The organism is Vogesella oryzagri, assembly GCF_040148885.1.
GTDB lineage: Bacteria > Pseudomonadota > Gammaproteobacteria > Burkholderiales > Chromobacteriaceae > Vogesella > Vogesella oryzagri.
Window position 1 is genome coordinate 113,741 of the sequence record NZ_JBEFLD010000010.1, and the last position, 40,913, is coordinate 154,653.

43 protein-coding genes (1 of these 43 cut by a window edge) are annotated in these 40,913 nt (G+C 62.3%); 18 read left to right on the forward strand and 25 right to left on the reverse strand.

All coding sequences use genetic code 11. From position 1 onward, the window contains the following. From rfbA to rfbB, 3 genes are all read right to left on the reverse strand, one after another. Positions 1-717 carry the 5' portion of a glucose-1-phosphate thymidylyltransferase RfbA gene (gene rfbA / locus ABNW52_RS17415; RefSeq protein WP_349590598.1) on the reverse strand. It extends 153 nt beyond the left edge of the window, so only the first 717 of its 870 coding nucleotides appear in the window; it begins with the start codon at positions 715-717; its stop codon lies off the left edge, out of view. Positions 718-732: 15 nt separating this feature from the next. Next, on the reverse strand, positions 733-1,200 hold the full coding sequence (locus tag ABNW52_RS18585; RefSeq protein WP_386108426.1) for a sugar nucleotide-binding protein: 468 nt from the start codon (positions 1,198-1,200) through the stop codon (positions 733-735). 422 nt (positions 1,201-1,622) lie between these two features. Next, on the reverse strand, positions 1,623-2,681 hold the full coding sequence (gene rfbB / locus ABNW52_RS17420) for a dTDP-glucose 4,6-dehydratase (protein WP_349590600.1): 1,059 nt from the start codon (positions 2,679-2,681) through the stop codon (positions 1,623-1,625). A gap of 182 nt (positions 2,682-2,863) precedes the next feature. Here rfbB and ABNW52_RS17425 point away from each other — a divergent pair, with 182 nt between their 5' ends. The 9 genes from ABNW52_RS17425 to ABNW52_RS17465 all read left to right on the forward strand — a co-directional run bounded on the left by ABNW52_RS17425 (position 2,864) and on the right by ABNW52_RS17465 (position 11,004). Then, positions 2,864-3,958 (forward strand): MraY family glycosyltransferase, encoded by a 1,095-nt coding sequence (locus ABNW52_RS17425; protein ID WP_349590602.1) that lies wholly within the window; start codon positions 2,864-2,866, stop codon positions 3,956-3,958. A gap of 167 nt (positions 3,959-4,125) precedes the next feature. Then, the gene (gene groES / locus ABNW52_RS17430; protein WP_174873374.1) at positions 4,126-4,413 is read left to right on the forward strand and encodes a co-chaperone GroES; all 288 of its coding nucleotides are present in this window, start codon (positions 4,126-4,128) and stop codon (positions 4,411-4,413) included. Between the two features lie 48 nt (positions 4,414-4,461). Further along, on the forward strand, positions 4,462-6,102 hold the full coding sequence (gene groL / locus ABNW52_RS17435) for a chaperonin GroEL (RefSeq protein WP_349590604.1): 1,641 nt from the start codon (positions 4,462-4,464) through the stop codon (positions 6,100-6,102). 137 nt (positions 6,103-6,239) lie between these two features. Then, positions 6,240-6,986, forward strand: a complete 747-nt coding sequence (locus tag ABNW52_RS17440) for a Nif3-like dinuclear metal center hexameric protein (RefSeq protein ID WP_349590606.1) — start codon at positions 6,240-6,242, stop codon at positions 6,984-6,986. A 124-nt stretch (positions 6,987-7,110) separates the two neighbouring features. Then, positions 7,111-7,695, forward strand: coding sequence for a ubiquinol-cytochrome c reductase iron-sulfur subunit (petA, locus tag ABNW52_RS17445; RefSeq protein WP_349590608.1), 585 nt, complete (start codon positions 7,111-7,113; stop codon positions 7,693-7,695). Positions 7,696-7,709: 14 nt separating this feature from the next. Then, positions 7,710-9,047: a cytochrome b gene (locus tag ABNW52_RS17450; RefSeq protein ID WP_349590610.1), complete on the forward strand. Its 1,338-nt coding sequence runs from the start codon at positions 7,710-7,712 to the stop codon at positions 9,045-9,047. 13 nt (positions 9,048-9,060) lie between these two features. Continuing rightward, positions 9,061-9,822 carry a cytochrome c1 gene (locus tag ABNW52_RS17455; protein WP_349590612.1) on the forward strand — a complete coding sequence of 254 codons (762 nt, stop codon included), beginning with the start codon at positions 9,061-9,063 and terminating at the stop codon, positions 9,820-9,822. Positions 9,823-9,978: 156 nt separating this feature from the next. Next, the gene (locus ABNW52_RS17460) at positions 9,979-10,581 is read left to right on the forward strand and encodes a glutathione S-transferase N-terminal domain-containing protein (protein ID WP_349590614.1); all 603 of its coding nucleotides are present in this window, start codon (positions 9,979-9,981) and stop codon (positions 10,579-10,581) included. Positions 10,582-10,590: 9 nt separating this feature from the next. Beyond that, a complete protein-coding gene (locus ABNW52_RS17465; protein WP_349590617.1) occupies positions 10,591-11,004 on the forward strand; it encodes a ClpXP protease specificity-enhancing factor in 414 nt (137 codons plus the stop codon). A gap of 203 nt (positions 11,005-11,207) precedes the next feature. On the opposite strand, the gene ABNW52_RS17470 is transcribed toward ABNW52_RS17465, so the two are convergent. From ABNW52_RS17470 to dapC, 8 genes are all read right to left on the reverse strand, one after another. Further along, entirely contained in the window at positions 11,208-12,017 is an 810-nt protein-coding gene (locus ABNW52_RS17470) for an MlaA family lipoprotein (RefSeq protein ID WP_349590619.1), read from the reverse strand. Next, the gene (locus tag ABNW52_RS17475; RefSeq protein WP_349590621.1) at positions 12,014-12,313 is read right to left on the reverse strand and encodes an STAS domain-containing protein; all 300 of its coding nucleotides are present in this window, start codon (positions 12,311-12,313) and stop codon (positions 12,014-12,016) included. The genes ABNW52_RS17470 and ABNW52_RS17475 overlap by 4 nt, the downstream gene beginning before the upstream one ends. Further along, entirely contained in the window at positions 12,310-12,918 is a 609-nt protein-coding gene (locus tag ABNW52_RS17480; RefSeq protein WP_349590622.1) for an MlaC/ttg2D family ABC transporter substrate-binding protein, read from the reverse strand. The genes ABNW52_RS17475 and ABNW52_RS17480 overlap by 4 nt, the downstream gene beginning before the upstream one ends. A 32-nt stretch (positions 12,919-12,950) precedes the next feature. Continuing rightward, positions 12,951-13,442 (reverse strand): outer membrane lipid asymmetry maintenance protein MlaD, encoded by a 492-nt coding sequence (mlaD, locus tag ABNW52_RS17485; protein ID WP_349590624.1) that lies wholly within the window; start codon positions 13,440-13,442, stop codon positions 12,951-12,953. 12 nt (positions 13,443-13,454) lie between these two features. Continuing rightward, the gene (gene mlaE / locus ABNW52_RS17490; protein WP_349590627.1) at positions 13,455-14,240 is read right to left on the reverse strand and encodes a lipid asymmetry maintenance ABC transporter permease subunit MlaE; all 786 of its coding nucleotides are present in this window, start codon (positions 14,238-14,240) and stop codon (positions 13,455-13,457) included. Continuing rightward, positions 14,237-15,049, reverse strand: coding sequence for an ABC transporter ATP-binding protein (locus tag ABNW52_RS17495; RefSeq protein WP_349590630.1), 813 nt, complete (start codon positions 15,047-15,049; stop codon positions 14,237-14,239). Before ABNW52_RS17495 ends, mlaE begins: the two co-directional genes overlap by 4 nt. Before the next feature lie 180 nt (positions 15,050-15,229). After that, a complete protein-coding gene (gene dapD, locus ABNW52_RS17500; protein ID WP_349590712.1) occupies positions 15,230-16,051 on the reverse strand; it encodes a 2,3,4,5-tetrahydropyridine-2,6-dicarboxylate N-succinyltransferase in 822 nt (273 codons plus the stop codon). A 53-nt stretch (positions 16,052-16,104) separates the two neighbouring features. Continuing rightward, positions 16,105-17,286 carry a succinyldiaminopimelate transaminase gene (dapC, locus tag ABNW52_RS17505; protein WP_349590633.1) on the reverse strand — a complete coding sequence of 394 codons (1,182 nt, stop codon included), beginning with the start codon at positions 17,284-17,286 and terminating at the stop codon, positions 16,105-16,107. A gap of 58 nt (positions 17,287-17,344) precedes the next feature. Here dapC and ABNW52_RS17510 point away from each other — a divergent pair, with 58 nt between their 5' ends. The 5 genes from ABNW52_RS17510 to arsB all read left to right on the forward strand — a co-directional run bounded on the left by ABNW52_RS17510 (position 17,345) and on the right by arsB (position 20,825). Further along, positions 17,345-18,244: a DMT family transporter gene (locus ABNW52_RS17510; protein WP_349590636.1), complete on the forward strand. Its 900-nt coding sequence runs from the start codon at positions 17,345-17,347 to the stop codon at positions 18,242-18,244. A 128-nt stretch (positions 18,245-18,372) separates the two neighbouring features. After that, positions 18,373-18,681, forward strand: coding sequence for an ArsR/SmtB family transcription factor (locus tag ABNW52_RS17515; RefSeq protein ID WP_349590639.1), 309 nt, complete (start codon positions 18,373-18,375; stop codon positions 18,679-18,681). A gap of 14 nt (positions 18,682-18,695) precedes the next feature. Further along, complete coding sequence (locus ABNW52_RS17520; protein ID WP_349590642.1) at positions 18,696-19,274, forward strand: ArsI/CadI family heavy metal resistance metalloenzyme; 579 nt, start codon at positions 18,696-18,698, stop codon at positions 19,272-19,274. Continuing rightward, positions 19,267-19,761 (forward strand): arsenate reductase ArsC, encoded by a 495-nt coding sequence (locus ABNW52_RS17525; protein ID WP_349590645.1) that lies wholly within the window; start codon positions 19,267-19,269, stop codon positions 19,759-19,761. Before ABNW52_RS17520 ends, ABNW52_RS17525 begins: the two co-directional genes overlap by 8 nt. After that, on the forward strand, positions 19,758-20,825 hold the full coding sequence (gene arsB, locus ABNW52_RS17530; RefSeq protein WP_349590647.1) for an ACR3 family arsenite efflux transporter: 1,068 nt from the start codon (positions 19,758-19,760) through the stop codon (positions 20,823-20,825). The genes ABNW52_RS17525 and arsB overlap by 4 nt, the downstream gene beginning before the upstream one ends. Before the next feature lie 59 nt (positions 20,826-20,884). Here arsB and ABNW52_RS17535 read toward each other — a convergent pair whose 3' ends face one another. From ABNW52_RS17535 to ABNW52_RS17565, 7 genes are all read right to left on the reverse strand, one after another. Beyond that, complete coding sequence (locus tag ABNW52_RS17535) at positions 20,885-21,613, reverse strand: substrate-binding periplasmic protein (RefSeq protein ID WP_349590650.1); 729 nt, start codon at positions 21,611-21,613, stop codon at positions 20,885-20,887. Between the two features lie 66 nt (positions 21,614-21,679). After that, on the reverse strand, positions 21,680-22,222 hold the full coding sequence (locus ABNW52_RS17540; RefSeq protein WP_349590653.1) for a hypothetical protein: 543 nt from the start codon (positions 22,220-22,222) through the stop codon (positions 21,680-21,682). A 3-nt stretch (positions 22,223-22,225) separates the two neighbouring features. Then, complete coding sequence (locus ABNW52_RS17545; protein ID WP_349590656.1) at positions 22,226-22,429, reverse strand: SlyX family protein; 204 nt, start codon at positions 22,427-22,429, stop codon at positions 22,226-22,228. A 73-nt stretch (positions 22,430-22,502) separates the two neighbouring features. Then, the gene (locus tag ABNW52_RS17550) at positions 22,503-23,816 is read right to left on the reverse strand and encodes a Na+/H+ antiporter family protein (RefSeq protein WP_349590659.1); all 1,314 of its coding nucleotides are present in this window, start codon (positions 23,814-23,816) and stop codon (positions 22,503-22,505) included. Positions 23,817-23,951: 135 nt separating this feature from the next. Further along, entirely contained in the window at positions 23,952-25,580 is a 1,629-nt protein-coding gene (locus tag ABNW52_RS17555) for a methyl-accepting chemotaxis protein (protein WP_349590662.1), read from the reverse strand. A 151-nt stretch (positions 25,581-25,731) separates the two neighbouring features. Then, on the reverse strand, positions 25,732-26,199 hold the full coding sequence (locus ABNW52_RS17560; protein WP_349590665.1) for an outer membrane lipoprotein: 468 nt from the start codon (positions 26,197-26,199) through the stop codon (positions 25,732-25,734). Positions 26,200-26,299: 100 nt separating this feature from the next. After that, on the reverse strand, positions 26,300-27,241 hold the full coding sequence (locus ABNW52_RS17565) for a LysR family transcriptional regulator (RefSeq protein WP_349590668.1): 942 nt from the start codon (positions 27,239-27,241) through the stop codon (positions 26,300-26,302). A gap of 83 nt (positions 27,242-27,324) precedes the next feature. On the opposite strand from ABNW52_RS17565, the gene ABNW52_RS17570 reads away from it, so the two are divergent. Further along, positions 27,325-28,740 carry an MFS transporter gene (locus tag ABNW52_RS17570; RefSeq protein ID WP_349590671.1) on the forward strand — a complete coding sequence of 472 codons (1,416 nt, stop codon included), beginning with the start codon at positions 27,325-27,327 and terminating at the stop codon, positions 28,738-28,740. A gap of 57 nt (positions 28,741-28,797) precedes the next feature. On the opposite strand, the gene ABNW52_RS17575 is transcribed toward ABNW52_RS17570, so the two are convergent. Further along, entirely contained in the window at positions 28,798-29,193 is a 396-nt protein-coding gene (locus ABNW52_RS17575; RefSeq protein ID WP_349590673.1) for an acyl-CoA thioesterase, read from the reverse strand. Positions 29,194-29,306: 113 nt separating this feature from the next. Next, the gene (locus ABNW52_RS17580; protein ID WP_349590676.1) at positions 29,307-30,095 is read right to left on the reverse strand and encodes a class I SAM-dependent methyltransferase; all 789 of its coding nucleotides are present in this window, start codon (positions 30,093-30,095) and stop codon (positions 29,307-29,309) included. A gap of 96 nt (positions 30,096-30,191) precedes the next feature. On the opposite strand from ABNW52_RS17580, the gene ABNW52_RS17585 reads away from it, so the two are divergent. After that, entirely contained in the window at positions 30,192-32,417 is a 2,226-nt protein-coding gene (locus ABNW52_RS17585; protein ID WP_349590679.1) for a DNA internalization-related competence protein ComEC/Rec2, read from the forward strand. Here the strand turns inward: ABNW52_RS17585 and ABNW52_RS17590 are convergent. The 4 genes from ABNW52_RS17590 to ABNW52_RS17605 are packed head-to-tail and all read right to left on the reverse strand — an operon-like array spanning position 32,375 to position 37,204. Next, on the reverse strand, positions 32,375-33,295 hold the full coding sequence (locus ABNW52_RS17590; protein ID WP_349590682.1) for a response regulator: 921 nt from the start codon (positions 33,293-33,295) through the stop codon (positions 32,375-32,377). The two genes, ABNW52_RS17585 and ABNW52_RS17590, sit on opposite strands and share 43 nt — an antisense overlap. Positions 33,296-33,297: 2 nt before the next feature. Continuing rightward, a complete protein-coding gene (locus ABNW52_RS17595) occupies positions 33,298-35,856 on the reverse strand; it encodes an ATP-binding protein (RefSeq protein WP_349590685.1) in 2,559 nt (852 codons plus the stop codon). A gap of 32 nt (positions 35,857-35,888) precedes the next feature. Next, a complete protein-coding gene (locus ABNW52_RS17600) occupies positions 35,889-36,656 on the reverse strand; it encodes a ParA family protein (protein ID WP_349590688.1) in 768 nt (255 codons plus the stop codon). A 38-nt stretch (positions 36,657-36,694) separates the two neighbouring features. After that, positions 36,695-37,204, reverse strand: a complete 510-nt coding sequence (locus ABNW52_RS17605) for a surface-adhesin E family protein (protein WP_349590690.1) — start codon at positions 37,202-37,204, stop codon at positions 36,695-36,697. 203 nt (positions 37,205-37,407) lie between these two features. Here ABNW52_RS17605 and recQ point away from each other — a divergent pair, with 203 nt between their 5' ends. Together recQ and argJ are read left to right on the forward strand one after the other, a co-directional pair. Beyond that, positions 37,408-39,207 (forward strand): DNA helicase RecQ, encoded by a 1,800-nt coding sequence (gene recQ / locus ABNW52_RS17610; protein WP_349590693.1) that lies wholly within the window; start codon positions 37,408-37,410, stop codon positions 39,205-39,207. Between the two features lie 60 nt (positions 39,208-39,267). Next, entirely contained in the window at positions 39,268-40,485 is a 1,218-nt protein-coding gene (gene argJ, locus ABNW52_RS17615; RefSeq protein ID WP_349590696.1) for a bifunctional glutamate N-acetyltransferase/amino-acid acetyltransferase ArgJ, read from the forward strand. Between the two features lie 46 nt (positions 40,486-40,531). Here argJ and ABNW52_RS17620 read toward each other — a convergent pair whose 3' ends face one another. Then, positions 40,532-40,672, reverse strand: a complete 141-nt coding sequence (locus tag ABNW52_RS17620) for a hypothetical protein (protein ID WP_349590699.1) — start codon at positions 40,670-40,672, stop codon at positions 40,532-40,534. Positions 40,673-40,913: the final 241 nt, after the last annotated feature.

A 40,913-nucleotide genomic window follows, 5' to 3' on the forward strand; every position in this document is an offset into this window, starting at 1 on the left:
AATAAACTGGCTGGCTTCCAACATGGATTCATGTGTACCAGTATCCAGCCAGGCATATCCCCGCCCCATTGTTTGTACGTCAAGCTGGCCTTGCTGTAGATAGCGGTTGTTAACATCGGTAATTTCCAGCTCGCCACGGATAGAGGGTTTTATTGACTTGGCAATATCCACTACCTGGTTGTCGTAGAAATACAGACCGGTTACCGCGTAATTGGACTTTGGCTTGGCGGGCTTTTCTTCTATGGACAGAGCCTTGCCCTGGCTGTCGAAGGCTACTACACCGTAGCGTTCTGGGTCGTGTACATGATAAGCAAATACACTCGCACCTTCCGCTTTGGTATTGGCCGCCTTCAGCAGTTTTGGGAAGTCATGGCCATGGAAAATGTTATCGCCAAGCACTAGTGCGGAAGGTGCGCCCGCCAGAAATGTTTCACCAATGATGAACGCTTGCGCGAGGCCATCGGGGCTGGGCTGCACTGCGTATTGCAGGTTGATGCCCCATTGGCTGCCGTCACCCAATAACTGCTCAAAGCGCGGGGTGTCTTGCGGGGTGGAGATAATCAGTATGTCCCGGATACCTGCCAGCATCAGCGTGCTTAGCGGGTAATAGATCATCGGCTTGTCATAGATGGGCAACAACTGCTTGCTCACTGCCAGGGTGGCTGGGTAAAGACGGGTGCCGCTGCCTCCGGCCAGTATTATGCCTTTGCTCTTCATAGTGGATCTCATTGGTCAACGTTGGCAGAGCTGTGAGAGTACATGTTGTACATCGTCTTGCTTGCTGGGTAATTGAATATCAAAAATTTCGCGAACTCTACTGAAATCCAGTCGCGAGTTGCTCGGATGAAATGAGGAAGGAGGAGGGGGCAGAAGATGAAGTGGGGCAATATTTAAATAAGATAATTTCAGAGGCATTTCGTTTGCTCCGGCTAATTGTGTCAGCACTCTTGGGTGATTAAACCAACGAACCCCTGGTCCTACTGAGCTGATAAAGGCCTCTTGTGGGACACTCTGGATGCTGACTAACGTTGCTCCTATACTGTTACATCCGCCTGCAAGATGGCCAGTATCAGTGCACAAACCTAGTCGGCTACGGTGTTGTAGTGCATCGCGTTTGCTAGTAAAGGGCAAGATTGCCTTCAGGAAACTGCCACTGTGAGCGCAAAATGTCCAGCTGGTGCGGAAAATGGCATGGTTCACCGCGAAAGGCGTTGGTGGCTTCTTAGTCTGCAAGCTTGTAGGCGCCGAACGGATTGTCGACTAGTTAAATCCACCTCCTGATAAGTCCGGCTTTCCTCCCCCACCAAATAATGCATAATCGATGTAGTAATGGATTAACATGGGCATGTTTCTATATTTATATCATGTCGTATGACTTGCGCATAATTATTGTCGAAATTTTAATTTAATGGCATAACTTTCATCCCTGCCCGCTGTGATGTAGATTGTAATGTTTATAATTTTGTCATTTGTGGGTGATCTAGAGGGTGCCGAATGGCCACGGTATCGCACAAGTCTTGGCCGGGACGACCGAGGAGAGTGGCTTGCTGGTCACAGTCAAGGGCTCTGCAGCTCAAAACTAGGTTAATCATTGCTTCCTGCGATCAGAGTCTGGATCATGTCTAGTCTCCATAATGGGTGCCCGGCCACTGTCGGTAGCTGCCAGTGGTTACTGCATCGGTCCATTCTTGGTTTGCTAGATACCAAGCTACCGTTTTGCGAATACCGGTGTCGAAGGTTTCGGTAGGCCTCCAGTCAAGCTCCCGCTCCAGTTTGCGAGCATCGATTGCGTAGCGGTGGTCATGCCCTGGGCGATCAGCGACAAAGGTAATTTGCTCCGTGTATGACCTACCATCATTGCGCGGCTGCAACTCATCGAGAATGGTACAGATGGTGCTAACCACATCTAGGTTGGTTTTTTCGTTGCTGCCTCCCACGTTGTAGGTCTCACCCACTTTGCCTGCTTCCAGTACGCGACGTATGGCTGAGCAGTGATCTTTTACGTAGAGCCAGTCGCGAATTTGCTGACCATCACCGTAAATGGGTAGCGGTTTGCTGGCAATAGCATTCAGAATGACGACTGGAATCAATTTTTCAGGGAAATGATATGGCCCATAATTATTACTGCAGTTAGTAGTTAATATTGGCAGGCCATAAGTATGATGCCAAGCTCTTACTAGGTGGTCAGATGCGGCCTTGCTGGCTGAGTAGGGGCTGTTGGGTTCGTAGCGATTAGTTTCGGTAAACGGTGCGCCATCTGGAGCTAGTGAGCCGTAAACCTCATCAGTGGAGATATGTAGAAAGCGAAAGGATGTCTTCTCATCTTTTGCAAGCCCGCTCCAGTGGCCTCGAACGGCTTCCAGTAGGTTGAACGTGCCGACAACATTGGTCTGGATAAATTCATCCGGTCCGTAGATGGAGCGATCGACGTGTGATTCGGCTGCAAAGTTGATGATGGCGCGGGGACGATGCTTGGCCAAGAGTGACGACAGTAGTGCACGGTTGCCAATGTCGGCACGAATAAAATGATGGCGTCCATCTCCTTCTATCGCGTTCAAAGTCTGCAGGTTGCCCGCGTAGGTGAGCTTATCGATATTGATGACGGCTTCGTTGTTAATAGACAGCCAGTCAAAGATGAAGTTGGCGCCAATGAAGCCAGCACCGCCAGTTACTAGAATCATGAATGAAACCTCCGGGTAGCTATCGGTTTAATTTTGTAAATTTCAGTAAAGTAGAGTCGAAGTTAGTCGAACTGGAGCTCTGAGTATATTGCATATGTTGTTATAAACTTGCTCATGGGGCATAGTCTTGCTCGCTACTTAAACTGCCAATTTTCTGATCATAACAATGGATTCGCTCCCAAATGCTGCAAATTCTCCTGATTGCCATGTTGGTTTCTTTCTTGGCGAGCTTTTTCCTTATCAAATACTCGCATCTGCATTCTAATTTTACTGCCGATTCTGACATTATCGGAGTGCAGAAATTTCACGTTGTACCTGTGCCACGCATTGGGGGGGTTCCCATCATGCTGGGCTTACTGGTAGGTTGTGCGCTATCTGGTTATCTTAATACGTCGATATGGGTTTTGCTGTTGCTGTTGTCTGCCCTGCCAGCATTCGGCTTTGGGCTGCTGGAGGATGTCACCAAGAAAATTGGGCCTTTGGAGCGCCTGTTAGCTACTTTTGTATCAGCAATGCTCGGTTGCTTTTTGATTCAGGCTATGCTGATTAGATTGGGTGTTCCAGCCATTGATCACATGTTGGCACACTACTGGTGGTTATCTTTACTTGTAACTATAGTTGCAGTGAGTGGAGTGGCTCATGCGTTCAATATCATTGACGGCTACAATGGTTTATCGGGGATGGTGTCAGTATTTATTTTTGCTGCTATAGCATATGTTTGCATAAAAGTCCATGACATTGTGCTTATGAGTGTTTGTATGGCTATGATAGGGGCAATTCTTGGCTTCTTGTTCTGGAATTTCCCGAGGGGGTTGATCTTTGCTGGCGATGGCGGCGCCTACTTGATTGGCTTTATGATCGCAGAGATTTCTGTACTACTCGTCTCTCGAAATGCGGAAGTGTCGCCGTGGTTTCCGCTACTTTGTGTAATCTATCCGGTATTTGAAACGCTGTTCTCCATCTATCGGCGCAAGTTTCTGCAGGGGAGAGGGGTGGTGGGAGCTGATGCGCTGCATTTACATCAAATGATCTACCGACGCCTAGTGCGCTGGATGGTTGGCTCCCATGAGACTCGCCATCTTATTCAGCGTAATAGTTTGACTTCTCCCTACCTCTGGCTGCTTTGCTCCTTTTCGGTGCTGCCAGCCATGCTTTTCTGGAACAGGACATGGGTGCTGTTGGTTTTTGTGATGCTGTTTGTGCTTGGGTATCTCTACCTGTACCGGCTTATTGTGCGCTTTCGGACTCCGCATTGGCTCACCTTACGCAAGGGTTAGCGCTCTGGCCCAATTCACGATCACACAATTTCTGTTTGTTCCCCTCTTGAAAGCTACTTACCTCGTCCCTATGATTAGCACTCGCAAGCTGGGAGTGCTAGTGATGCTTCCCAGCCTGTCCACAAGCTAGATAATCGTTTACATAGCTACTGATTCAGGAGAGATCAATGGCAATCCGTCCTCTGCACGACCGTGTTGTTATCAAACGCCTTGAAGCCGAAGAGAAGACTGCTTCCGGCATCGTTCTGCCGGGTGCCGCTGCCGAGAAACCGGACATGGGCGAAGTTGTGGCCGTGGGCCACGGCAAGATTCTGGAAAACGGCGACCGCCGTGCGCTGGAACTGAAAGTTGGTGACAAGGTGATCTTCGGCAAGTACTCCGGCCAGACCGTGAAGGTTGACGGCGAAGAGCTGCTGGTTATGCGCGAAGAAGACGTGATGGGCATCGTCGAGTAATCCGACCCGTTCACACATCGTTGAAACAGATTCTGGAGAATTTCAAGTATGGCAGCTAAAGACGTACGCTTTGGTGATTCCGCCCGCGCCAAGATGGTGGTGGGTGTCAATATTCTGGCCGATGCCGTAAAAGTGACCCTGGGCCCGAAAGGCCGCAACGTGGTACTTGACCGCTCCTTCGGCGCGCCGACCATCACCAAGGACGGTGTGTCGGTGGCCAAGGAAATCGAACTGAAAGACAAGTTCGAAAACATGGGAGCCCAGATGGTGAAGGAAGTGGCTTCCAAGACTTCCGATGTGGCTGGTGACGGTACCACTACTGCTACCGTGCTGGCCCAGGCCATCGTGCATGAAGGCATGAAGTTCGTGACCGCCGGCATGAACCCGATGGACCTGAAGCGTGGTATCGATAAGGCCGTGATCGCTCTGGTGGCAGAGATTGCCAAGATCGCCAAGCCGTGCGCTACCACCAAGGAAATCGCACAGGTTGGTTCTATTTCTGCCAACTCCGATACCGATATCGGTGAAATCATCGCCAACGCGATGGAAAAAGTAGGCAAGGAAGGCGTGATCACCGTTGAAGATGGCAAGAGCCTGAACAACGAGCTGGACGTGGTGGAAGGGATGCAGTTCGACCGCGGCTACCTGTCCCCGTACTTCATCAACAACCAGGAAAAACAGATTGCCGCACTGGACAACCCGTTCATCCTGCTGTTCGACAAGAAGATCTCCAACATCCGCGACCTGCTGCCGGTCCTGGAACAAGTGGCCAAGTCCGGCCGTCCGCTGCTGATCATCGCCGAAGACGTTGAAGGCGAAGCGCTGGCTACTCTGGTTGTGAACACCATCCGTGGCATCCTGAAAGTGGTGGCTGTGAAGGCCCCGGGCTTTGGTGATCGTCGCAAGGCCATGCTGCAGGATATCGCCATCCTGACTGGCGGTACCGTTATCGCTGAAGAAGTTGGCCTGTCGCTGGAAAAAGTGACGCTGGAGATGCTGGGCCAGGCCAAGCGTGTTGAAGTGGGTAAAGAAAACTCCATCATCATCGATGGCGCCGGCGATGCAGCCGCTATCCAGGCGCGCGTGACCGAAATCCGTCAGCAGATCGAAGCAGCGACTTCCGATTACGACCGTGAAAAACTGCAGGAGCGCGTGGCCAAGCTGGCTGGCGGTGTTGCCGTGATCAAGGTTGGTGCTGCCACTGAAGTGGAAATGAAAGAGAAGAAAGCCCGCGTGGAAGATGCGCTGCACGCGACCCGTGCCGCGGTTGAAGAAGGTGTGGTGCCAGGCGGTGGCGTTGCGCTGCTGCGCGCCCGCGCCACTATCCAGGCGGTTGAGACCATCAACGCCGATCAGGCTGCCGGTGTGAAGATCGTGCTGAAGGCGATCGAAGCCCCGCTGCGCCAGATCGTACAGAACGCCGGTGATGAGCCGTCGGTTGTTGTAAACAAAGTGATGGAAGGCAAAGGTAACTTCGGTTACAACGCCGCCTCTGGCGAATACGGCGACATGATCGAAATGGGCGTGCTGGATCCGGCCAAGGTAACCCGCTCCGCACTGCAGCATGCCGCCTCCGTGGCCGGCCTGATGCTGACCACCGACTGCATGATCGCTGAGCTGCCTGAAGACAAGCCGGCTGCCGGTATGCCGGATATGGGTGGCATGGGCGGCATGGGCGGTATGATGTAAGTAGCCCGCTCCATTACGAGCCAGAACCCCGCAGCCTGCTGCGGGGTTTTTCTTTGCGGCCAACCTTGCCAAGGTTGGCCGCATTGCTTGATTGCTCTGGCACAATGCGGACAGACGATAGCGAAAGGGAGCAGGTAATGGAGTTGCAGCAGCTGGTGTTGGCGCTTAACCAGAAACTGGAGCCGTGGCGTTTCAAGGATTACGCCCCGAACGGCTTGCAGGTGGAGGGGCGGGCGCAGGTGCAGCGGGTTGTTACCGGGGTTACGGCATCACAGGCGCTGCTGGATGAGGCGGTGCGCTTGCAGGCCGATGCCATCCTGGTGCATCACGGTTATTTCTGGAAAAGCGAACCGGCGCCGCTAACAGGTATCAAGCGTCAACGCATCGCGACGTTGCTGCAAAACGACATCAGTCTCCTGGCGTATCACTTGCCGCTGGATGCTCATCCGGAGCTGGGAAATAACTCCCAGCTGGCGCAAAAACTGGGTCTGCTCGCATGTCAGCCCTGTCCGGATGAGCCCTTGCTGTGGCACGGTGAGCTGCCGCAACCGTTAAGCGGTACGCAGTTGGCCGCACAGTTGGCGTCCAGCCTGGGGCGTGAGCCGCTATTGTTGGGCCCGGCCGAGCGTACTATCCGGCGGCTGGCATGGTGCACTGGCGGGGCTCAGGGCTACTTTGAGCAGGCCGTGGCACTGGGGGTGGATGCCTTTATTACCGGTGAGGTGTCCGAGCAGAACCTGCACCTGGCGCAGGAGTATGGCGTTACATTCCTTGCGGCAGGTCATCATGCGACGGAGCGCTATGGTGTAAAAGCCTTGGGTGAATGGCTGGCTGCGGAATACGCACTGGATGTCAGCTTTGTCGACCTGTTCAACCCGGTATGACGACAATCCCATGTTAGCAATGAGGCGATTTCTCGCATATGCGCTTCAAGTTCGGTGTTGGATTCGGGTAGAATCGTAAGGTTTCAAGTTTAGAGCTCGGTTTCCACGTTTGAGGATGACTGTAATGAGTGAACAACACGTTGATGCGGGGCGCCGTCGCTTTCTGACGGTGGCCACCAGCGCGGTTGGTGGTGTGGCGGCGGCCGGTGTGGCTGTGCCGTTTTTGATGAGCTTTGCGCCGTCTGAGCGTGCCAAGGCTGCTGGTGCCCCGGTCGAAGTAGATATCAGCAAGCTGGAGCCGGGTCAGAAGATCAACGTCGAGTGGCGCGGCAAGCCGGTATGGGTACTGTCGCGTACCCCGGAGCAGCTGAAGAATCTGGCCACTATCGAAGGCGATCTGCTGGATCCGTCCTCCGAGGGGTCCGAGCAGCCGGAATACTGCAAGAACAAGCACCGCTCCATCAAGCCGGAGGTTCTGGTCGCCGTGGGCATTTGTACCCACCTGGGCTGTTCCCCGACTCACCGCCCGGATATCGCACCCGCTGACCTGGGCCCGAAATGGGTGGGCGGTTTCTACTGTCCGTGTCACGGCTCCAAGTTCGACCTTGCCGCCCGCGTTTACAACGGCGTACCGGCACCGAAGAACCTGGTCATCCCGCCGCACAAATACCTGGCCGACACTCGCCTGTTGATCGGCGAAGACAAATAAGCGAGGGAGTGAACATGAGCAAAGGGCAAAAAATCCTGAACTGGGTAGACGATCGCTTCCCGCTGTCTTCGATGATGAAGGAGCACGTTACCGAGTACTACGCACCGAAGAACTTCAACTTCTGGTACTTCTTCGGCTCGCTGGCCATGTTGGTGCTGGTGATCCAGATCGTTACCGGTATCTTCCTGACCATGAACTACAAGCCGGATGCCACGCTTAATGGCGCAGGTATCCCGGTAGCGTTTGCTTCGGTTGAATACATCATGCGTGATGTGGCGGGCGGCTGGATTATCCGTTACATGCACTCTACCGGCGCCTCCATGTTCTTCGTGGTGGTGTATCTGCACATGTTCCGCGGCCTGATCTATGGCTCGTACAAGCAGCCGCGTGAGTTGGTATGGATTTTCGGCACGCTGATCTTCCTGCTGCTGATGGCAGAGGCCTTCATGGGTTACCTGCTGCCGTGGGGCCAGATGTCGTTCTGGGGCGCACAGGTGATCGTTAACCTGTTCGCTTCCATCCCGGTGATCGGTCCGGACCTGTCGGTGTTCATTCGTGGCGACTTCGTGGTGGGCGACGCGACCCTGAACCGCTTCTTCGCGCTGCACGTGATCGCCATTCCGCTGATCCTGCTGGCGCTGGTGGTGGCGCACTTGATCGCACTGCATGAAGTGGGCTCCAACAACCCGGACGGCGTCGAGATCAAGAAGCTGAAGGGCGAAGACGGCAAGCCGCTGGATGGTATCCCGTTCCATCCGTACTACACCGTGAAGGATATTCTGGGTGTGGCCGTGTTCCTGATCGTGTTCTCCGGCATCGTGTTCTTTGCACCGGAAATGGGCGGCTACTTCCTGGAGCACCCTAACTTCGACCAGGCTGACCCGCTGAAGACCCCGCCGCACATTGCGCCGGTTTGGTACTTCACCCCGTTCTACGCCATTCTGCGTGCCATTCCATCGTTTGCTGGTACGCAAGTGTGGGGTGTGCTAGCCATGGGGGCGGCGGTAGTGCTGATTGCCTTCCTGCCGTGGCTGGACAAGTCGCCGGTGAAGTCGATTCGTTACCGTGGTCCGAAGTTCAAGTTCATGCTGGTGCTGTTCATCATTGCCTTCATCGGTCTGGGTATTCTGGGTGCTGCCCCGTCTACCAACGTACGTACCGTGGTGGCACAGCTGCTCTCCATCATTTACTTCGCCTTCTTCCTGGGCATGCCGTTCTACACCAAGAACGACGTTGGCAGCACGCCGGTTCCGACCCGCGTGACCATGAGTACTCCGGCACGCCAGGTTCGTTTCCTGGTGCTGGTGGTAGTCACCGTGGTAGCTGCAACCCTGTTTGCGAAATTTATCTGATAGAGGGGGCACTATGAACAAGACTATCCGTCAATTGATTGCTGCTGCTGCCCTCGTCCTGCCGGCATTTGGTGCATTCGCATCTTCTGAAGGTCCGGCCCTGGAAAAGGCGCCGATCAATATTCAGGACACCGAAAGCCTGCAGCGCGGTGCACAGACCTTCGTCAACTACTGTCTGTCCTGCCATTCGGCCAGCGCCATGCGCTACAACCGTCTGACGGACATCGGCCTGTCCGAAGAGCAGATCAAGAGCAACCTGATGTTTGCCACCGATAAAATCGGAGAGCAGATGAATGTTGCCATGGACAAGAAGGATGCCAAGGCCTGGTTTGGCGCTACGCCGCCGGACTTGTCCGTGATTGCCCGCTCGCGTGGCGCCGACTACCTGTACGGCTATCTGCGTGGCTTCTACCGTGACGACACCCGTCCGACCGGCTGGAACAACTTGGTATTCGACAAGGTGGGCATGCCGCACATCCTGTGGCAATGGCAGGGCGAGCAGGTCCTCAAGACCGAGAAGAATGCCGAAGGTCATGAAGAGCATTCACTGCAACTGGTCAAGGCCGGCACGCTGACCAAGCTGGAAAACGGCAAGGCCAATACTGCAGAGTTCGACAAGCGCATGGCTGATCTGACCAACTTCCTGGTTTACATGGCTGAGCCGGCACAGGTTAAGCGTCAACAGATTGGCTACGTGGTGCTGATGTACCTGTTCCTGCTGCTGTTGCCGTTTGCTTACTTCCTGAAGAAAGCCTACTGGAAAGAAATCCACTAAAACATAGTGGGTTCTTCCTGAGAAAAAGCGGTGCGAAAGCGCCGCTTTTTCTTTTGTAATCATAGGTTTATGTAATTTTATTCGCTATTTGATGGGCGAAAGTGCTAAAATTGCCTGTTATTTCATCAATTGCCGCCAAAAGGAAGTCAGTCCGCCATGATGACACTCTATTCCGGAACCACTTGTCCGTTCAGCCAGCGTTGCCGCATCGTGTTGTACGAAAAGGGCATGGATTTCGAGATCATTGACGTGGACGTGCTGAACAAGCCGGAAGACCTCGCCGTGATGAACCCGTACAACGAGGTACCGGTACTGGTCGAGCGCGACCTGATCCTGCATGAGTCCAACATCATCAATGAATATATTGATGAACGTTTCCCGCACCCGCAGCTGATGCCGGCCGATCCGGTAATGCGTGCCCGTGCCCGCCTGTTCCTGTTCCGTTTCGAGCAGGAGTTGTTTGTGAACGTAAAAACCATGGAAGCAGGCGCGACCGGTAAGGAAGCCGCCAAGGCACGCGAGGCGATTCGTGATGGTCTGATCACCATTGCCCCGATCTTTGCCAAACAGAAGTTTATGCTGGGCGATGATTTTTCGATGATCGACGTGGCTATCGCCCCGCTGATGTGGCGCCTGGAGCACTACGGTATCGACTTGGGCAAGAATGCCGCACCGATCCTGAAATATGCCGAACGCCTGTTCCAGCGCCAGTCTTTCATCGATTCGCTGACACCGGCCGAAAAGGCCATGCGCAAGTAAGAGGCGGCCATGACAGTCAGTACCCGGCCTTATCTCCTTCGTGCCATTCACCAGTGGTGTACCGACCAGGGGCAAACCCCTTACATGGTGGTATGGGTGGATGAAAACGTGCAGGTCCCGATGGAGTTTGTGAAGAACAACGAAATCGTGTTGAACGTGGCCTACGGCGCAACGCAGAACCTGCAACTCGATAACGACTGGATTTCCTTTGCTGCCCGCTTTGGTGGCGTATCCCGGGAAATCTGGGTGCCGGTCGGTAATGTGCTCTCTATTTTCTCGCGGGAGTCTGGCGAGGGCATGGGGTTTGAGCTGGAGGCGCTGTCGCAACCGGCCAAGCCGCCGGTAGTCGCAACCGAGCCAGAACCGGCAAGTGAAGAGGTCGGCAAGGGGGCAAAGGTTATTACTTTTCCGGGCCGGCGCTGAGGTCTTGCCGGAGTTGTGCGGTTTATGCTCCAGCATTGGCACCCCATCGTGAGCACTTCGGTGCGGACGTTGGGGTGTTTTTGCGTGCGGTCCATAACTGTGTTGGTCGCAGCCTGATAACCGGGCAAGGCCCTGTTGTCGTGGCGGCATCGAAATAAAAAGGCCACCCTTAGGTGGCCGTTTTTATTGCCGTGGCGACAGGGCTATTGTGCTGCCGAGGCATCCACGGGGGCGCTTGCTACCGGGGCAGAAGCTACTGGTACCGCTGCATCCGGGCCGACCAGATCATCAATGTTCTCTTCCGGAGCCGGACTGCTAGCGTCTGGCTGTACGGTCGGTTGAAAGCCAACCTGCCGGTTGCGGTACTGCAGATAGGCGTCACGCATATAGCTGTACGGATCCAGTGCCGCCTGCTGTAGTGTGTCCTCTACGCCCAGCAGTTGCTCCCGCTGGCTGACCCCCTTGAGCACCGTGGCGGCCGTGGATTGCGATTCGGTATGGAACACCAGGTCGTGCTGGTTGGCCACGGTGAAGTTGGCCGCAGTGCCCAAGCCATCGCGCACGGTGGAGGGACCAAGGAGCGGCAGCACCAGATAGTTGCTGCTCTTCCAACCATAGTGCGCCATGGTGTCGCCGAGCGAGGCCGGGTCGCGCTGCAGCCCCATCGGGGTGGCGATATCGATCAAACCGAACAGACCGAAGGTGCTGTTGAACGATACGCGCATGAGGTCGGTAAGCGTCTTGCGTGGCTGCAGCTGCAGGCCGTGGTTCAGCATGCTGTACACGTCTTGCAGGTTGTTGAAGAAGTTACCGACACCGGTACGCACCGGCTGCGGGGTGATGGCACGATAGCCTTCCGCCACCGGCTTCATCACATAGCGATCAGCCTTGTCGTTGAACTGGAATACCGCCCGGTTCATCGGCTCCAGCGGGTCCTGCGGGTGGCTGGGGGAGGTGGCACAGGCTGCCAGCAACACACTGGCGCTCAGCAGTACAGTAAGTCGCTGTTTCATGGGGCGTCTCCTGGCATGCCCAGCAGCTCGGCAATACCATACAGGCGTGCCTGGCTTGCCAGGCTGGCCGGCAGGTGTTGCAGTAATAGCACCCCGCCGCGTTGCTGTTGCTGGCGCACGGCACCCAGCAGCATGGCCAGCGCGGCGGCGTCGGCTTTCTCGACCGCGGACAGGTCCAGACTCAGCTGGTCGCCTTGCATGGCCTGCAGCAGCTGGGGCTGGATGCTGGCAACGGTGTCCATGTCGAGCACGCCTTGCAGGGCCAGTTGTCCGGTGGTAACGGTAATCAGGCTCATGCCGGCTTTACGCCCTCGTTCTTGTCTTTCAGCTGCTTGATCAGGCCGTCGATGCCGTTCTTGCGGATTTCTTCACCGAACTGGGTGCGATACACGGTGACCAAGCTGGCACCTTCCACGCTGACGTTGAAAATCTTCCAGCCTTGGTTGCCCTTGTACAGGGTGTAGTCAATGCTGACATTTTTCTTGTCGGCATTGCCCGGCAGGGTCACTTCCGATTTCACCACCGCTTCACGGCCGCCGTTATTGAACTGGGCATTCGGCTTGACGTCGATCTGGGCGGTTTTGAAACGCACCATGGTGGAAGAGTAGGTGCGTACCAGCAGGGTCTTGAACTGGGTAGCCAGCTGTTCTTGCTGTGCCGGGTTGGCCGCACGCCAATCCTTGCCGACTGCCAGCGCGGTCATGCGGGTGAAGTCGATCAGCGGGATGACCATGCTTTCCACCTGCTCGCGCACCTGGCGGGTGTTCTTGCCGTTTTCCTTCTTCAGGATGTCCAGCGCCTTTTGCGAGGTGTCCTGCACCAGGCCCACTGGTTCGTCGGCAGCCAGTGCCGGCGCGGCGAGGCCCAGCAACAGCATCAGGGAGGTAAGCAGTTTTTTCATGATGTGCGTCTTTCTTTTATATATGCGAAGAATTATTGACTCTGGCTGGCGTCGCTGCCGCCTGCTGCCGGTTTGTCGGCAAAACTGGTCATGAACTTGCCTATCAGCTGCTCCAGCACCATGGCGGAGGAGGTAATGCTGATATGGTCACCCGTTTTCAGGTTATCCGGGTCGCCGCCTTGGGTCAGGCCGATGTACTGCTCGCCCAGCAGGCCCGCGGTCAGAATCTCGGCACTGGTGTCGCGGCTGAACTGGTACTTGCCGTCCAGGGTGAGCGTGACGTTGGCCACGTAGCGTTTGGTGTCCAGCGCGATATTGCTGACGCGGCCAACCAGTACGCCGGATGACTTCACCGGGGCTTTCACTTTCAATCCGCCGATATTGTCGAACTCGGCGGTGAGGGTATAGGTGTTGCTGTCACTTTGCGGGGTGAGATTGGCGACTTTCAAGGACAGGAAAGTGATCGCCGCAATGCCGATCGCAACGAACAGGCCAACCCACAAATCAATGGTAGAACGTTTCATCAGTGTTGATTCCTAGAACATGAAGGCCGTCAGGACGAAGTCCAGCGCCAGGATGACCAGCGCCGAGGTCACCACGGTACGCGTGGTGGCGGAGGACACGCCGCTGGCCGTTGGTGTGGCGTCGTAGCCTTCGAATACGGCAATCAGCGTCACTGCCATGCCGAAGAACAGGCTCTTGATCAGGCCGTTGATGATGTCGTAGTGCAGATCGACGTTGTTCTGCATTTGCGACCAGAAAGTGCCTTCATCCAGGCCGATCATCACTACCCCGACCAGATAACCGCCAAAGATGCCCATCACGTTGAAGATGGCGGCCAGGATCGGCATGGAGATCACGCCGGCCCAGAAGCGTGGCGCCACCACGCGGGCGATGGGGTTGACTGCCATCACGCTCATGGCTTCCAGCTGCTCGGTGGCCTTCATCAGGCCGATCTCGGCGGTCATTGCCGAGCCGGAGCGGCTGGCGAACAGCAGCGCCGCCAGCACCGGGCCCAGCTCGCGCAGCAGCGACAGCGCCACCAGCGCGCCCAGCGCATCGGAGGAGCCGAAGCGCGCCAGCGTGTTGTAGCCCTGCAGTCCCAGCACCATGCCGACGAACAGCCCGGACACCACGATGATGATCAGCGACAGTACGCCGGCGAAATACACCTCGCGGATGGTCAGCTGCAGGCGCAGCAGGCTCTGCCCGGAGTTGAGCAGGATGGCCAGCAGGAAGCGGCTGGCAAAACCCAGCCGCCAGATGGCGTTGACGGTCAGCTCGCCCAGGTGACGGAACGGAGACAGCAGTTTTTCCATCATGCTTTCTCCTGCAGACCAAAGGATTGCGCCAGCGACTCGCTGGCCGGGTAGGCGAAGTGCACCGGGCCGTCCGGCTCGCCGGCCACAAACTGTGCCAGCCACGGCGATTCGGCGTGGCGTACCTGCTCTGGCGAGCCCTCGGCCACGATGCGGCCGTTGGCGACGAAGTAGACGTAGTCGACGATGTCCAGCGACTTGTGCACGTCGTGGGTGACCATGATCGAGGTGGTGCCCAGCGCGTCGCTGAGTTTCTTGATCAACAGCGCAATGGTGCCCAGCGAGATCGGGTCCAGGCCGGTGAACGGCTCGTCGTACAGCATCAGCTGCGGATCCAGTGCGATGGCGCGTGCCAGCGCGATGCGGCGCGCCATGCCGCCGGACAGCTCGGCCGGCATCAGCCGTTCGGTGCCGCGCAGGCCGACCGCGGACAGCTTGAGCAGCACCAGGTCGCGGATCACGCTTTCCGGCAGGCGGGTGAGTTCGCGCAGCGGAAACGCCACGTTGTCGAAGACGGAGAGGTCGGTGAACAGCGCGCCAAACTGGAACAGCATGCCCATGCGGCGGCGGTGCTGATACAGCTCGGCATTGTTCATGCGGCCAACGTTGCGGCCGTCGACCAGCACTTCGCCGTGCTGGGCGCGGATCTGGCCGGAAATCAGGCGCAGCAGCGTGGTTTTACCGCTGCCGCTGCCACCCATGATGGCAACCAGCTTGCCGCGCGGAATCGACAGCGAGACATCCTGCAGGATGGGGCGGTCGTTGTAGGCGAAGCCGACGTTGCGAAGGGTGATGAAACTGTCGGAAGACACATTCAGTCCTGTGGGTAACAGAAAAACAGGGAGCCGTAGTCACGACTCCCTGTTTGCATTTTATCCGTCTTGTGTGCGGTGCGCCAAATGCCAGCGCGCTAGTTTTGTGGAAAAAATGTTACCGGTAGTGACAAATTCCCGAAAAAACCGCCAACGGATCAGTTAATTGTGTCGCGCAGCTTACACGCCACGCAGCAGGTCGTTGATGCTGGTCTTGCTGCGGGTCTGCGCATCGACCTTTTTCACGATCACTGCGCAGTACAGGCTGTGGCTGCCATCCTTGGACGGCAGGCTGCCGGAAACCACCACCGAGCCCGGCGGTACCTTGCCGTAATGCACTTCGCCGGTTTCGCGGTCGTAGATCTTGGTGGACTGGCCGATGAACACGCCCATGGAGATCACCGAGCCTTCGCCGACGATCACGCCTTCCACTACTTCGGAGCGTGCGCCGATGAAGCAGTTGTCCTCGATGATGGTCGGGTTGGCCTGCAGCGGCTCCAGCACGCCACCGATGCCCACGCCGCCGGACAGGTGCACGTTCTTGCCGATCTGGGCGCAGCTGCCCACGGTGGCCCAGGTATCCACCATGGTGCCTTCATCGACGTAGGCGCCGATATTCACAAACGACGGCATCAGTACGGTGTTCTTGGCCACGAAGCTGCCTTTGCGCGCCACGGCGCCCGGCACGGCGCGGAAGCCGGCGTCGCGGAACTGTTGCTCGTTCCAGTCGCCGAATTTGGTGTCGACCTTGTCGAAGTAGCGGCTCACGCCGTCGTCCATTACCGCGTTGTCGCGGATGCGGAACGACAGCAGCACGGCCTTCTTCGCCCACTGGTTGACCACCCACTCACCGTCAATCTTCTCGGCCACGCGCAGCTGGCCGTTGTCCAGCTCGGCAATGACCTGCTCGATGGCGGCTTTCAGTTCCGCGGAAACGGTAGCCGGGGTGATGTTGGCGCGGTCTTCGAACGCGGCTTCGATGATGGGCTGGATCGGGTGCATGTGGTTCAGTCCTTTACTTATATGAATTGTCGTCATGGGGGTATCCGGTTGGGTTAGCGGGCAAACCGCTCGATGCGTTCGGCGGCGGCCACGCATTCGGCCAATGGCGCCACCAGTGCCAGCCGCACGCGGCCGGCGCCCGGGTTGACGCCGTGGGCATCGCGCGCCAGGAAGCTGCCGGGCAGCACGGTAATGTGTTCGCGGGCAAACAGCTCGCGGGCGAAGGCGACATCGTCACCGCCCGGCACTTCTGCCCACAGGTAAAAACCGGCATCCGGGCGGCTTACCGGCAATCGCTTGCCGATGCGCGCGGTAATGGCATCGAACTTGGCGGCGTAGGCGGCGCGGTTGTCCACCACGTGCGCCTCGTCGTTCCAAGCGGCGATGCTGGCCTCCTGCACGGTCTGGCTCATGGCGCTGCCGTGGTAGGTGCGGTATAGCAGGAATTTTTCCAGGATGCGGGCATCGCCGGCGACGAAGCCGGAGCGCAGCCCCGGCGCATTGGAGCGCTTGGACAGGCTGGTGAACATTACCAGCCGCTCATGGCCACGGCCCAACAGGCGCGCCGCTTCCAGCCCGCCCAGCGGCGGGGTGTCAAAATAGATCTCCGAGTAGCACTCGTCACTGGCGATCACGAAGCCATAGCGGTCGGACAGCGCGAACAGCTGACGCCAGTCGTCCAGCGACATCACCGCGCCGGTGGGGTTGCCCGGGCTGCACACGATCACCACTTGGGTACGGCGCCAGATGTCTTCGCTCACGCTATCCCAGTCCGGCTGGAAACGGTTGGCTGCCACACAGTTCACGTAATGCGGAACTGCCCCAGCGAGCAGTGCGGCGCCCTCGTAAATCTGGTAGAACGGGTTGGGCGAGATCAGTACCGGTTTGTCATCGCCGCGCGGGTCGATCACCGCCTGCACGAAGGAGAACAGTGCCTCGCGGCTGCCGCATACCGGCAGCACTTCGCGTACCGGGTCCACCGTCACCTGATAGCGGCGTGCCAGCCAGTCGGCGCAGCTGCGGCGCAGCGCTTCGCTGCCCAGCGTGGCAGGGTAGGCGGCCAGACCGTCCAGGGCGCCGATCAGTGCCTGTTTCACCACTTCCGGCGTCGGGTGTTTCGGCTCGCCTATCGACAGATTGATGTGCGGCTTGTCGGCCGGCGGCGTCACGCCGGCGAGCAATTGGCGCAGGCGTTGGAACGGGTACGGGTGCAGCAACTCAAGATGCGGATTCAACGCGGACTTCCTCGCGGGATTTGCGGTGCAACAAAAACAGCAATAGTAAGAAAATACAATGGATTTTGTAAAACAAAAGCTGCTCGCAGTCAGCTGTGCCATTACCACGGCGCTGGTGTGGGGATTGATGTGGTACCCGTTCCGCCACCTGCACGGCGCCGGTTTTTCCACCGCGGCGACATCGCTGGCAGTGTACGTGGTCGCCACCGTGGCCGGGGTGATCATTTATCGCGAGGTGTTCCGCCGCCAGGCGCGCTTCGAGTTCATCCTGTTGCCGCTGGCCCTGCTCTATGGCTGGTGCAATTTTGCCTACACCTGGGCGGTGGCGGAAGGCGAGGTGATGCGCGTACTGCTGCTGTTCTATCTGTCGCCGCTGTGGAGCGCGCTGTTCTCGCGGCTGCTGCTGCACGAGCGGCTCAGCCGCATCGGCTGGCTGGTGGTGGCGATGTCGCTGAGCGGGCTGGTGGTGATCCTGTACCGCCCCGGCCTGTTTGCCGGCGACTTCTTCTCCAGCCGCGCCGACTGGCTGGCGCTGTCCGGTGGCATCAGCTTTGCGCTGGGCAATGTGCTGTCGAAGAAGGCGCATGCGCTGCCGGTGGCGCTGAAGTCGGCGATGGTGTGGCTGGGCGTGGCCAGCTGCGGGCTGGCCTCGCTGCTGTGGCGCGGCCAACTTGGCAGCGAGCTGGCGCTGCTGGCGCAGCCGGATGTGCTGCTGATCGTGCTGTTGCTGGGCGGCACGCTGCTGGCCACCAGCATCATCTCCATGCACGGGCTGTCGATTCTGCCGGCCACGCAGGTCATGACGCTGATGTTGCTGGAACTGGTATTTGCCGCCATCTCCGCCTACTTCCTCGCCGGCGAGGCGATGAAGCCGCAGGAGTGGATCGGCGGCTTGCTGATCGCCAGTGCCAGTCTGATGTCCGGGCATCTCATCGCCAAGCCCAAGCCTGCGGCCTAGGATCGATTGCAGTCAGATGGTGTGTCGTCGGCCAGGAGCCGCCCCGCGTGGGCGGCTTTGGCATGGTGGCTTGCAACTTTGCCGCGGCTGGCCAATAATCGCTTTAATATTTCAACGATTATCAAAATATGGAAACGAAACTCGCCGTCAAGATGTTGGCCGCACTGGCGCAGGAAACCCGCCTGGCGGCGTTTCGCCAACTGGTGGAGGCCGGCCCGGCCGGCCGCGCCGCCGGCGAGCTGGCGTCCGCGCTGGATTGCGCGCCGGCCACCTTGTCCTTTCATCTGAAAGAGCTGGCCAACGCCGGGCTGATCGAAGGCCGCCAGGATGGGCGCTATGTGATCTATGCGGCCAACTTTGCCGCCATGAACGGCCTGCTGGGCTATCTCACCGAAAACTGCTGCCGCGTCTCGCCCGCCGCCGGCTGCGGCTGCTGAACAGGAGAACTGTCATGAAACGTCTGCATATTCACGTGTCGGTGGACGAACTGGCCACCAGCGTGCGCTTCTACAACGCGCTGTTCGGCACCGAACCGACGGTATTGAAACACGACTACGCCAAGTGGCTGCTGGACGACCCGCGCGTCAACTTTGCCATCAGCCAGCGCGGCGCCAAGGCCGGGCTGGATCACCTCGGCATCCAGGCCGAGAACGGCGACGAGCTGGCCGAGCTGAAGCAGCGCATCGACGCTGCCGGCATGGCGGCGCTGACGGAAGAGGGCACCACCTGCTGCTACGCCAAATCGGACAAGCACTGGGTGCAGGACCCGTCCGGCATCGCCTGGGAGAGCTACCACACGCTGGACAGCGCGCCGACCTACCACGACGCGCCAGCTGCCGCTGCGGCCAACCCGGACAGCTGCTGCGCGCCGGCCCCAGCGGTGCTGGCGAGCGCCGATGCCTGTTGCACCCCGGCCGCCAGCAGCGCCGATACCGGCAGCTGCTGTGCCCCGGCGCCGCAGAAGGTGCAGCTGATCGCACGCAAGAACATCGAAGCCATCGTATCCAAGGAAAGGAAGTCCCGTGACTGACAAGGTCTACAACGTACTGATCCTGTGCACCGGCAACTCAGCGCGCAGCATTCTCGGCGAGGCGCTGATCAACCACCTGGGCCAGGGCCACTTCAAGGGTTACAGCGCCGGCAGCCAGCCGACTGGCAAGGTCAACCCGTATGCGCTCAAGACCTTGCAAAAGCACGGACTCACCAGCGAGGGCTACCGCAGCAAGAGCTGGGACGAGTTCGCCGTGGCGGGCGCGCCGCAGATGGACTTCGTGTTCACCGTGTGTGGCAATGCCGACGGCGAGACCTGCCCGCTGTGGCCGGGCCATCCGATGCGTGCGCACTGGGGGGTGGACGACCCGGCCGGCGTCGGCAGCAACGACGAAGAAGCGATGGCGGCGTTTGCCAAGGCGTTCATGATCCTCAAGCGTCGCGTCGAGCTGTTCATGTCGCTGCCGGTGGACAAGCTGGATGCGCTGGCGCTGAAACAGAAACTGGTGGAGATCGGCGAGCAATGAGCGTTCAGGACACCATCGCCCAGCCGGGGCCGCAGGGCGGCATCGGCTTTTTCGAGCGCAACCTCACCTGGTGGGTGCTGGGCTGCATCGTGGTCGGCATCGTCGCCGGTCAGCTGGCACCGGCCGCCTTCCAGGCGCTGGGCGGCATGAAAGTGGCCGAGGTCAACCTGCCGGTGGCGGTGCTGATCTGGCTGATGATCATCCCGATGCTGGTGAAAGTGGATTTTGCCGCCATGGGCGAGGTGATGCGCCACGCGCGCGGCATCGGCGTGACGCTGGCGATCAACTGGCTGGTGAAGCCGTTCTCGATGGCGCTGCTGGGCTGGCTGTTCATCCGTCACCTGTTTGCGCCGTACCTGCCGGCGGCGCAGATCGACAGCTACATCGCCGGGTTGATCCTGCTGGCGGCGGCGCCGTGCACGGCGATGGTGTTCGTGTGGAGCGGGCTGTGCCGCGGCGATGCCAAGTTCACCCTCAGCCAGGTGGCGATCAACGATGTGATCATGCTGTTCGCCTTCGCGCCCATCGTCGGGCTGCTGCTGGGACTGTCCAGCATCAGCGTGCCGTGGGACACGCTGGCGGTGTCGGTGCTGCTGTTCATTGTGGTGCCGGTGATCCTCAGCCAGCTCGTGCGCCGCGTGCTGCTGGCGCAGGGCGGCGAGTCAAGGTTGGCCGCAGTGATGGCGAAGATCGGCCCGCTGTCGCTGGGCTCACTGTTGCTGACGCTGGTGTTGCTGTTCGCCTTCCAGGGGCCGCAGATCATTGCCCAGCCGCTGGTGATCGCGCTGCTGGCGGTGCCGATCCTGATCCAGGTGTATTTCAATTCCATGCTGGCCTACTGGCTGAACAAGCAGCTGAAAGTGGCGCACTGCGTGGCCGGGCCGTCGGCGCTGATCGGCGCCAGCAACTTCTTCGAGCTGGCGGTAGCCACCGCCATCGCGCTGTTCGGCTTCGAGAGCGGCGCGGCGCTGGCGACGGTGGTGGGGGTGCTGATCGAGGTGCCGGTGATGCTGTCGGTGGTGGCCATCGTCAACCGCAGCCAGCGCTGGTACCACGCGGCGTAAGCGTTGCGGCAATAACAACAGCCGACCCTGTGGTCGGCTGTTTTGCGTGCTGGCGCGGCTTACAGCACCGCGCGGAAGCGGCGCAGGATGCGCTGGTACTCGCCCGATTGCCGCAGCATGGTCATGCCCAGATTGAACTCAGTCTGCAGCATGCCGCCGTCCGGATGGCGCTTGCTGAAGCCGATGTACAGCGGCATCACCTCCACCGCCGGTTCCTGCCAGCACAGCCGGGGCGTGGTCTTGTCCAGTTGCTGCTCTTGCAGGTAGCGGCCAACCTCGCGGTCCATCAGCGCCAACTCCAGCCGGTTGGCGGCCAGTTTTTTCAGGTTGATCAGGTCGTCGTCGGCGTCGATGCCACGCAGTCCGGCCTGCTCGAAGGTGTCCGGGTTCTTGTAGCCGCGCACGGTGCCGATGCGGTAGTGCTGCAGGCCGGGCAGCGAGGAGACATCGAATTGCTTGTCGCAGCGCGCGTAGAAGCCGACCGTGGTGCTGAACAGCGGCAGGCTGTAGAACAGCCGCTCGGCGCGCTCGGCGGAATACCACAACGCCAGCACGCCGGCAAAGCGGCCTTCCTGTGCGCCGGCCAGCGCGCGCGCCCACGGGCGGAACTCCACCCGCAGATCAAGCCCGCGCTGGGCAAAGGCGGCCCGCGCCAGTGCCACCATTACCCCGTCTTGCGGCTGGGCGGTGGTGGTGTAGGGCGGGAACTCGGTGGCGGTCAGCACTACCTGGCGCGCTGCCAGGCAGGCCGAGCTGGCCAGCAGTAAAAGCAGGATCAGCGATTTCATGGCAAATGGAAGCTCAGGCAGCGTTCAGCATAGGCAACTCTCGCGCCGCTTGCCGCGGGCGGACAATCATTCTTCCCACGGCCACCAGGCCGGCGGTGGCTGCAGCAGTTTTTCCGGGTACTGCGCAAACAGGTTGGCCGCCAGCCGCTGCGGCTGCTGCACGCCGTGCTCTTCCAGCCATTCGTCCAGCGCATCGCTCTGCTCGCGCCGCCCCAGCAGCCGGTACAGCAGCACCCAGTCCTCGGCGTAGCACCACGGCAGGCCGTCGACCTGCTGCCGCGCGCCGGCATCGAACGGCCAGCGGTAGCTGCCCTTGTCCAGTTTGATGGTCAGCTCGGCCACCAGGTCGACGCACAGGCCGCCGCCCACGTCGAAGCGGGCAAATTGTGGCGAGTTGAACGGCGGATGCGGCGGCGGCGTGATGTCGCTGCCGTGCGTGGCCAGCTCCGCCCGCACCGCGGCAAAGTCGGCGGCGGTGGTGACCAGGTTCAGGTCGCGCGGCTGTTCCACCAGCCCCAGCTGTTGCAGCAGGGTGCTGCCGCCAATGGCCCAGCAGCGGCCGGCCAGCGCCGGCGCCAGCGCGCGGGCAAATTCCAGTGGTGTGCTCATGGCTTAGTAGTGCGGGGGAATGTCGTCGCGCAGCGAGCCTTGCTCGTCCTGCTGGTTGCCGGCCTGCTGCAGGCGGTACAGGTGGCGCAGCTGTTCCTGCAGCAGGTCGAGCTGCTGCTGCTGGCGCACCACGGTCAGGTTGAGCGCATCCAGCTGCTCGTCCTGCAGCGCGACCTTGATTTCCAGTTCGGTAAGGCGGGATTCCATATCGATTCCTTGCGTGGTCAGCGCGCATTGTAGGGCAATGTTGGCCGCAAGGCTGCGGCCAACATGTACAGGTTTACAGCACCAGCGCGGCGACCCAGCCGGCGGCCAGCAGCGGCAAGTTGTAGTGCAGGAAGGTAGGCAGCACCGTGTCGCGCATGTGGTCGTGCTGGCCGTCCACATTCAACCCGGCGCTGGGGCCGAGGGTGGAGTCGGACGCCGGCGAACCGGCATCGCCCAGCGCGCCGGCGGTGCCGATGATGGACACCGTGGCCAGCGGCGAGAAACCCAGCTGCAGGCACAGCGGCACATAGATGGCGGTGAGGATCGGCACGGTGGAAAACGATGAGCCGATGCCCAGCGTCACTAGTAGCCCCACCAGCAGCATCACGAACGCCGCTGCGGCCTGGCTGTGGCCGAACCACTCGGCGGAGGCCGCCACCAGCGGGCCGATCTGCCCGGAGGCCTGCAGCACCTCGGCAAAGCCCTGCGCGGCGATCATGATGAAGCCGATCATCGCCATCATCTTCATGCCCTCGCCGAACACATTGTCGGCCTCGTGCCAGCGCACCACGCCGCTGGCGAGGAACAGCAGAAAGCCGGCCAGCGCGCCCAGCAGCATGGAGTCGCTGTACAGCTGCACCGCAAACGCCGCCGTGATGGCCACGCCGGCGGTCCACAGCGCGCGCGGGCGGATCTTGCTGCGGGTGCGCTCCACGTTTTCGATGCGGCCAACGTCGTAGTGGCGTGGCTTGCGGTAGCTGACGAACACCGCCAGCAGCAGGCCCAGCAGCATGCCGGCGGCCGGAATCGCCATCGCCTGCATCACGTTGACGCCGCGCACGTCCATGCCGGCCTTGGCGATATTGCCCAGCAGGATCTGCTGCAGAAAGATGTCGCCAAAACCGACCGGGAACAGCATGTACGGTGTCACCAGGCCAAAGGTGATCACGCAGGCCACCAGGCGGCGATCCAGCTGCAGCCGCGCCATCACGTACAGCAAGGGCGGCACCAGCAGCGGGATGAAGGCAATGTGGATCGGCACCAAGTTCTGGCTCATCACGCTGACCACGGCCAGCAGCAGGATCAGCAGCCATTTCAGCCGGCTCTTGCCGCTGCCGTGCTGCACTTGGCGCACGGCGACATCGGCCAGCGCATGCGGCAGGCCGGACTTGGCAATGGCGACGGCAAAGGCGCCCAGCAGCGCGTAGGACAGCGCCACCGAAGCGCCATTGGCAATGCCCTTGTTGAAGGCGGCCAGCGTCTGCGCCAGATCCATGCCGGCCAGCAGGCCGCCGGTGAGCGAGGCCAGCAGCAGGCTGATGACGACATGGACACGCGCCAGCGACAAGGCCAGCATCAGGAGAATGGCAACGGGAATGGCGAACATTTGTATAGACAAAGTAATGATTTGCAAGGAAAAAAAGGGCGCGAGAATAACGGCAGACGGCGGGCTTGTCGAGCGGGGCGCGGCAGGGGCGGCATGAAGCCGCCCGCCGTGGCGGCGGGCGGGGTGGGGCGGGGCTTAGACCTGGAAGCGGGCGACCATTTTCTCCATGTCCGCCACCACGTCCTTCATCACGCTGGAGGTGGCGGCGGCATGGTGCGCGATGTGGGTGACGTTCTCGGCGTGGTTGACCACATCCTCGATGCGCTGCGCCACCTCGGTGGAGGCAATCGACTGCTGCCGCAGCGCGGCGCTCAGCTCGCCGACGATGCCGGCCACCTGCTGCGACAGCTGGCGCAGCTGTGCCAGGGTGTCGCCGGCCAGCTGGGCGTTGCTCATGCTGTCGTTGGTCAGACTGACGCTATTGCCCACCTCCTGCACCACTTCGCCGGTGGCGCGCTGGATGGCGGCCACCATCTGCACGATCTCGCTGGTGGACTGCGCGGTGCGCTCCGACAGCTTGCGCACCTCGTCGGCCACCACGGCGAAGCCGCGGCCGTGCTCGCCGGCGCGCGCCGCCTCGATGGCGGCGTTCAGCGCCAGCAGGTTGGTCTGGTCGGCAATGTCGCGGATCACTGCCACGATGCTGGAGATGCGCGCCGATTCCTGCTGCAGCTGGGCAATGCGCTCGGCGGCCGACATCACCACGCGCGCCACCTGGCCGATCTGCCCGATCAGCCCCTGCAGCACATCATGGCCCTGGCTGGCCTGTAGGTCGGAGCTGTGGGTCAGCTCGGCGGCTTCCACCGTGCTGTCGGCCACGTGGCTGATGGAGGTGGTCAGCTGCTCGGCGTTGGCGGCGATGCCGGCAGCGGCCTCGCCCTGCAGGTTGACGGCCTGCTCCATGCGCTGCACCGAGTCGTTGAGATCCAGCGATGACTGCCGCAGCGAGTCGGCATTGCGGCGGGTGCCCTGCATGGTCTCGCGCAGCGCCAGCTGCATGTCCGCCATCGCCTGGATCAGCTTGCCGACTTCGTCGCGGCTGCCGGCCGGCAGCTCGCTGCGCAGGTCGCCGCCGGCGATGCGCCGCGCCGCGGCCACGGTGTCCGCCAGCCGGCCGGCGATGCGCCTGGCCATCAGCAGCGACAGCAGCAGCGCCAGGCCCAGCCCCAGCAGCAGCGCGATCAGGCCGTTGCGGATGCTGCTCTGCGCCGCCGTCTGTGCCCGCTCACCGGCCACCTGGGCGTTGGCGGCATTGAGCTTGCTCAGCGCGTCGGTCTGGTCGCGCAGGAAGTTGGCGCGCTTCACCCACTCGCCCTTGCGCAGCGCCTGCGCCGCGTCTTCCTGGCCGCTGCCGCGCAGCGCAATCGCCTGGCCCACCGCCGCGCGATAGTCGGCCGCCGCTTGCACCGCCTGCTGGTAGACCTGGCGTTCCTCCTCGCTGCCGATCAGCGGTTCGTAAGCCTTGAATGCCTTACCCAGTGAGCCATCCAGCTCGTCCATCGACTTGCTCAGCTTGGCCTGTTCCTCCGGCTGGCTGGCCAGCATGTATTCCAGGCTGCGCACCCGGTAGCGCAGCCGCAGCTGGCTGATGTCGCCTACCGCCTGGATGGACGGCAGCGCGGTTTCGGTGATGGCGCGCGTATCCTGGCTGATATCGCGGATCTGCCACAGGCAGTACAGGATGGCGAGCACCAGAATGCCGCCGCTGCCCAGAAAGTTGACCAGGAACTTGGCGCGCAGTCCCAGATTGTCGAGAAATCGCATGTGCCTCTCCTTTGTGTGCGGCATGGTGCAGCCAGTATAGGCAGCACCATGGCATGGTGCCGGCAGAGGCAGAGGCAGGGCGGGCAAAGGTTGGCCGCAAATGACAATGCCGCCGGGAGGCCGGCGGCATTGGGGGACGGGCGGGACGCGCTTACTGTGGCAGCACGCGGGCGGTGCCGTTGCCGCTGAGGATCTTCACGCGCTGACCGACGCTGATCGGCACATCGGCTTCCTGCACGATGGAGATGGTGCGGCCCTTGTCTGTCTGTACCGTCAGCTCGTAGGCATCCTTGGTGGCGCCGCGCTGCATGGACTGGGCAGTCATGCCGCCGACCATGGCGCCGATCACCGCCCCGGCGGCCGAGCCGCGGCCCTGGCCGATGCTGCTGCCGGCAATGCCGCCCAGTGCGGTGCCGCCCAGGGTCAGCAGATCATTCTTGTCGCCTTCCATTTTCACGGTTTTCACGTCCAGCACTTTGCCGTATTCCACTTCGTGGACCTGGCGCATGTCGGACTTGCTGTACACGGCGGCGGAATCGGAGCTGTACATGCTGGCGCAGCCTCCCAGCAGGGCAACAGACAGCAGGGTCAGGGTGGTGGCGGCAAGACAGGGGCGCATGGTGGTGTTCCTGTAGAAATTGGCAGGCGGTAATTTGACCATATTCGCGGCGTGCAGGTTGCGCAATCTGCGTGACACTTTGTGACCGAATGTGATCACGCTAGTCGGCGGCAAACAGCTGGGAAAATTGCGCCATCAGCAGCTCGCGCAGGTAGCGGTGCAGCGGGTTGCCATCGTTGCGGCGGTGCCAGACCAGGTCGATGCGGATGCGGACATCGGCCGGCAGCGGCACGCTGCGGATATCGCCCTGCTGGCGGAACAGCGGCAGGTACAAGGTGGGCTGGATCGACAGCAGCGGCGCCTGCTGCAGGATGTGGCCGATGGCCATCAGGCTGGCCGACAGCGCCACGATATGGCGGCTCAGCCCATGCTGCGCAAACAGGTGGTCCACCACCCCGGCGGCGGTGCCGCGATAGCTGCTGACCACCTGTTCCACTGCGGCCAGATCGGCCAGCGTCGGTGCCGGCGGCAGGCTCAGCCGGCTGGGGGCGTATACCGCGCTGAAGTCGGTTTCGCGCAGCGTCAGTCGGCTGTGCCAGTCGTGCAGCGGCAGCGGCGCGGCGGTCAGCAGCAGGTCCACTTCGTCGTTGTCCAGGGCCGCCAGTTGCTGGTCGATCTCCAGTAGTTGCGAGCGCAGCTGCACGCCCGGCGCCTGCTGGCGCAGGGTGGCGATCAGCGACGGATACAGCATGGCCTCCATGCCGTCCGGCGCCGCCAGGCGGAAACTGGCGTTGGCCGCCGCCGGGTCGAAGGCCGCCGGTGCCGCCAGCAGCTGCCGCGCCTGCTGCAACCAGTCACGCACCGCCGGCGCCAGCTGCTGCGCGCGGGCGGTGGGTTGCATGCGGTTGCCGCTGCGCACGAACAGCGGATCGTCCAGCAGCAGCCGCAGCCGCGCCAGCGCATGGCTCATCGCCGGCTGCCCCAGGTAGAGGCGGGCGGCGGCGCGGCTGACATGGCGCTCCTGCATCAGCGCATCGAATGCCACCAGCAGGTTGAGGTCCAGCCGCCGCAGCTCGTCGTGGTTGAAATCGAATTCATTCATGATCTGTATGTTAACAATCGATTTCCCTGATAGTAAGGGGCTGCCGATAATGACTGTCTTGTTGTTGTCGGTCGTTCATCATCATGTCTGCTCCCTCGCTGTTTGCGCCGCCTTATACCCGGCATCACCTCGCCATTGCCCTGATCGTGCTGCTGGAATATCTGCAGAGCGTGATGGTGGCGTTCGGCTCCCACGCCGTCAGCCTGGGGGTGGGCGCCACGCCGCAGCAGTTCAGCCTGGCGGCTGCCTGCTATGCCGCGGTGGCGGTGCTGATGATTCTCAGCCATCGCTGGTGGGTGCAGCGGCTGGGTTATCGCAGCATGTTGCGCTGGTCGCTGCTGGCCTTTGGCGGCGGCGCGCTGCTGTGTGCGCTGGCCAGCACGCCGGCGGCCTTCATCGCCGCGCGGATGGTGCAGGCGCTGGGCGGGGCGGCATTCTTCACCGCGTCGCGGGTGCAGATCATGCATTACCGCGGCCCGCAGCGGCTGCAGGCGATGCTGTTCCTGCCGGGCGGCATCATGCTCGGCTCCGGGCTGGCGCCGATGCTGGCGGCGCTGCTGTTGTCGCTGACCGGCTGGCAGGCCCTGTTCCTGGTCATGCTGCCGCTGGTGTTGCTGACCGACTATCTGGTGCGCCGCGCGGTGCCGGAGCACGAGCCGGTGGAAAACGAGCGCCCGGACCGGCTGCACCCGTGGGCGATTGCCTTGCTGGCGGCCGGGGTGTTCCTGCTGCAGTTCGTGCTGGAGCGCGCCCGCTTCGAATTGTGGACCCACGGCGCGTTGCTGTGGGCGCTGGGTGGCGTGGCCTGCCTGCTGCTGTTGCTGTATCTGCGCCATGAATGGCGCCGCCGCTCGCCGCTGGTGCCATTCCGCCGTTTTACCAGCGAGCGCTACCTGTGGGGCATGGCGGTGTATGGCGTCGGCTACCTGGTGGTGTCCGGCTGCGGCTATGTGCTGCCGCTGTACATGGCGCAGGGGCTGGGCATGGATCAGTTGCACAGCGGGCTGTGGCTGGGCTTGACCGGCCTGCTGGCGCTGCCGTTCGCCATCCTGCACCTGCAGCTGATGCTGCGCTGGCCGGATGTGCGCCGCTACCTGTTTGCCGGCGCCTTGCTACTGGCGGCGGCGGCGCTGTTGTTGGCCAGCATCACGCACGACAGTCCGGGCTGGTTGCTGCCGGCCGGACTGTTCCTGCTGCACAGCCTGTTCATGCCGTTTTTCCTCGGCACCACCGCGGCGGCGACCTTCAGCCAGGTGGACGAGACGGTGTTCAGCCACGCCTACCAGGTCAAGAACGCCATGCGCGAGGTGGCCAATGCGGTGGGGCTGTCGTGGGGCGTGATCATCATGCAGCAACGCAGCATGGCGCACGCGGCGGAGCGGCCGGCGGCGGAATCGGCGCAGCTGGTGTTGCAGTCCGGCCATGATTTCTTCTGGCTGCTGGCGCTGATGGCGGTGGTGCTGGCCTTGCTGCTGCGCCTGCAGCGGCGCTTCGTGTAGTCATGAAAAATGCGGCCAACGTTGGCCGCATTTTTTATCGTGGCTGCGCCGGTGGCATCAGTCCATCAGCCGGGCGGCAAACTCGGCCGGAATCGCCGGGCGGCCACGCTCGTTGATGGCGGTACCGATGATCAGCCCTTCCAGCACCACCTTCTGGTCGGCGCGGCGAATCACCTGCTGGCGGAAGCCGAAGCGCACCTTCGATACCGGCTCGAACGCCACCGTCACCGCGAACTGGTCGCCGCTGGTCAGCGACGCCTTGTAGTCCAGTTCCGAGCGCACCACCACCAGGTTGATGTTCTGCCGCGCCAGCTCGGCGAAGTCGATGCCTTTTTCCAGCAGAAACTCGTGGCGGGCGTGCTCCAGGTAGTTGAAGTACACCCCGTTATTGACGATGCCCTGCATATCGCATTCGTAATCACGCACCTTGAATTCAACGGCAAAAACAGACATCAGCGGCTCCATCGGCTGGTTACTGGATAAGTCGCGGGCGGCTGGCCGCCCGCATCACGGGGAGGGGAGTGTAGCGCAGCCGGGCGGTGGCCGGCGGCACAAGGTTGGCCGCATCAGCCTTGCGGCCGCAGCGCCTTGATCACGTACAAGTCGAAGCGGGTGGATTTGCCGTCCAGCACCACCGACGGCTTGACGCCTTCGATGGCCGCGCCGCGTTGCGGCCGCTTCACCACCACGCGCACGGTGGCGGCGGCGATGGCGGCGGCCAGCAGCTCGCTGCTGTCCAGGTCGTCGCCGATCACCTGCTGGAACGCCTGCATGCCTTTCTTGGCGGCGGCGCTTTTCTTGTCGGTATCCGGGAACATCGGATCGACGAACACCACTTCCGGACGCTGCTCGGCCGGCAGCTCCGCCTGTGCCGCCAGCCAGCGTTTGGCATCGGCGTGCACCAGCGTCATGCGGCTGGCGATGTCCATGGTGTCCGGGTGCCAGCGCGCCCGCTCCAGCGCATCGAACAGCAGCGCGGCCGCCACCGGCGAGCGCTCCAGCAGGGTGACTTCGCAACCCAGCGTCGCCAGCACGAAGCTGTCGCCACCGAGGCCGGCGGTAGCGTCCACCACCCGCGGCAAATCCTTGGCCCCTTTCAGACCGATGGCCTTGGCCACCGGTTGGCCGCGGCCGCCGCCCTGTTCGCGGCGATGGCGCGCGGCGCCCTCGACGAATTCGGCATACACCGCGCCATGCTTGCCGCTGGTTAGCAGCTCCAGCCGTTCCGGCCCCAGTTCCAGCCAGTAGCCCTCGGTCGGGCGCTGTTTCACCAGCGGCAGGGCAAAACGTTCGGCCAGTTGTTGCGCGCTGTCGCGCCGCGCCGGTTCGGCGCAGTAGAGCGGGGTAGCAGTCATGATGCGGTGTCCTTGCAAGTGGCGGCGAAGATACGGCAACACCGCGCCGGCGGCAATGCTCTGGCAATGGTGATGTCAATTGCATAGCATGGCGTAATGGAAAAACTCGCTGCCTTTTGCCTGGGGCTGGTGCTGTGTGTCTGGTTGCCATCGGTACCGGACTGGCATCTGCTGCTGGCGCTGATCATTGCCAGCTGGCCGCTGTGGTGGCGCCGGCGGCTGCCGCTGTTGCTGCTATCGCTGCTGGCCGGCATGGCTTATGCCGGCTGGCACATCGAGCAGCGTCTGGCCGCACGTTTGCCGGCCGCGCTGGAGGGTGTCGCGATGTCGGTGCCCGGCACGGTGCGCGGTTTGGCCACCACCGGCGAGTATGGCGTGCGCTTCCGTTTTGCGCCGGATGCGGGGCCGCCGGCATTGCCGCCGTTGCTGGAGCTGAACGATTACGCCCGGCGCGACTGGCCGCCGGGCAGCCGCTGGCAATTGCTGCTGCGCCTGCGCCAGCCGCACGGTGCGGCCAACGTGGCCGGCTTCGACGCCAGCCGCTGGTACTGGAGCGAGGGCGTGCTGGCTACCGGCAGCGTCGGCAAGCGGCGACAGGCGTTGCCGGCCGCCAGCGGTTTCTGGCCGTGGCTGGATGCCACGCGGCAGCGGGTGGTGACGCGGCTGAGCGCGGCGATCGGGCCGGGACGCGATGCCGCACTGGTGGCGGCGCTGGCGGTGGGGGCGCAGCAGGGTATCGAGCGGCGCGAATGGCAGGCGCTGGCGGCAACGGGATTAACGCACGCGGTGAGCGTGTCCGGCCTGCACATCACCCTGCTGGCCGGGCTGGTGTTGTGGCTGCTGCGGCGGCTGTTGCAACGTTGGCCGCAGTGCCAGCCGCAACGGCTGGCCTTGTTGGCGGCCATGCTGGCGGCGCTGGCCTACGCCTTGCTGGCCGGCTTTTCAGTGCCGACCCAGCGCACGGTGTGGATGCTGGCCACCAGCACGCTGGCGTTGTGGGGCTGGCGCAGCCTGTCGCCGTGGCAGATCTGGCTGGCGGCGCTAGCGGTGGTGTTGCTGCTGGATCCGTTCGCGGCGCTGGCGGCGGGCTTCTGGTTGTCGTTCGGTCTGGTCGGCGCGCTGCTGGCGGGCGAGGTCGGCCGCCGTCGCCGTCCCGGGTACTTGCCCGCCATGCTGGCGGCGCAATGGCGGGTGACGCTGGCATCGCTGTTGCCGCTGGCGTGGCTGTTCGGGCAGTGGCCGCTGCTGTCGCCGCTGGCCAATGTGCTCGGCATTCCGCTGGTGTCGCTGCTGCTGACGCCGTTGGCACTGCTGGCCGCCGCGCTGCCGTGGGGCGGGTTGGCCCAGCTGGCCGGCTGGGTGGCCGCCGGCTTCTGGGGCTGGGTGGACTGGCTGGCGGCCGGGCCGCAGTGGTGGTTCCCCGCACTGCCGTGGCCGCTGCTGCCGGCGGCGCTGCTGGGCACGCTGTGCCTGTTGTTGCCGCTGACGCGCAGCCTGCAACTGGCGGGCGTGCTGCTGTTGCTGCCGCTGCTGCTGTATCGCGTGCCGCGCCCGCTGCCGGGCGAGCTGCAGGTGGAGGTGATCGACGTGGGGCAGGGGCTGGCGGTGCTGCTGCAAACGGCGCACCACGATCTGCTGTTCGATACTGGCGCCGGCGATGCCGGGCGCACGCTGCTGCCGGTGCTGCGCGCACTGGGGGCGACGCGGCCGGCGCTGATGCTGTCACACCACGATGCCGATCACGACGGCGCTGCCGAAGGGGTCGTGGCGGCCCTGCCGCTGGCGGCGCTGTGGCGCGGCCAGCCGGGCAGCGTGCCGCAACAGGCGGCCACGCCATGTCGCGCCGGGCAGAGCTGGGCGTGGGACGGCGTGCGCTTCGATGTATTGTGGCCGCGGCCGGAGACGGCGGGCGATGACAACAGCCATAGCTGCGTGTTGCGGGTGGCCACGCGGCGGCAGGCGATCCTGCTCAGCGGCGATGCGCCACAGGCGGTGGAGGAAATGTTGGTGGCGCGTTACGGTGCGGCGCTACGCAGCCAGGTACTGGTGCTGGGGCATCACGGCAGCCGCAGCGCCACGGCCGACGCATGGCTGGATACGGTGCAGCCGCAGCATGCCATCATCAGCGCCGGCTACCGCAACCGCTATCGCCACCCGCATCCGCTGGTGCTGGCAAGGTTGGCCGCACGGCCGATCCAGCTGTGGCGCACCGACTGGCACGGCGGGTTGCAGTTGCGGCTGGGGGCGGACAACGCGGTGGCGCCGCGGCGAGCGGTGCGCTACTGGGAGCCGCCGCTGTCGTCCGCCGCAGCCGGCAGATAACTGATGGCAGACACCACGTTGCCGCGTTCGCGGTATTCCAGCTCGTCGAACGACAGCCGGCGCGCGATCATGATGCCGCGGCCGTGGCTGGCCAGCAGTTCGCCCGGCTCGCGAGTCAGAAAGTGCTGCCAGTCGAAGCCGTCGCCCTGATCGCGAATCTCGAACTGCAGCTGTCGCGGGCTGCGCGTCAGGCTGACGTGGATCTTGCGCTGCCCCAGCACCGGATCGGCCAGGCGCCGCTCCAGCTCGTGTTCCCATTGTTCCTGCCGCTGCAGCCGGGTTTTTTCCTCGTAGCTCACCCCCAGGTTGCCATGCTCGATGGCATTGACGATCAGCTCGAACAGGCCGGTGGCGACCTTTTCCGGTTCCGGGCTGGTCTTGGCCAGCAGCGCGGTGACGTGACGGGCCTCGTGCGGGGTGCGGAAGCTGAAATCGGCGCGGTCCAGGTGTTGCAGCGCGCCGATCTGCTGGTTGGCCAGCTCGCGGAAGTACTGGTGGCGATCCCAGTGCACGGCGGCGGCGGCCACCACCGCCAGCAGCATGTCGCGCGAGAACGGCTTGGTCAGGTAGTAGAACGCGCCAGAAGACAGCCCTTCCTGCACGCTGGCCGCCGCGCCCACCGCGGTCTGCATGATCACCGGCAGGAACGCCAGCCGCGGGGTGGCTTTCATGCGGCGCAGCAGCTCGAAGCCGCTGATGCCGGGCATCATCTTGTCCAGCAGTACCGCGGCGTACTGTTCGCCATCGCGTTGCAGGATCTGCCAGGCATCCTCGCCGTTGTCGACGGCAACGGTCTGGTAGCCGGCATCTTCCAGCAGCTCGCCCAGCAGCTCCAGGTTGAATGGCTCGTCGTCCACCAGTAACACGCGTTTGGCCATGGTCAGTTCTCCTTGTGCGGGCCTTGTTGCCGGCGCGGCAGGCTGAAGCTGAACACGGCGCCGCCGCCACTGGCATTGTGCACGCTGATTTCGCCGCCGTGGGCATGAATGATTTCGCGGCAGATGGCCAGCCCGAGGCCAGTGCCGCCGGCGCCGGTCTTGGTCAGGCTGCTCTGGATGAATTTGTCGAAGATGCGCTCGCGCTCGTCTTCCGGCACGCCCGGACCATAGTCGCGCACCTCCAGCCGTACCGGCGCCTCGCTTTCCGGGCCGCTCTGGATGTCCAGCGTCACCCGCGCGCCGTGCGGGCTGAACTTGATGGCGTTGGACAGCAGGTTGCGCACCACCTGGCCGATGCGGAACGGGTCCATGTCCACCTCTACCGCGTAGGGTTGCGGCACAAACAGCAGGGTGATGGCCTGCTGGTCGGCCAGGCCTTTCAGCTCGTCCAGGCAGTCGCGCACCACCTGTTGCAGGTCGCTGCGCTGCATCTGGTATTCCATGCGGCCAACCTCCATTTTCGACAGGTCCAGCAGTTCGTTCAGCAGCGACAGCAGGCGGCTGCCGCTGTTGTGGATGCGTTCGAAATAGCGCTGCAGGCGCGGGGCGGCCACCGCGGCATCCTGTTGCTGGCCCATTTCGGCAAAGCCCAGGATGGCATGCAGCGGGGTGCGCAGCTCGTGCGACATATTGGCAAGAAAGTCGGTCTTGGCGCGGCTGGTTTCTTCCGCCAGGTCGCGCGCGCGGCGCAGCGCCTCCTCGGTGTTGCGCTGTGCGGAGATGTCCTGGTACAGCCACACCGAGCCCAGCGCCGGCTGGCCCGGCTTCACCGCGCGGCCATACATGCGCACCCACAGGCTGCCGCCGTTGCCGTGCACCAGGCAGACATCGTCCTGCGACACGGTGCCGGTATTCAGCGCCGGGTAGATACTGCGGCCGGTGCGCTGGAAGTGTTCGTCGCTGTCGTACAGCAGGCGGGTGGATTGCTCGGCGATGTCTTCCTCGCGGTAGTGGAACAGCGCCAGGAACGCCTTGTTCACCTGCTTGAAATGGCGGTCGACGATATAGGCCATCGCCATCGGGCTGGCGTCCAGCAGCGCGGACAGCTGGCGCGACTGGGTTTCCACCTGTTCCGCCAGGGTATCGGTCAGCCGCAGCAGCGCGGCTTCGCGCTCCTTGCGCGCGGCGATATTGCGGCACACCACCAGGTAGAACGGCGTGGCATTTGCCGGCTGGATCAGGCTGAGCGACAGCTCCACCTGCAGCATGAAGGCCTGGTCGCAGATCAGCAGTGCTTCGAAGGGGTGGCCCAGCAGCGGGGCGACATGGTCGGCAAAGCGGCTGTGCAGCGGCGGGTACAGCTCGCTGATCAGCGCGCCGGCCGGCAGTTGCAGCAGCGCGTCCGGCGGCTGGCCAATCAGGTGGGCGGCTTCCGGGTTGACTTGCAGTACCTGGCCTTCGCGGCTGAGCAGAATCACGCCGTCGCTCTGCTGCGCCAGCAGGCTGCGGTAGCGGTCTTCGATTTCCTGCAGCGGTTTCAGCCGCTGCTGCTGGCGCTCCAGCTGGGTTTTCAGCCCGAGATTGCTTTCCTGCAGCCGGCCGATCATGCCGCTCTGGTAGTGCAGGGTCTGGCGGCCCTGCCGGGCCAGCTGGCGCGCGGTGGCGGCCAGCAGCGCCAGCGCGATCAGCATCAGCGTGCCGGCGAGCAGGTGGCTATGGCTGGCGCTGTCTTCCACCGGCAGCAGTTCGAAGGTGAGCTGCTGGCCGCCGATGATGCGGCTGGCGCGCAGCAGCGGCAGCGCCGGCAGCGGCAGGCTGGGGTGGCTGTCGGCCAGCAGCGGGTGGCGGCGATCCTGGATCAGGATGCGCAGTCGCAGCTGCTCGGCGGCTTCACCCTGGCTGTTGCCGCTCAGCAGCTGTTCCGGGCTGAGGCCGATAGCCAGCAGCAGTGGCTGCGGCCGGGCCTTGGCGGTGAAAAACAGCACCAGCCGCTGGCTGCTGCCGGTATGCAGCTGCGCCAAGGCGGGCAGGCCGTCGGCGGCGGCGCGCAGCAGGGTGGTCAGCACCTCCGGTTGCGCGCCCAGATCCAGGTGCAGCGGCAGCGCCTGGCTATCGTCCGGGTATTGCTGGGCAACCGGGAAGTACATGGCGCGCTTGGCGGCCGGTTCCAGGCGGGTGCCATTGAACTGGCGCAGTAGCAGGCCCTGGTTCAGCTCGATGCTGTCGCGCTGGCGCGGGTCCACCCGCTGGATCACGGCCAGAAAATCAAAGGCGCTATTGGACGACAGTACGTAGGGAGCATAGCGGGCAAAGCTGCCGTTGCTGGTGTTGCCGCTGCTTTCCGTGCTCAGCAGCAGCTCGGTGGCGGTCTGGCCACTTTGCAGCAGCTGCTGCAAGCGCTGGTTCAGCTCGGCGAGATGTTGCGCCGCTTGCGACAGCTGGTGGCTACGACGGCTGTTGTCTTCGGCCTGTTGCTGCAGCAGCATGGCCAGCAGCCATAGCCCGCCCGCCAGCAGCACGCTGGTCAGCAGCAGGGGGGCGGGCTTGAGCCGGGCTTTCATCGGCGGGGCTGGCGAGCGTCCGCAGCGGCCGCTCAGTGTTGCGCCAGGTTGGCGTACAGCTGGCTGAATTCCTGCGCCAGTTTGTGTCTGGGGTCGAGGAACACCATCGGCAGGCTGCGCTCATGCGATTCGCGAATCTTCACCGACGCCGACAGCGGCGGGTGCAGCACCGGATGGCCGGCGTCCCGCAGCTCCTGCACCATGCGCACCGGCAGGCTGGCGCGGGGCTGGAACTGGTTGACCACGATGCCTTCGATCTGCAGTTCCGGGTTGTGGTCGGCGCGGATTTCGGCGGCGCTGTCCAGCAGCCCCAGCAGGGCCTGGCGCGAGAAGGTGTCGCAATCGAACGGGATCAGGCAGCGGTTGGCCGCAATCAGCGCCGAGCGGGTGTAGAAGTTGAGGGCCGGCGGGGTGTCGATCCAGATCTCATCGTATTCGGCTTCCAGCTGCAGCAGGGTTTCGCGCAGCTTGAACATCTTGTAGCGCGCCTCCAGCTTGACCATCAGCTCTGACAGCTCCGGGTGCGACGCCATCAGGTGCAGGTTGTCGTGCCGGGTGGGGGCGATGAAATCCTGCGGTTTCTTTTCAAACAGGCTGATATTCAGCATCTGGTTGAAAAAGTTGGCCGCGTTGGCCTCGGGCACCGTGCTGCTGCCGGTCAGGTAGTGGCTGGCGTTGCCCTGTGGATCCAGGTCCAGCAACAGCACCTTGCGGCCGGCCTTGGCAGCGGCGGCGGCCAGGTTGACGGTAATGGTGGATTTGCCCACCCCACCTTTCTGATTGAATACCACCCGTCGCATGATCACCCTTTTCAAGTTGGCCGCAGCCCGGTTGTTGCTCAGGCGGCGATAGCCTGTTTGCAGACGTAATCCAGCTGCTGGAAGGAGGCCGACTGGCGCACCACCGGCATCGGCCGAATTTCGCTGTCATTATAAGTGCGGCTGAGGATTTCCCGGCCGTTTTCGTCCAGCAGCTGCATGGCCGCCAGCCGGAAAGTCGAGGCGACGCAGTCCACTTCCCAGCTATTGATCGATTGCTTGTGCTGCGGCGTGTTGAGGAAGTTTTCCTTCTTCGGATTGAAGATGGTCTTGCGGTCGCGGAACAGCGTCAGCGTGCCTTTGCGGCGGATGCTGAGCTTGTCGATCTCGTGCAGGATGTTGCCATTGGGCGATACGCCCAGAATCACCCACTCCGCGTTGGCCACCACCGGTGGCCGTGCCTGCGGTGTCTGGCGCGGCGGCAGCTGGATCACGCCCTTGCCGGCGCTGGTCTTGCCGCCGACGCTGCTGGTGCTGGCGCAGCCGGTCAGGGCCAGCAGGGCAAGGGCAAACAGGATATAAGGCTTCATGGTCAGGCTCTGGCTGCATAAACAGCGCAAGTCTCGCATATAGGGCGGCTTCACAGTAGTGTTTCTCCGTTAAAACCCGCGGCCTGCCGCCATGTCAGGCAGGCTGGGCGGTGCTTGCCGGGCGGGGATGGCGCGCGGCGCCGTTGCCGGACACGGGGCCGGCGGTTTTTGCGTACAATGGCGCCCTTCACGCGGAAAACCCGATGCAGGACGCACTCTCCCTTCTCCAGACTACTTTTGGCTACCCGGCGTTCCGGGGCATGCAGGCCGACATCATCGACCATGTCGCCGGCGGCGGTAACGCGCTGGTGCTGATGCCTACCGGTGGCGGCAAAAGCCTGTGCTACCAGATTCCGGCGTTGTTGCGCCCCGGCCTTGCGCTGGTGGTGTCGCCGTTGATCGCACTGATGCAGGATCAGGTCGCCACGCTGCGCGAAGCGGGGGTGGCGGCGGCATGCCTGAATTCCGCCACCACGCCGGATGAGGCGCGTGCCATCGCCCACTTCGCCCGCGAGGGCGCGCTGGATCTGCTGTATGTGGCGCCGGAGCGGCTGCTGTCGCCGCGCTTCCTGGAGTTTCTCGCCAGCCTGCCGCAGATCGCGCTGTTCGCGGTGGACGAGGCGCATTGCGTCAGCCAGTGGGGGCATGACTTCCGCCCGGAATACCAGCAACTGGGGCAGCTGTTCCAGCGTTGGCCACAGGTGCCGCGTATCGCGCTCACCGCCACCGCCGACGCCGAAACCCGCGCCGACATGCTGCATTTCCTGCAGCTGCAGGATGCGCGCCAGTTCGTCACCAGTTTCGACCGCCCCAATCTGTTCTATCAGGTGGTGGAAAAGGACAGCGCCAAGAAGCAGCTGCTGGCCTTCATCGAGAATGATTTCCCTGCCGCCTCCGGCATCGTCTACTGCCTGTCGCGCAAGCGGGTGGACGATACCGCGCAATGGCTGGGCGAAAACGGCATCCGCGCGCTGCCTTACCACGCCGGCATGAGCCACGAGGAGCGCGATCGCAACCAGCGCACCTTCCTGCGCGACGACGGCATCGTAATGGTGGCCACCATCGCCTTCGGCATGGGCATCGACAAACCGGACGTGCGCTTCGTCGCCCATATCGACCTGCCCAAGAGCCCGGAGAACTTCTACCAGGAATCCGGCCGCGCCGGCCGCGACGGCCTGCCGGCCACCAGCTGGCTGTGCTACGGCCTCAACGACATGGTGCAGCTGACGCAGATGATTGAGGGCGGCGACAGCCCGGCGCAGCAGAAGCAAGTGGAGCTGACCAAGCTGGACGCCATGCTCGGTTACTGCGAAACCGCCAGCTGTCGTCGGCAGCAGATTCTGGCCTACTTCGGCGAGACGGCGCCGGCATGTGGCCAGTGCGACAACTGCCTGCGCCCGCCGGCTACCTTCGACGCCACCACGGTGGTGCAGAAGCTGCTGTCCTGCATCTACCGTTGCGGCCAACGTTACCCGGCCGGCCACATCATTGATGTGCTGCTGGGGCGTCCCAACCAGCATGTGCAGCAGGCCGGCCACGATCAGCTGTCCACCTTCGGCATCGGCAAAGAGCTGAATCAGAAGGCCTGGCGCTCGGTGATCCGCCAGCTGGTGGCGCGCAAGCTGCTGCAGGTGGACGTAGTGCGCGGCCAGTCGTTGCTGCTCACCGATGCCTGCCGCAGCATTCTCAAGGGCACCGAGCAGATCGAACTGCGTCCGCTGGCCGAGGCGCGCCAGCGCCAGAGCGTGCACGGCGAGCGCTGGCTGCGCACCGAGCGCGAAGAGCGCTTGTGGTCGGCGCTGCGGCGCTGGCGCAAGGCCACCGCCGACGAACACAATGTGCCGGCCTACGCGGTATGTAACGACCGCACCTTGCAGGAGCTGGTGCAGCAGCGGCCGGCAACGTTGGCCGCATTGAAAAAAGTGTATGGCCTGGGCGAGCTGAAAGTGGCGCGCTACGGTGAGGCGCTGCTGGGGCTGGTGCAGGAGCAGGGCGACAGCTGAGGGTGATCGGGGCGCGGCGTTCAGTTACAATCTTGCGACATCGAATTTCGGAGAAACGTCATGCCCGTGAATCTCAAGCCTGTAGATAACAGCAAGCTCGCCCCCATCGCCGGTGTCGATCTGGCCTATGCCGAAGCCGGCATCAAGAAGCCGGGTCGCAAGGACGTACTGGTGATTCGTCTGGATAAGGGCAACACCGTGGCTGGCGTGTTCACCCAGAACCGTTTCTGTGCCGCCCCGGTGCAGCTGTGCAAGCAGCACCTGGATGCCGGCGTGCAGATTCGCGCGCTGGTGGTGAATACCGGTAATGCCAACGCCGGTACCGGCGAATCCGGTCGCCAGCATGCCCGCGCGGTGTGCGAGGCACTGGCCGCCGAGCTGGACTGCCTGCCGGAACAGATTCTGCCGTTCTCCACCGGGGTGATCCTGGAGCCGCTGCCGGTGGACAAGATCACCAGCGCGCTGCCGCAGCGCAAGACCGCCAGCTGGGCCGATGCCGCCGAAGCCATCATGACCACCGACGTGGCGCCCAAGGCCACCAGCCGCACCATCCAGATCGACGGCCAGACGGTGAACATCACCGGTATCGCCAAGGGCGCCGGCATGATCCACCCGAACATGGCCACCATGCTCGGCTTCATCGCCACCGACGCGCCGGTGACCCGCCCGCTGCTGAACCAGCTGGTGAAAGAAGTGGCCGACCTCAGCTTTAATAGCATCACCATCGACGGCGACACCTCCACCAACGATAGCTTCATGCTGATCTCTACCGGGCAGGGCAGCGCTGCTCGCATCGACAGCGCCACCTCCGCCGCTTACGAGCAGCTGAAGGCTGCGGTGCTGGAAGTGGCCATCGAACTGGCGCAGGCCATCGTGCGTGACGGCGAAGGCGCCACCAAGTTCATTACCGTACAGGTGGAAGGCGGTCGTACCGTCGCCGAGTGCAAGGCAGTCGGCTACGCCATCGGTCGCTCGCCGCTGGTGAAAACCGCGTTTTTTGCCTCCGATCCGAACCTGGGCCGCCTGCTGGCCGCCATCGGTTACGCCGGCATTGCCGACTTGGATGTTGATCGTCTGGAGATGTATCTGGACGACGTGCTGGTGGCCAAGGACGGCGGCCGCAATCCGGACTACAAGGAGGAAGACGGCCAACGTGTCATGAAGCAGGCCGAGATTACCGTGCGCGTGGTGTTGGGCCGTGGCCTATCCAATGCCACCGTGTGGACCTGCGACTTCTCCTATGACTATGTGAAGATCAACGCCGACTATCGCAGCTAGTTTGTCTGCCGCCGTCAGCCGGGTGCTGATACATGAACAAGGGCCGCTAATGCGGCCCTTTGTTTTTATATTGGCTATAAGCAATAAAAAATGGCAGAAATAGCTGAAATGGCACATCTGGCATTGTCATTGCGGCCTGTTTTGCTGGTTTTACCTTGATTGCTGATTGGTTAATTATGATTTTCATATGGAATTTTTCTTTTATTTCATGGTGTTGCGTTATATTTGCTTGAAATGTGATGGTTTTTTTAAAAAAACGTGTTGACGGGGTTAAATCGACTGCGTATAGTTCGCTCCATCAGCTGACGACGCAACGAAGCGAAGTCAGCACCGCTCTTTAACAAAACGAATAACCGATAGGTGTAAGTGCCTGGCGAGCCAGACACTTGCACTGCAAGAGAAAGTGACACGGATGTCAGTGGTAACAC

What these genes read in the sequence shown, in the direction of transcription:
- ABNW52_RS17565 (WP_349590668.1), bottom strand. Translation starts at nt 27,241, where the DNA reads ATGAATGAATTCGATTTCAACCACGACGAGCTGCGGCGGCTGGACCTC.
- ABNW52_RS17440 (WP_349590606.1), top strand. Translation starts at nt 6,240, where the DNA reads ATGGAGTTGCAGCAGCTGGTGTTGGCGCTTAACCAGAAACTGGAGCCG.
- dapD (WP_349590712.1), bottom strand. Translation starts at nt 16,051, where the DNA reads ATGCACCCGATCCAGCCCATCATCGAAGCCGCGTTCGAAGACCGCGCC.
- ABNW52_RS17425 (WP_349590602.1), top strand. Translation starts at nt 2,864, where the DNA reads ATGCTGCAAATTCTCCTGATTGCCATGTTGGTTTCTTTCTTGGCGAGC.
- ABNW52_RS17470 (WP_349590619.1), bottom strand. Translation starts at nt 12,017, where the DNA reads ATGAAACAGCGACTTACTGTACTGCTGAGCGCCAGTGTGTTGCTGGCA.
- mlaD (WP_349590624.1), bottom strand. Translation starts at nt 13,442, where the DNA reads ATGAAACGTTCTACCATTGATTTGTGGGTTGGCCTGTTCGTTGCGATC.
- recQ (WP_349590693.1), top strand. Translation starts at nt 37,408, where the DNA reads ATGCAGGACGCACTCTCCCTTCTCCAGACTACTTTTGGCTACCCGGCG.
- ABNW52_RS17515 (WP_349590639.1), top strand. Translation starts at nt 18,373, where the DNA reads ATGGAAACGAAACTCGCCGTCAAGATGTTGGCCGCACTGGCGCAGGAA.
- ABNW52_RS17570 (WP_349590671.1), top strand. Translation starts at nt 27,325, where the DNA reads ATGTCTGCTCCCTCGCTGTTTGCGCCGCCTTATACCCGGCATCACCTC.
- ABNW52_RS17620 (WP_349590699.1), bottom strand. Translation starts at nt 40,672, where the DNA reads ATGAAAATCATAATTAACCAATCAGCAATCAAGGTAAAACCAGCAAAA.
- ABNW52_RS17585 (WP_349590679.1), top strand. Translation starts at nt 30,192, where the DNA reads ATGGAAAAACTCGCTGCCTTTTGCCTGGGGCTGGTGCTGTGTGTCTGG.
- groES (WP_174873374.1), top strand. Translation starts at nt 4,126, where the DNA reads ATGGCAATCCGTCCTCTGCACGACCGTGTTGTTATCAAACGCCTTGAA.
- ABNW52_RS17580 (WP_349590676.1), bottom strand. Translation starts at nt 30,095, where the DNA reads ATGACTGCTACCCCGCTCTACTGCGCCGAACCGGCGCGGCGCGACAGC.
- arsB (WP_349590647.1), top strand. Translation starts at nt 19,758, where the DNA reads ATGAGCGTTCAGGACACCATCGCCCAGCCGGGGCCGCAGGGCGGCATC.
- groL (WP_349590604.1), top strand. Translation starts at nt 4,462, where the DNA reads ATGGCAGCTAAAGACGTACGCTTTGGTGATTCCGCCCGCGCCAAGATG.
- rfbB (WP_349590600.1), bottom strand. Translation starts at nt 2,681, where the DNA reads ATGATTCTAGTAACTGGCGGTGCTGGCTTCATTGGCGCCAACTTCATC.
- ABNW52_RS17460 (WP_349590614.1), top strand. Translation starts at nt 9,979, where the DNA reads ATGATGACACTCTATTCCGGAACCACTTGTCCGTTCAGCCAGCGTTGC.
- ABNW52_RS17455 (WP_349590612.1), top strand. Translation starts at nt 9,061, where the DNA reads ATGAACAAGACTATCCGTCAATTGATTGCTGCTGCTGCCCTCGTCCTG.
- ABNW52_RS17595 (WP_349590685.1), bottom strand. Translation starts at nt 35,856, where the DNA reads ATGAAAGCCCGGCTCAAGCCCGCCCCCCTGCTGCTGACCAGCGTGCTG.
- ABNW52_RS17540 (WP_349590653.1), bottom strand. Translation starts at nt 22,222, where the DNA reads ATGAGCACACCACTGGAATTTGCCCGCGCGCTGGCGCCGGCGCTGGCC.
- ABNW52_RS17590 (WP_349590682.1), bottom strand. Translation starts at nt 33,295, where the DNA reads ATGGCCAAACGCGTGTTACTGGTGGACGACGAGCCATTCAACCTGGAG.
- ABNW52_RS17550 (WP_349590659.1), bottom strand. Translation starts at nt 23,816, where the DNA reads ATGTTCGCCATTCCCGTTGCCATTCTCCTGATGCTGGCCTTGTCGCTG.
- petA (WP_349590608.1), top strand. Translation starts at nt 7,111, where the DNA reads ATGAGTGAACAACACGTTGATGCGGGGCGCCGTCGCTTTCTGACGGTG.
- ABNW52_RS17605 (WP_349590690.1), bottom strand. Translation starts at nt 37,204, where the DNA reads ATGAAGCCTTATATCCTGTTTGCCCTTGCCCTGCTGGCCCTGACCGGC.
- ABNW52_RS17535 (WP_349590650.1), bottom strand. Translation starts at nt 21,613, where the DNA reads ATGAAATCGCTGATCCTGCTTTTACTGCTGGCCAGCTCGGCCTGCCTG.
- ABNW52_RS17545 (WP_349590656.1), bottom strand. Translation starts at nt 22,429, where the DNA reads ATGGAATCCCGCCTTACCGAACTGGAAATCAAGGTCGCGCTGCAGGAC.
- ABNW52_RS17560 (WP_349590665.1), bottom strand. Translation starts at nt 26,199, where the DNA reads ATGCGCCCCTGTCTTGCCGCCACCACCCTGACCCTGCTGTCTGTTGCC.
- ABNW52_RS17575 (WP_349590673.1), bottom strand. Translation starts at nt 29,193, where the DNA reads ATGTCTGTTTTTGCCGTTGAATTCAAGGTGCGTGATTACGAATGCGAT.
- ABNW52_RS17450 (WP_349590610.1), top strand. Translation starts at nt 7,710, where the DNA reads ATGAGCAAAGGGCAAAAAATCCTGAACTGGGTAGACGATCGCTTCCCG.
- ABNW52_RS17465 (WP_349590617.1), top strand. Translation starts at nt 10,591, where the DNA reads ATGACAGTCAGTACCCGGCCTTATCTCCTTCGTGCCATTCACCAGTGG.
- argJ (WP_349590696.1), top strand. Translation starts at nt 39,268, where the DNA reads ATGCCCGTGAATCTCAAGCCTGTAGATAACAGCAAGCTCGCCCCCATC.
- ABNW52_RS17555 (WP_349590662.1), bottom strand. Translation starts at nt 25,580, where the DNA reads ATGCGATTTCTCGACAATCTGGGACTGCGCGCCAAGTTCCTGGTCAAC.
- ABNW52_RS17480 (WP_349590622.1), bottom strand. Translation starts at nt 12,918, where the DNA reads ATGAAAAAACTGCTTACCTCCCTGATGCTGTTGCTGGGCCTCGCCGCG.
- ABNW52_RS17510 (WP_349590636.1), top strand. Translation starts at nt 17,345, where the DNA reads ATGGATTTTGTAAAACAAAAGCTGCTCGCAGTCAGCTGTGCCATTACC.
- mlaE (WP_349590627.1), bottom strand. Translation starts at nt 14,240, where the DNA reads ATGATGGAAAAACTGCTGTCTCCGTTCCGTCACCTGGGCGAGCTGACC.
- ABNW52_RS17475 (WP_349590621.1), bottom strand. Translation starts at nt 12,313, where the DNA reads ATGAGCCTGATTACCGTTACCACCGGACAACTGGCCCTGCAAGGCGTG.
- ABNW52_RS17520 (WP_349590642.1), top strand. Translation starts at nt 18,696, where the DNA reads ATGAAACGTCTGCATATTCACGTGTCGGTGGACGAACTGGCCACCAGC.
- ABNW52_RS17600 (WP_349590688.1), bottom strand. Translation starts at nt 36,656, where the DNA reads ATGCGACGGGTGGTATTCAATCAGAAAGGTGGGGTGGGCAAATCCACC.